This window comes from Pseudomonas sp. HP_12, assembly GCF_055283955.1.
This window is the reverse complement of the sequence record NZ_JBTOQG010000020.1, coordinates 1-57,671: the sequence shown is the minus strand read 5'-3', so window position 1 is coordinate 57,671 and position 57,671 is coordinate 1. Positions and strand designations below refer to the sequence as shown.

The 57,671-nt window shown below is 60.8% G+C and carries 44 protein-coding genes and 4 pseudogenes (1 of these 48 running past the window's edge); 9 read left to right on the top strand and 39 right to left on the bottom strand.

The features are described from left to right. The 13 genes from ACYASU_RS14680 to ACYASU_RS14620 all read right to left on the bottom strand — a co-directional run. A protein-coding gene (locus ACYASU_RS14680; RefSeq protein WP_463583212.1) for a T6SS phospholipase effector Tle1-like catalytic domain-containing protein crosses the window boundary here: on the bottom strand, positions 1-905 show its 5' portion. The gene continues 559 nt to the left of window position 1, outside the view; only the first 905 of its 1,464 coding nucleotides appear in the window; its start codon is at positions 903-905; its stop codon lies off the left edge, out of view. 280 nt (positions 906-1,185) lie between these two features. Beyond that, entirely contained in the window at positions 1,186-2,289 is a 1,104-nt protein-coding gene (locus tag ACYASU_RS14675) for a methyl-accepting chemotaxis protein (protein WP_463583216.1), read from the bottom strand. A 717-nt stretch (positions 2,290-3,006) separates the two neighbouring features. Continuing rightward, positions 3,007-3,411, bottom strand: a complete 405-nt coding sequence (locus ACYASU_RS14670) for a TraR/DksA family transcriptional regulator (protein WP_122537744.1) — start codon at positions 3,409-3,411, stop codon at positions 3,007-3,009. Positions 3,412-3,759: 348 nt separating this feature from the next. Then, positions 3,760-4,782: an ABC transporter permease gene (locus ACYASU_RS14665; RefSeq protein ID WP_192174120.1), complete on the bottom strand. Its 1,023-nt coding sequence runs from the start codon at positions 4,780-4,782 to the stop codon at positions 3,760-3,762. Positions 4,783-4,891: 109 nt separating this feature from the next. Beyond that, complete coding sequence (locus ACYASU_RS14660; RefSeq protein WP_463583211.1) at positions 4,892-6,454, bottom strand: sugar ABC transporter ATP-binding protein; 1,563 nt, start codon at positions 6,452-6,454, stop codon at positions 4,892-4,894. Positions 6,455-6,533: 79 nt separating this feature from the next. Next, positions 6,534-7,460, bottom strand: a complete 927-nt coding sequence (locus ACYASU_RS14655) for a sugar ABC transporter substrate-binding protein (RefSeq protein WP_463583210.1) — start codon at positions 7,458-7,460, stop codon at positions 6,534-6,536. 66 nt (positions 7,461-7,526) lie between these two features. Further along, positions 7,527-7,757, bottom strand: a complete 231-nt coding sequence (locus tag ACYASU_RS14650; RefSeq protein ID WP_463583209.1) for a hypothetical protein — start codon at positions 7,755-7,757, stop codon at positions 7,527-7,529. A gap of 238 nt (positions 7,758-7,995) precedes the next feature. Further along, positions 7,996-9,015, bottom strand: coding sequence for a Gfo/Idh/MocA family protein (locus tag ACYASU_RS14645; RefSeq protein ID WP_463583208.1), 1,020 nt, complete (start codon positions 9,013-9,015; stop codon positions 7,996-7,998). Positions 9,016-9,046: 31 nt separating this feature from the next. Next, complete coding sequence (gene iolD / locus ACYASU_RS14640) at positions 9,047-10,978, bottom strand: 3D-(3,5/4)-trihydroxycyclohexane-1,2-dione acylhydrolase (decyclizing) (protein ID WP_463583207.1); 1,932 nt, start codon at positions 10,976-10,978, stop codon at positions 9,047-9,049. Positions 10,979-11,201: 223 nt separating this feature from the next. After that, positions 11,202-12,701, bottom strand: coding sequence for a CoA-acylating methylmalonate-semialdehyde dehydrogenase (locus ACYASU_RS14635; protein WP_463583206.1), 1,500 nt, complete (start codon positions 12,699-12,701; stop codon positions 11,202-11,204). Between the two features lie 22 nt (positions 12,702-12,723). After that, positions 12,724-13,533 (bottom strand): 5-deoxy-glucuronate isomerase, encoded by an 810-nt coding sequence (iolB, locus tag ACYASU_RS14630; RefSeq protein WP_463583205.1) that lies wholly within the window; start codon positions 13,531-13,533, stop codon positions 12,724-12,726. Positions 13,534-13,535: 2 nt separating this feature from the next. After that, positions 13,536-14,489, bottom strand: a complete 954-nt coding sequence (gene iolE, locus ACYASU_RS14625) for a myo-inosose-2 dehydratase (RefSeq protein ID WP_463583204.1) — start codon at positions 14,487-14,489, stop codon at positions 13,536-13,538. 60 nt (positions 14,490-14,549) lie between these two features. Beyond that, positions 14,550-16,487: a bifunctional 5-dehydro-2-deoxygluconokinase/5-dehydro-2-deoxyphosphogluconate aldolase gene (locus ACYASU_RS14620; RefSeq protein WP_463583203.1), complete on the bottom strand. Its 1,938-nt coding sequence runs from the start codon at positions 16,485-16,487 to the stop codon at positions 14,550-14,552. 246 nt (positions 16,488-16,733) lie between these two features. Here ACYASU_RS14620 and ACYASU_RS14615 point away from each other — a divergent pair, with 246 nt between their 5' ends. The 3 genes and pseudogenes from ACYASU_RS14615 (at position 16,734) to ACYASU_RS14605 (ending at position 19,145) form a co-directional block, all read left to right on the top strand. Beyond that, complete coding sequence (locus ACYASU_RS14615) at positions 16,734-17,660, top strand: MurR/RpiR family transcriptional regulator (protein WP_463583202.1); 927 nt, start codon at positions 16,734-16,736, stop codon at positions 17,658-17,660. Between the two features lie 171 nt (positions 17,661-17,831). Then, positions 17,832-18,608 (top strand): annotated as a pseudogene (locus ACYASU_RS14610) (PAS domain-containing protein); the annotation flags it as partial. Continuing rightward, positions 18,594-19,145, top strand: a complete 552-nt coding sequence (locus ACYASU_RS14605; RefSeq protein WP_463583215.1) for a methyl-accepting chemotaxis protein — start codon at positions 18,594-18,596, stop codon at positions 19,143-19,145. The pseudogene ACYASU_RS14610 and the gene ACYASU_RS14605, both read left to right, overlap by 15 nt. 492 nt (positions 19,146-19,637) lie before the next feature. Here the strand turns inward: ACYASU_RS14605 and ACYASU_RS14600 are convergent, their stop codons facing one another. The 11 genes from ACYASU_RS14600 to ACYASU_RS14550 form a co-directional block, all read right to left on the bottom strand. Then, positions 19,638-20,639, bottom strand: coding sequence for a lysylphosphatidylglycerol synthase domain-containing protein (locus ACYASU_RS14600; protein WP_463583201.1), 1,002 nt, complete (start codon positions 20,637-20,639; stop codon positions 19,638-19,640). After that, positions 20,636-21,886 (bottom strand): cardiolipin synthase ClsB, encoded by a 1,251-nt coding sequence (gene clsB / locus ACYASU_RS14595; protein WP_407073252.1) that lies wholly within the window; start codon positions 21,884-21,886, stop codon positions 20,636-20,638. The genes ACYASU_RS14600 and clsB overlap by 4 nt, the downstream gene beginning before the upstream one ends. Positions 21,887-21,891: 5 nt before the next feature. Next, on the bottom strand, positions 21,892-22,686 hold the full coding sequence (locus ACYASU_RS14590; protein ID WP_463583200.1) for an endonuclease/exonuclease/phosphatase family protein: 795 nt from the start codon (positions 22,684-22,686) through the stop codon (positions 21,892-21,894). Then, entirely contained in the window at positions 22,683-23,600 is a 918-nt protein-coding gene (locus ACYASU_RS14585) for a DUF72 domain-containing protein (protein WP_423572574.1), read from the bottom strand. The genes ACYASU_RS14590 and ACYASU_RS14585 overlap by 4 nt, the downstream gene beginning before the upstream one ends. A 142-nt stretch (positions 23,601-23,742) precedes the next feature. Beyond that, entirely contained in the window at positions 23,743-24,378 is a 636-nt protein-coding gene (locus ACYASU_RS14580; RefSeq protein WP_463583199.1) for a CGNR zinc finger domain-containing protein, read from the bottom strand. A 101-nt stretch (positions 24,379-24,479) separates the two neighbouring features. Beyond that, entirely contained in the window at positions 24,480-24,911 is a 432-nt protein-coding gene (locus tag ACYASU_RS14575) for a type II toxin-antitoxin system YafO family toxin (RefSeq protein ID WP_463583198.1), read from the bottom strand. A 6-nt stretch (positions 24,912-24,917) separates the two neighbouring features. Then, positions 24,918-25,085, bottom strand: coding sequence for a hypothetical protein (locus tag ACYASU_RS14570; RefSeq protein ID WP_463583197.1), 168 nt, complete (start codon positions 25,083-25,085; stop codon positions 24,918-24,920). A gap of 192 nt (positions 25,086-25,277) precedes the next feature. Next, positions 25,278-28,697, bottom strand: a complete 3,420-nt coding sequence (locus ACYASU_RS14565) for a PAS domain S-box protein (protein WP_463583214.1) — start codon at positions 28,695-28,697, stop codon at positions 25,278-25,280. Positions 28,698-28,959: 262 nt separating this feature from the next. Then, positions 28,960-29,868, bottom strand: coding sequence for a glutaminase B (glsB, locus tag ACYASU_RS14560; RefSeq protein WP_192174060.1), 909 nt, complete (start codon positions 29,866-29,868; stop codon positions 28,960-28,962). A gap of 190 nt (positions 29,869-30,058) precedes the next feature. Further along, entirely contained in the window at positions 30,059-30,556 is a 498-nt protein-coding gene (locus tag ACYASU_RS14555; protein ID WP_463583196.1) for an HIT family protein, read from the bottom strand. A 143-nt stretch (positions 30,557-30,699) separates the two neighbouring features. Then, entirely contained in the window at positions 30,700-31,053 is a 354-nt protein-coding gene (locus ACYASU_RS14550) for a hypothetical protein (RefSeq protein ID WP_463583195.1), read from the bottom strand. A gap of 278 nt (positions 31,054-31,331) precedes the next feature. On the opposite strand from ACYASU_RS14550, the pseudogene ACYASU_RS14545 reads away from it, so the two are divergent. Continuing rightward, positions 31,332-32,219: pseudogene (locus tag ACYASU_RS14545) on the top strand (serine hydrolase domain-containing protein). A 180-nt stretch (positions 32,220-32,399) separates the two neighbouring features. Next, a complete protein-coding gene (locus ACYASU_RS14540; protein ID WP_463583194.1) occupies positions 32,400-33,140 on the top strand; it encodes a carbon-nitrogen hydrolase family protein in 741 nt (246 codons plus the stop codon). 147 nt (positions 33,141-33,287) lie between these two features. Here ACYASU_RS14540 and ACYASU_RS14535 read toward each other — a convergent pair whose 3' ends face one another. From ACYASU_RS14535 to ACYASU_RS14525, 3 genes are all read right to left on the bottom strand, one after another. Then, a complete protein-coding gene (locus tag ACYASU_RS14535; protein ID WP_463583193.1) occupies positions 33,288-36,374 on the bottom strand; it encodes an efflux RND transporter permease subunit in 3,087 nt (1,028 codons plus the stop codon). Next, complete coding sequence (locus ACYASU_RS14530; RefSeq protein ID WP_463583192.1) at positions 36,371-37,471, bottom strand: efflux RND transporter periplasmic adaptor subunit; 1,101 nt, start codon at positions 37,469-37,471, stop codon at positions 36,371-36,373. Before ACYASU_RS14530 ends, ACYASU_RS14535 begins: the two co-directional genes overlap by 4 nt. Positions 37,472-37,547: 76 nt before the next feature. Continuing rightward, on the bottom strand, positions 37,548-38,162 hold the full coding sequence (locus ACYASU_RS14525; protein WP_282371734.1) for a TetR/AcrR family transcriptional regulator: 615 nt from the start codon (positions 38,160-38,162) through the stop codon (positions 37,548-37,550). 89 nt (positions 38,163-38,251) lie between these two features. Between ACYASU_RS14525 and ACYASU_RS14520 the strand changes: the two genes are divergently transcribed. Both ACYASU_RS14520 and ACYASU_RS14515 read left to right on the top strand, forming a co-directional pair. Further along, positions 38,252-39,709 (top strand): efflux transporter outer membrane subunit, encoded by a 1,458-nt coding sequence (locus ACYASU_RS14520; protein ID WP_463583191.1) that lies wholly within the window; start codon positions 38,252-38,254, stop codon positions 39,707-39,709. A 123-nt stretch (positions 39,710-39,832) separates the two neighbouring features. Continuing rightward, entirely contained in the window at positions 39,833-40,603 is a 771-nt protein-coding gene (locus tag ACYASU_RS14515) for an SDR family NAD(P)-dependent oxidoreductase (RefSeq protein WP_463583190.1), read from the top strand. A gap of 33 nt (positions 40,604-40,636) precedes the next feature. Here ACYASU_RS14515 and ACYASU_RS14510 read toward each other — a convergent pair whose 3' ends face one another. From ACYASU_RS14510 to ACYASU_RS14460, 11 genes and pseudogenes are all read right to left on the bottom strand, one after another. Continuing rightward, complete coding sequence (locus ACYASU_RS14510) at positions 40,637-41,419, bottom strand: alpha-amylase family protein (protein ID WP_244656015.1); 783 nt, start codon at positions 41,417-41,419, stop codon at positions 40,637-40,639. 77 nt (positions 41,420-41,496) lie between these two features. After that, positions 41,497-42,486 carry an alginate O-acetyltransferase AlgX-related protein gene (locus tag ACYASU_RS14505; protein ID WP_463583189.1) on the bottom strand — a complete coding sequence of 330 codons (990 nt, stop codon included), beginning with the start codon at positions 42,484-42,486 and terminating at the stop codon, positions 41,497-41,499. Next, positions 42,483-43,148 carry an alginate O-acetyltransferase AlgF gene (locus ACYASU_RS14500; protein WP_463583188.1) on the bottom strand — a complete coding sequence of 222 codons (666 nt, stop codon included), beginning with the start codon at positions 43,146-43,148 and terminating at the stop codon, positions 42,483-42,485. Before ACYASU_RS14500 ends, ACYASU_RS14505 begins: the two co-directional genes overlap by 4 nt. Positions 43,149-43,156: 8 nt before the next feature. Beyond that, on the bottom strand, positions 43,157-45,745 hold the full coding sequence (locus ACYASU_RS14495; protein ID WP_463583187.1) for an NfrA family protein: 2,589 nt from the start codon (positions 45,743-45,745) through the stop codon (positions 43,157-43,159). Continuing rightward, positions 45,742-47,850: a glycosyl transferase family protein gene (locus tag ACYASU_RS14490; RefSeq protein ID WP_463583186.1), complete on the bottom strand. Its 2,109-nt coding sequence runs from the start codon at positions 47,848-47,850 to the stop codon at positions 45,742-45,744. Before ACYASU_RS14490 ends, ACYASU_RS14495 begins: the two co-directional genes overlap by 4 nt. A gap of 12 nt (positions 47,851-47,862) precedes the next feature. Continuing rightward, entirely contained in the window at positions 47,863-50,076 is a 2,214-nt protein-coding gene (locus tag ACYASU_RS14485; protein ID WP_463583185.1) for a hypothetical protein, read from the bottom strand. A 46-nt stretch (positions 50,077-50,122) separates the two neighbouring features. Beyond that, positions 50,123-51,340 carry a non-hydrolyzing UDP-N-acetylglucosamine 2-epimerase gene (wecB, locus tag ACYASU_RS14480; RefSeq protein ID WP_463583213.1) on the bottom strand — a complete coding sequence of 406 codons (1,218 nt, stop codon included), beginning with the start codon at positions 51,338-51,340 and terminating at the stop codon, positions 50,123-50,125. An 875-nt stretch (positions 51,341-52,215) separates the two neighbouring features. Then, complete coding sequence (locus ACYASU_RS14475; protein ID WP_463583184.1) at positions 52,216-53,013, bottom strand: hypothetical protein; 798 nt, start codon at positions 53,011-53,013, stop codon at positions 52,216-52,218. Positions 53,014-53,383: 370 nt separating this feature from the next. Next, positions 53,384-54,562, bottom strand: coding sequence for an MFS transporter (locus tag ACYASU_RS14470; protein WP_463583183.1), 1,179 nt, complete (start codon positions 54,560-54,562; stop codon positions 53,384-53,386). 46 nt (positions 54,563-54,608) lie between these two features. Further along, a complete protein-coding gene (locus ACYASU_RS14465) occupies positions 54,609-55,307 on the bottom strand; it encodes a haloacid dehalogenase type II (RefSeq protein ID WP_463583182.1) in 699 nt (232 codons plus the stop codon). Between the two features lie 179 nt (positions 55,308-55,486). Beyond that, positions 55,487-56,507 (bottom strand): annotated as a pseudogene (locus ACYASU_RS14460) (serine hydrolase domain-containing protein). Between the two features lie 240 nt (positions 56,508-56,747). Here ACYASU_RS14460 and ACYASU_RS14455 point away from each other — a divergent pair. Continuing rightward, positions 56,748-57,011, top strand: coding sequence for a hypothetical protein (locus ACYASU_RS14455; RefSeq protein ID WP_346631071.1), 264 nt, complete (start codon positions 56,748-56,750; stop codon positions 57,009-57,011). Between the two features lie 49 nt (positions 57,012-57,060). Further along, complete coding sequence (locus ACYASU_RS14450) at positions 57,061-57,300, top strand: hypothetical protein (RefSeq protein ID WP_463583181.1); 240 nt, start codon at positions 57,061-57,063, stop codon at positions 57,298-57,300. Between the two features lie 224 nt (positions 57,301-57,524). Here the strand turns inward: ACYASU_RS14450 and ACYASU_RS14445 are convergent. Beyond that, positions 57,525-57,671: pseudogene (locus tag ACYASU_RS14445) on the bottom strand (IS256 family transposase); the annotation flags it as partial.

Sequence of the window (57,671 nt, the reverse complement as noted above, 5' to 3'; positions counted from 1 at the left end):
ACTTTCTCCATTTCCTGGGGCTGATAGCCGCCACCGATGTCCGAATGGCTGCCGGGCAGTACGATTTCCTGGGGCCAGTCGGGCTTGACGCTGTTGAGCACGAAGTTGCGCCGATGCTCATCGCCGGCCACAAGGTGCAGCACCTGCTGCGCGCACCCGGGGGGCAAAAACAGATTGACCCGTTTGTTGACCGCATCCCGAACGCTGCCCAGATCGGAAATCCCGCCCACGGCGGCGACCGTGTCGAACAGGCCGATGACCTTCAACCGCACGCTGCCACTGGCCCATGAAAAGCTGTCCGAAAGCGGCAATTTGCGGGGGTCGAGCACGGGGTCCAGCGCGCCACGGGATTTTTTCAGCACTTCGTTGGCCAGATGCCGGGCCGACGCCGCTCCCCGACTGAAGCCAAACACGTCCAGCTCCAGCGCCCCGATGACACAACCCGGGTTGTCGCTTTCAAACGTGTGAAGTTCATCGGCGAGCTTTTTGATGCCACGCAACACTTTCGCCACCACGCCAGTGGTGCCGCGACCGAAGCCTTGGCCCGACAAGCGAGAATCGCGCCCGCCAGATGTTGTGCCAACGCCACTGACATACACCGCGCCATACACAAACAGGCCGTCTGCATTAACGATTGCCTTGCGCTGTTGTTTATATAACCCGGCCAGTCGCGCGATATTGGTCGGGCTGTTGCTGTAACTGCTGCCGGCGTCAGTGTGCCGACCGCCACATTCTTTTATATGCACGCCGCCGTAGACTTCCGCCATGGCCTGGCAGTCGGCGCCGATCTGGCTGTTCACCCGGTTATTGCCGGTCCCGTCGAAAAACACACCGAGGCGAACGGTGACCTGCTGCGCGCCGGCGCGGGAATCGGCCGACGCGTGACTGATAGTTGTTTTTGTCATTTGATTCATCCGTGAGTACTGACATGAGTCCCGAACAGGCGATTACATATTCGGACATATACTCACAGGATGATCGCAGTTAACGTTCCGTCAACCGATGGAACTGCACTTCAGACGCGTCCTACTTCAATATCGGACGGTTAAATAATTAAAGGGCCTAAGTCGTACAACTAACGCTCCCCGAAGAGCTGCAAGCTTCAAGCGGCAAGCCACAAGACGCCCGATCACTGATAACTGCTCTTCACTTGAAGCTTGCAGCTTGCAGCTTGGAGCTTGATCCTCAGCTTTTCTCCGGCCTATAACCCAGCCGCAGCCCGCCCCAATGTCGGCCCTTCACGACGATGGGCACGGAAAGATCGTGCATCAGTTCGCCGGTGTCGCGGGTGTAGGTCTGCAACAGCACCGGCTGCTGGTGACTGCCACAGCGAATGCCGGTGCGGTCGTCGAACTTGCGCTTGGTGCGGTTGTTCACCGCGTCGACCGCCGTATCACCCGTCAGCGGCCGGCTGAACACCTGATTGTGGGTCGGCACGTAACCCTGCTGCGTGCAGGCGATGGCGAAAACCAGACCCTCATGACGCGTCAGCAGCGGTTCCTGGATGGCCGGCAGCGTTTGATCGGTGTAGCGGTCGAAGCGCGTCTGGTACTTGGCCGGCGAGGTGTTGGGGATGGGCTGGTAAGTGCGGTCGAACAGATCGGTCAGGCTGACCCGGTCCTGATCGATGTCCTGCTCGAACGTCGCGGCGATCTGGCTGGCGCCTTCCCGGGCAAGATCATAAATGCGCTGGTGGTAATCATCCAGGCCGACCTGGGCCAGGCGCTCGCTGATGGTTTCCGCCTGCTCTTCCATCTGCAACGCCGACTGCGCCAGGCGCCGGGTCTGGTCATCGCTGATCGCAAGGTCGCTGCGCATTTGCTCGACAGCAACGAACAGTCTGCTCAATTGCTCCTGATTGGTCTGGGCGCCCCGCGCGATTTCACCCACCTGTTGCTCTACCCCAACCGCCAGCTGAGCGATGTTCGCCAGTTGCTGTCCGGTGGATTCGACCTGGGCGACGCCGCCACTCAGGTCGCCCGATAACTGCCGAATCTGCTCGACCACCTGACGGGTGCGCTGCTGAATATCGACGACCATCTCCCCCACTTCACTGGTCGCCGTCGCCGTGCGCCCGGCCAGCCCGCGCACTTCGTCGGCCACAACGGCAAAGCCACGGCCGTGTTCGCCGGCGCGCGCGGCTTCGATGGCGGCGTTCAGGGCGAGCAGGTTGGTCTGGCTGGCGATGGACTGAATCACTGCCGTGACACGCTGGATGTCTTCGCTGCGCTGGCTGAGGGCTTCGATGAGTTCACGGCTGCTGTCGGCCCGTTCGCTGAGTTGGTGCATCAGGCCGATGGATTCATTGAGGACGCTGAGCCCCGCGCCGCTGCTCTCCCGCGCCTGGCTGGCGGCGGTCAGCGCTTGCTGGCTAAGCGTGGAAGTGGCGCGCTCGGTGGCGATCATCACGTCGGCGCTGCTGACGATCTGCTCGGCCGCGTTGACCTGGGACTGCAGCTTGCCCGCCAGTTGCCTGACGGAAAACGCCACGGCCGCCGCAGACAGCGCATTGTGACTGGTGCTCCGGGACAGATCGCGGGTCAGACGGGTCATGCCGTCTTCGCCCGCTTCTTCCGCTGCCACCGGCGTTCGGCCGGCGAACAGCGACGGTAACAAAATTGGCAACCATAGGATCAACAGCCCAATGAGCAGGCACACGTAAACCGACACACCACCCCAGACCATCGCCGCGAACAGCAGACACAGCCCAAGGCTTTGCAGGCCGGGCGTCAGCCAGCGCGAACCGGCGGCGGTCCGCTTGTCGGGAGCCCCGTGAGCGGGTTGAGAGGGTGTTGCGGCGTGACGACCTTTCGCATCCATGTCCGGGACCTGCCCTGCTTTCATTATTGTGAAAGCATTAAACGCCCAAATAGCGGCCATGCGCCATGAGTCATTGGTGGTAGTCGGTCGGAATGTGCGGCGAAGGAAGGGGTTACGCAGTCAGCGCGTAAAGGGTACGCAATGGAACGGCTCGACCACCCGTTGCGGGCGGTCGAACCCGAGGGATCACGCCTGACGCTGGTGGCGGTCGATCTGCTCGTGACGTTCCTGAGCTTCGATGCAGTACTTGGTGGTCGGGCTGATCAGCAGGCGCTTGAGGCCAATGGGCTCGCCGCTGTCTTCGCACCAGCCAAAACTGTCGTCAGCGATACGGCTCAAAGCCATTTCCAGCTGTGGCAGCATGCGCTGATCGCGGTCAATCACGTTCACCAGCCAGTGGCGCTCTTCTTCCACGGAAGCGGCGTCGGCCGGGTCAGCCGGGGTGTCCAGGCTTTCGATCGCGATACGGCTCTGCTCGATGCGCTCGTGGATTTCGACTTTCATGGCTTGCAACAGGTCGACGAAGAACGCGTGCTGCTCGGCGTTCATGTAGTCATCGGCCGGCATCGCCAGCAACTTTTCCTTGGTCATTGATTTCTCTATAAAAAAACGTGCATTAAGGCGATCTCAAAGGTGCGCCTCAACCTGGCATTAAACGCGCCGTAGTCTCGAAGCGCCGCTTGGCACTCAATTTACGAGGGGCGGCAGTCTAAGGCCGGGTTCGGTACTCGGCAACATAATTGATCAGGATTCGTCCAACAAGGGTTTGAATACCCGGTGGCATTGGGTCGCGCCGGGGTTTGATCGCACCCTTCACCCGGCCCGGGCGTCCTCGAAACGAGGCAGATGGTGTCTGACCGACCGTGGCCTGATCGGTTCAAACCGATGAAAAACGAAAAGGGCCTGACAACAGGCCCTCTTTGATAACAGCTGAACGACTCAGCGCTTGAGCTTGCGCTTGTTGCGGTACTGATCGATGACCACGGCGATGACGATGATCAGGCCCTTGATGATGTCCTGCACGTAGGCATCGACGCCGACGAAGGTAAAGCCGCTGGCCATGACTCCGAGAATCAGCGCGCCGATGACCGTGCCGGTGATCCGCCCCACGCCACCGGCGAGGCTGGTGCCGCCGATCACCGCCGCCGCGATGGCGTCCAGCTCGTAGGAAACGCCCATCCCGGCCTGCCCCGTGGCCGCCCGCGCCGAGGCGACGACGCCCGCCAGCCCGGCCAGCAGACCGGCGATGCTGTAGACGATCACCAGATGACGCTTGACGTTGATCCCCGAGGTGCGCGCCGCTTGCATGTTGCCGCCGATGGCGTAGGTGTATTTGCCGTATTTGGTGTAACGCAGGGCGATGTGAAAGATCACCGCGACCACCAGAAAGATGATCACCGGCATGGCGCCCTGGCCGATCGCGGTGTAGGAATCATTGAGCATGCTCACTGGCTGACCGCCGGTGTAATAGCGCGCCAGGCCCCGCGCCGACACCATCATGCCCAGCGTGGCGATGAACGGCGGGATGCCGGTGATGGCGATAATGCTGCCGTTGATCGCCCCGGCGAGCAGACCCACCCCAAGCCCGGCGATGACCGGCGCCCACACCGGCAGGTCGGTCAGCGACGGAAACACCGCCCGGGTGTAGTCCGACGATTGCGCCAGGCTGGCGGCAATCATCGCCGACAGCGCCAGCACCGAGCCTGACGACAAGTCGATGCCGGTGGTGATGATGACCTGAGTCACGCCGATGGCCAGCAGGCCAATGATCGACACCTGCAGAATCATCAGCACCAGCCGCTGGGAATTCATCAGAAAGCTCTGATCGCGGACGATCCAGCCAAACAGCTCGAATATCAGGCCGATGCCGATCAGCACCAGAAAAATGCTCAGTTCAGTGGGCAGCCGGCGTTTGTGCTTGCGAGGCGCCAGCGCGGGTTTGTTTTCCAGCATCGCGTTCATCTTCATGTGTGCCTCTTGTTCTTGTTCGACCCAACCGGGGCATTGCCACTGGGGCGTGGCGCAGTGCTTGAATCGGCGCTTCTGTCGCCAGCGATCGTGTGAATGGGGATCAGTGAACAGGGTTCCCGGACGCCAGGTGCATGACCCGTTCCTGGGTGGCCTCGGCGCGGTCGAGGGTGCCCATCATTTCGCCTTCGTGCATGACCATGACCCGGTCGCTCATGCCCAGCACTTCCGGCAGTTCGGAAGAAATCATGATCACCGCCATGCCTTCGCTGGCGAGCAGGGAAATCAGCCGGTAAATCTCGGCCTTGGCGCCGACGTCGATGCCACGGGTCGGCTCATCGAGAATCAGCACCCGCGGGTTGGTCATCAGCCAGCGCGCCAGCAGGGCTTTCTGCTGATTGCCGCCGGACAGCGTGTCGATGCACTGCTCAAGGGACGGCGTCTTCACCCGCAGCTTTTTGCACATGTCTTCGCACAGCACGCGCAGGGCTTTCTGATGGACGAAACCGTTGCCGACGTAATGGGGCAGCACGGCCATTTCCATGTTTTCCAGCACCGACAGGCACGGAAACAGGCCGCTGAGCTTGCGGTCTTCGGTGAGCAGCGCAAAGCCTTTCTCGATGGCGAAGTGCGGGTCGCTGACACGGATCGGCGTGCCGTCGAGGAAAATGTCCCCGCGCGTGCTCGGGGTGATGCCGAAGATCGTTTCAGCGACGTTGGTGCGCCCCGATCCCATCAGCCCGGCGATGCCGAGTACTTCGCCCGCGTGCAGGTCGAACGACACACCCTCGAACACGCCGTCCAGCGCCAAGTCGCGGACGGACAACAGAAGCTTGCCGACGGGCTGGTCGCGTTCGGGAAACAGTTGGGTCAGTTCACGGCCGACCATCATGGAAATCAGGCTGTCGCCGTTCATGCTGTCGGCCCGCTGCAGGCCGATATAGGCGCCGTCGCGGAACACCGCCACTTCATCGGCGATGGCGAACACTTCATTCATCTTGTGGGTGATGTAGATGATGCCCTTACCCTGGGCGCGCAGGTCGGCAATGATCGAAAACAGGTGGGCCACTTCCGTCTCGGTGATGGCGGAGGTCGGCTCGTCCATGATCAAGACGTCGGAGTCGTAGGAAACGGCCTTGGCGATCTCGACCATCTGCCGTTCGGCGATGCTCAGGTTGCCGACCATTTCTTCCGGATCGAGGTTGATGCGCAGGCGTTCGAGCAATTCCGCCGTGCAGCGGTGCATCGCGCGGTGGTCGACCATGTGCAGGCCGTTGAGCTGCTCGCGGCCGATCCAGATGTTCTCGGCGATGCTCATGTGCGGCATCAGGTTGAGTTCCTGATGGATCATGGCGATGCCCGATTGCAGCGCCGCCAGCGGCGACTGGAACACCACCGGTTTGCCGCGCAGACGGATTTCACCGGTGTCGGGCTGGTAGATGCCGGCGATGATTTTCATCAGCGTGGACTTACCCGCGCCGTTCTCGCCCATCAGCGCCAGCACGCTGCCGGGCCGCACGCGCAGTTGCACGTTGTCCAGCGCCACCACCCCGGGAAAGCCCTTGCTGATGTTGGTGATTTCCAGCAGATACGGGTGCTCGGCGTCGCTCGCCATCCCGGAAGCGGAAGGACTGTTTGAAGCCGAAGCGGTTGCGGAAGCGAACATGGTCACAGGCTCCTCGAGTGACAGGGCGGCAGAGGCACGGCGGCGCTCTGCCGGGTGTCAGTCGGTGTGAGGTGAGCGGTTATTTGAAGGTGCTGACGTTGTCCGGGGTGATCAGCTTGAAGGGAATCACGATGGCCTGTTCGGGCAGCGTTTCCTTCTTCGCCAGCTTCACGGCCGCATCGATGGCGCCCTCGCCCTGCCCTTTGGCGTCCTGAAACACCGAGACCGAGAGGTCACCTTTCTTGACCGCGCTCAGGCCGTCCGGCGTGCCGTCGACACCGGCCACAAACACCTCACCTTTTTTGCCGGCCTGCTTCAGGGCCATGGCCGCACCGATGGCCATTTCGTCATTGTTGGAGATGACCGCCTTGAAGTCGCGGCCCTGGGTCAGCCAGTCATTGGTGACGTCCATGCCTTTCTGCCGCTGCCAGGCGCCGGTCTGCTCCTGGGTGACCTTGATGTTAGGGTAGTTTTTCAGCACTTCCTTGACCCCCGCCGTGCGATCGCGCGTCGAGTTGTTGGCCAGTTCACCGAGCAAGATGACGACGTTGCCCTTGCCGTTCATTTTCTTGGCCAGGTATTCCATCTGCATGCGCCCGGCTTCCTTGTCGTCGGAGGTCACGGAGGCAACGCCTGCTGGCAACTTCGGATCGTCCGGACGGCGGTTGACGTAGACCAGCGGAATGCCGGCATCCGTGGCAGCCTTGGTGATCTTCACGGTGGCTTCGGTGTCGACGGGGTTGACGATCAGTGCGTCGACCTTCTTGCCAATCAGCTCCTGCACCTGATCGAGCTGTTTGTTCACGTCATTGCGACCATCCACGAACTGCAGATCGACGCCGCCCATGGCTTTGACTTTCTTGTCCATGTCCTCGCGCATGTAGGTCAGGTACGTATCGTCGAACTGAGACATGGACACGCCGATCTTCAGGTCGGCCGCCAGGGTGGCGCCGCTGCTCAGCATCAGGGCCAGGGCGAGTGAGGTGAAACGGAGTGGGGTATTCATGAACGGTCTTTCTCCAGATTCTTGTTGTTGTAATAGCGGGATAACGACTGCTGGAGGTGCTGGCGTTTAGCGCGGAGCAGAAGACGCCGCGTCTGAAAGGTGCGCGACCGAACCGCCCGATGCCCCGCACACCACAACGCCGCGACGTTCGACGCAGAGCACGTGGGCGATGGTTTCGAGGGCGGATTCGAACGCAAGGGCAGCGTTGATGAATGTGCGGGAAACAGCTCGGGGAATGGCGGGAAGCGCGAGTAAGAAGGGGCGGCAAGCCTTGGCGGCTGATCTGAAAATGTTCATCGGCGGTACCTGTCTGCGATTGGCTTTCTTGTTTTTTGTGTCGCTCGTTCGGCCTGCTGTCGGGAGACCCGACACCAGGCGCTGACGGCGATCGTCGGCAACCTGGAAATGACTCTATTGGAAAATAATTTCTACTTCAACAGCTTTTAGAATTAATTTCTATTTTCGTTTTGGTGCGCCCCGTCTGGGCTGTTGGTGGGTGTAGCGCAGTGCCTCACAGGGCATCTGCGTGTGCTTTTCACAGCACCACCACCCTGCCCTCCATCGCGCTGATTCTTGCGGCATCCAGCACCCTGGCCGAGGCCACCGCATCGTTTGCATCCACAGGATTACGCCCCTGATTCATCACCGCCTCCTGCCATTGCCGGTAAAACTCGGTCCAGCAGCCACGCTCCGACGGGACCCGCTCGCGGTGCTCGCCCTGCTCAAACCAGCCCCAGCGTCGGTGTTCTTCCACGCCCCAGCGTTCGCCTTCGGACTTGGGTGACAACCCGGCCAGTGCAGCAGCCTCCTGACCGTCGAGGCCCTCGACGGTATAGCAGCCCTGTGAACCGTTGACCCGAAATCGCGGGCCCTGGGCGTTTTGCAGGCAGTTGCCCCAGAGGTGCGAAACCACGCCGCTGTTATGGGTCAGTGAAATAAAGAAGCCGTGATCCACTTTCTGTTCAGGGGTCGCGAACTCAAGCTCGGCGTACACCCGCTTCACCGGCCCGAACAGCAGCAGCGCCTGATCCACCAGATGGCTGCCGAGATCCCGCAGAATGCCGCCGCCGCTTTCCTTGCCAACCGACGTGGGCGAATAGCGCTCGACACGGGACTCGAAGCGGCTGATGTCGCCGAGAACGCCCTGATCAATCAGTTTGCGCACGGTGAGAAAATCCGAGTCCCAGCGACGGTTCTGGTAAACGCCCAACAGCACGCCTCGGCGTTCGGCGGCGTCCACCAGTTCCTGCGCCGCCCGGGCATCCGGTGCAAATGGCTTGTCGCTGACGACCGGTACGCCGAGTTCGATGGCTTCAAGGATCAATGCCCGCCGGGAGGCCAGCGGCGTCGAAATCACCACCGCATCGACCCCGGCCGCAACCAGATCGGCCAGGCTGTCAAAGGCCGGGACTTTGGGGTAGTCGTTCCGCAGGTCCTGCCGGCGTTCCGGCGAACGGGTGACCACGCCGGCAAAGGTCACGCCGGGCTGGCTGGCGATCAGCGGTGCGTGAAAATAGCGCCCGCCCTTTCCGTAGCCGATGAGTCCGATTTTCATGGGTGAATGTCCTGTCCCTGCAGAAGCGTGTTCAATACTGACGGGCCTTGGCCAACGCCGCTTTTTGCCGCTCGTACGCCTCGGCGGTGGTACCGGTGGTCGACACCTGCGCCACGCCCACGCGCCACCACGACAGGTAGCCGTGGATCATGGTTTTCGGCAGTACCTTGATGTCGATCAGCGTCGAAACGGTCTGCCTGCGCGCATCAGCCAGTGCCGCTTCCAGCTCTTGGGCGTTGCTGACTTTGTAGGTCTTGCAGCCATAGGCCGCGGCACTCATCGCAAAATCCACCGGCACGAAGTCGCCATCCAGCTGACCGGTCTCGGGATTGCGGTAGCGGAACTCGGTGCCGAAACTGCCCATGCCGTTGCCCATCTGCAAATTGTTGATGCAACCGAAGGCCATGTTGTCGAGCAGTATCACGTTGATCTTGCGCCGCTCCTGAATCGAGGTGGCCAGTTCCGAGTGCAGCATCATGTAGGAACCGTCGCCCACCAGGGCGTACACCTCACGCTGGGGCGCTGCCATTTTCACGCCCAACGCGGCGTTGACCTCATAGCCCATGCACGAATAGCCATACTCGACGTGATAACTGTCGACACTGGTGCTGCGCCATGCCCGCTGCAGATCCCCAGGCAGACTGCCGGCCGCCGCGACGATCACCGCGTCCGCGGGCAATTGCTGGTTGAGCACGCCCAGCACTCGGCTCTGGGTCAGGCACGAACCGGTCATCTCGATGAAGTCGCGCAGCACCTGCGGATCAAGATGGCCGCTGACTTCCGGCTCGAAGTCTTCGGTCTGGTATTCCACGGCGTACAGCCGATCCACTTCCGCCTCCAGAGCAGCCCTTGCCTCGCGCGGCTGATCGCCCCACTGCGCGCGGTAGTCGCCCAGCTGATCCGCCAGGGAACGAAGCGCCAGCCGCGCATCGGCCAGCACCTGCACGCCATCGAGCTTCTGCACATCGAAGGCGCCGACGTTGAGGTTGAGGAACTGCACCTCAGGGTTCTGAAACAGGGATTTCGAGCCGGTGGTGAAGTCGCTGTAACGGGTCCCGACGCCGATGATCAGGTCCGCTTCCCGCGCCAGGGTATTGGCCGCCAGCGTGCCGGTCTCGCCGATGCCGCCCATGTTCAACGGATGGGCGGAAACGATGGCGCTCTTGCCGGCCTGGGTTTCGCTGAACGGAATGCCGAAGCGCTCGGCGAACGCCTGCAGCTCGGCGGCCGCGCCGGAATAACGCACGCCGCCGCCACAGATCAGCAGCGGTTTGCGTTTGCCTTTGAGCAGCGTCACCGCGTCGTTGAGCATTGCTTCGGTAGGCGGACGACGGTCGATGCGGTGCACGCGTTTTTGCAGGAAGGAATCGGGGTAGTCGTAGGCCTCGGCTTGTACGTCCTGGGGCAGCGCCAGGGTGACCGCGCCGGTCTCGGCAGGATCGGTGAGCACGCGCATGGCGTTGAGGGCCGCGCTCATCAGTTGTTCGGGGCGGTTGATGCGGTCCCAGTATTTGCTTACGGCCTTGAAGGCGTCGTTGGTGCTGATGCTGAGGTCGTGGAACTGTTCGATCTGTTGCAGCACCGGATCAGGCTGGCGACTGGCGTAGACATCGCCGGGCAGCAACAGCAGCGGTATGCGGTTGGCCGATGCGGTGGCTGCGGCGGTGATCATGTTGGCGGCGCCGGGGCCGACCGATGAGGTACAGGCGTAGATCTTGCGGCGCAGGCGTTGCTTGGCAAACCCCATGGCAGCGTGGCACATGCCCTGTTCGTTGCGGCCTTGATGAACGATGAGGTCGCCGCGGTCCTGCTCCAGGGCCTGGCCCAGACCGAGCACGTTGCCGTGACCAAAAATGGTGAACACCCCGGCGACGAACTTGCTCTGCACGCCGTCGACTTCGACGTACTGGTTATCGAGAAACTTCACCAGGGCCTGGGCCATGGTCAATCGAGTCGTGGTCATGCTTGCACCTTGTTGTTATTGGCGGTGATGAAAGCCCTGGGAATGGTTAGCGGACTTGGCTGACTGGGCTGAATATTCAGACTCAGCGATGATCCCTGTGGGAGTGAGGTTGCTCACGAAGGGGCCGGTCCGTCTGGCACATCCCCAGTGGCCATACCGCCGCCTTCGCGAGCAAGCTCGCTCCCACATTGACCGCGTTCAGCAAACGATTAACGTTGTTCCCCTACTTGGCCGTCGGCATGCTGAATTCCGCGCCCTTGGCGATGCTGTCCGGCCAGCGCTGCATGACGCTTTTGTAGCGGCTGTAAAAGCGCAGGCCTTCTTCGCCGTAGGCATGGTGATCGCCGAACAGCGAGCGTTTCCAGCCGCCGAATGAATGCCAGGCCATCGGCACAGGGATCGGTACGTTGATGCCCACCATGCCGACCTTGATGTTGCGCGCAAACGCCCTGGCAATACCGCCGTCGCTGGTGAAGCACGACACGCCGTTGCCGAATTCGTGGGCGTTGATCAGCTCCACCGCCGAGGCAAAATCAGGCACGTGGACGATCCCCAGCACCGGCCCGAAGATTTCTTCTTTATAGATAGTCATTTCCGGCGTCACGTCATCGAACAGCGTGGCGCCGACGAAGAAGCCCTGTTCCGCGCCCGGCACGCTGAAGTTGCGCCCGTCGACGATCAGCTTCGCGCCTTCCTGCACGCCATGGGCGATGTAGCCCTCGACCTTGGCCTTGTGCACCGCCGTGACCAGCGGGCCCATGTCCGAATCGGCGTTCATGCCGTTGCCGACCTTGAGCGCATCGATGCGCGGCAGCAGTTTGTCGATGAGTTTCTGCCCCACGTCTCCTACCACCACAGCAATGGAGATCGCCATGCAGCGCTCGCCCGCCGAACCGTAGGCCGCGCCGATCAACGCGTCGGCGGCCTGATCCAGATCGGCATCGGGCATGACGATCATGTGGTTTTTGGCACCGCCGAGGGCCTGCACCCGCTTGCCGTGGGCCGTGCCCTGCTGATGAATGTATTCGGCGATGGGCGTAGAGCCGACAAACGAAATCGCCTCGATACCCTTGTGCTGCAACAGCGCGTCCACGGCCACCTTGTCGCCCTGCACCACGTTGAACACGCCATCCGGCAGACCCGCCTGCTTCAACAGCTGCGCCATCAGCAGGCTCGCCGACGGGTCGCGCTCGGACGGTTTGAGGATGAAGCAGTTGCCGGTGACCAGCGCCATGGGGATCATCCACAGCGGCACCATCACCGGGAAGTTGAACGGCGTGACGCCGGCGCAAACGCCCAGTGGCTGACGCAGGTTCCAGTTGTCGATGCCGCCACCGATGTTGTCGCTGTAGTCGCTTTTCAGCAGGCTCGGCGCGCCACAGGCGAACTCGACGATCTCGATGCCACGCACCACTTCGCCCTTGGCATCGGAAAACACCTTGCCGTGCTCGCGGCAGATAATGGCCGCCAGCTCGTCGTGGTGCTGGTCGAGCAGTTCCTTGAACTTGAACATCACCCGCGCACGCCGCAGGGACGACTGATCCGCCCAGGCGGGAAACGCCGCCTGGGCAGCAGCGACGGCTTCATCGACGGTCTTCAGTTCCGCCAGCGCCACCCGGCCCTGCACGGCGCCGGTAGCCGGATTGAACACATCGCCGAAACGCTCGGCGCTGTCGTGAATCTGGCCGTTGATGTAGTGGCCGATGATCGGGGCGTTGCTCATTGCGGGCTCCTTCAAAATTGGATTAAAGATCCAGCAGCCAACTGTGCTGCGGATCGTTGTGGAATTGCCAGGCGCGCTTTGGCCCGGCCATCACATTCAAATAATAGGATTCATAGCCGTACGGCACGCTGACCGGGTGGTAACCCTTGGGCACCGTGACCAGATCGTTGTTCTCCACGGCCATGGCCTGATCGATGCTGCGATCATCGGTGTACACGCGCTGGAACACATAGCCCTGGGGCGGGTTGACCTGATGGTAATAGGTTTCTTCCAGGAAGCTCTGGTGCGGCAAATCATCCGTGTCGTGCTTGTGCGGCGGGTAGCTCGACGAGTGGCCCGAGGGCGTGCGCACCTCTACCACCAGCAGCGAATGCGCCGGTTCGGAATCGGGAAGGATGTCGCAGACGTATCGGGTGTTGGCCGCCCGGCCGCGCACGCTGCGTTTCATCGTGTCGGGGGTGATCACGCGCGCCGGCAGGTCTTTGGACGCATCGCCCGGCGCAGCGCACACGGCAATCTGCACCGCGCTCAACGCCGTGACTTCGGCCTGACTGCCCGGCGGCAGGTACACGGCGAAGGGCGATTTGTCCTCGAACACGGACTGCCGATCACCGAGGTTTTCCCAGCTGAAACCGCCCTGCCCCGGCGCCTCGCCGCTGACGCTGATGCGGCCGCTGAGCAGCACCAGGCAGATTTCCTTGTCGCCCGTATTCACCGGCAGACGTTCGCCGACGCTCAATCGGTGGGCGGAGAAGCCGACGTACGTCAGCGCGCCGTCGGCCAGCGCGACGACATCGCGCCCTTCGGCCTTGCTCTTGACCAAGAGATTCATGTTCACAGGCTCCTCTGTTCAGGCGGTTGTTGAGGTGCGTTCTGTTGTTGGGCCGCGCTGTTCAACTGCGCGGCGGCCAGCAAATGGCGCAGGGTCTCGTAGCCCTTCTTCGCGTAGGCATAGCTTGGCGCAACGGCCGGGTCCTGTTCCGCCTCGACCACCAGCCAGCCTTGATAATCCGCTTGCATCAGCACGTCCAGGAGCGCGGCGAAATCGATGTCGCCATCGCCGGGCACGGTGAAGGTGCCGTTGACGATGCAGTCCGGAAAGCTCCACAAATTGTTGCGCGCCAGCTGCACCACCGGCTTGCGCACGTCCTTGAAATGCACATGGCAGACGCGATCGATGTGTGTGCTCAGCACTTGAAGCGGTTCACCGCCCCCCATGTAGCAGTGACCGGAATCGAACAGCAAGCCGACCTCGTCGCCAGTCAGGGCCATCAGCGTGTCGATGTCCTCCGGCGATTCCACGTACGCGCCCATGTGGTGGTGATAGGCCAGACGCACGCCTTGGGACAAGGTGAACCGGGCCAGCTCGGTGAGCTTGTCGGCGTAGGCCTGCCAGGCACTGGCGCTGTGGAAGCGCGGTCGTTCGACCAGTCGGATGCGCTGGCCCTGAATCGAATCGGCCACTTCGCCGTAGACCAGCACCGTGGCGCCGTTGTGCTTGAGCAGTTCGACATGGCTGGCGATGGCGTCGATTTCCTCGGCCGCCGAACGGCTGGCGAGCCGACCGGAATACCAGCCCGACACCAGCGCCAGGTCATAGGGGCGCAACACATCGGCCACGCCTTGGGCGTCCTTGGGGAATTTGCCGTTGAGCTCGAAGCCTTCGTAGCCGATTTCCTTGCCCTCGCTGAGCGCGGTTCTCAGGGGCGTTTCGCCACCGAGGGCCGGGAGGTCGTCGTTGCTCCAGGAAATCGGGTTGATGCCAATTCGGATTGCAGAAGCGGGCATGGCTGCACCTTTATTGTTGTTATCACGTTCAACTGAACACACAGTCCGCGGGTTCGGACTTCAAGCCCGGGCGTCGCGCCAGGACTCGATCAGGAAACCGAAGTTGCTCTGCACCCGAGTGATCAGGTCCGCGTCATCGATTTCGCCTTCCAGCCAGGCTCGGCTGGGCTCATGAAAGATCGTGCGGCCCACGGCAAACCCCCGGCAGGTGGTGCTTTTCGCCGCCTGACGAAAGCCGGCCGCCAGGGTTTCGGCGGGCGCGTTCAGCCCCAGCAACACCACACCCCGGCAGTACGGATCACGCTCGTGAATCAGCGCGTCGAGCTGTTCCCAGACCTCGGCGGACTGCGATTCGATTTTCCACCAGGCCGGGTAAATGCCGAGGTTGTAGAGGCGCTTGAGGGAACGGTAGATGACATCCGGATGGGTCGAAGGATGATCCTTCGGCGGAATCACTTCCAGCAGCAGTTCATGACCGCTGGCCAGCGCTGCCTGATACAGCCCCAACAACTGCGCTTCCTGTTCCAGGCGCAGCATCGGTTCGTCGTCCGGGTGGTATTGCACCAGGCACTTGATGATCTGTTCCTGAGGCCAGCTTTGCAGGGTGCTGCCCACCGAGCGCCCGTGCTCGAACGCCAGTGGGCGCGAGCCTTGCACTTCCACCGGACGTGCCACCCACCAGCCGCGCCCGCTGGCCGCATTCAGTGAATCCTGACCAAAGCGCTGGTCCGCCAGCACGCCGACATCGGCGGCGATCCCGCGCTTCTCCAAATCGGCCTCAACCCGCGCCACCGCTTGCACGAAAAGCTGCTTGAGCTGGCCGATACACGCCGGATCGCGCCCGGCCTTTTGCGCCAGTTCGACCAACTGCCCGCGATGATCGAAGGCGAAGATGAACAGCGGCTGCCATTCGCGACGTGGCACGCTGACCCGGTGCAGACGTTGCAACACCGCGTCCTGATCGGGTCGGGTGATCGGAACCGGGCTGTTGAACAGGTATTCCAGCTCGACCAGCGTCGGCATGGCTGGCGCGCAGGCGTGCCGCGACACCACCAGACCGCCGCAGGCATTGGCCAACTGGCAGCAGCGCTCGTCGCTCTCGTCGCTGAGCCAACCCTTCAGGAAACCGGACATGAACGCATCGCCTGCGCCGAGGACATTCAGCACTTCCACCCGTACGCCGGGGTAAATCGCGCCGTCTTCCAGCTTCGCCGGAATCGCCCCGTGAATCACCGTGCAGCCCTGGGGCCCGAGCTTCACCACCAGCGTCGCGGCACTGAGCTCGCGAACCCGGCGCAGGGCGCTGAGCAAATCGGTCGAGCCGCCAGCGATGAGGAATTCTTCTTCGGTGCCAACGATCAGATCGAAGCGCGGCAGGATGCGTTGCACGTGCTGGCTGACAGTGTCGTTGGCGACGAAGCGGGTTTCGCCGTCAGCCTTGCCGGCCAGGCCCCACAGCACCGGGCGGTAATCGATGTCGAGGACGCGTTTGACGTTGTGTTTTTCGGCGTAGTCCAGCGCCTGACTGCTGGCGCGGAACACCTGATCGGTGGAGAAGTGCGTGCCGGTGATCAACAGCGCCTTACTGGAGGCGATCTGAGCCTCATAGATGTCTTCAGGCTGCAGCGCCATGTCGGCGCAGTTCTCGCGGTAGAACACCAATGGGAAGGTTTCGCGGTCCTTGATGCCGAGCAGGACCATGGCGGTCAGGCGTTCGGCGTCGACATTGATGCCGCTGACGTCGCAGCCCTCCCGCGCCAGAGATTCCACCAGGAACCGGCCCATATGGTCGTCGCCAACGCGGGTCAGCATGGCTGATTTCACGCCCAGCCGTGCGGTGCCAAAAGCGATGTTGGCGGAGGAGCCGCCGAGGTATTTGGCGAAACTGCTGACGTCCTCCAGGCGCGCGCCGATCTGCCGCGCATAGAGATCGACGCCCAGGCGCCCGAGACAAATCACGTCCAGCTGACGCCCGGTGGCAAAACGAGTCTGGCCCATGCCGGCCCCTCTTCTTTTATTGTTATGGGTTTGATTGCTGATGCCCTTGCCCACAAGCGAGGTGCTTGCAAGCGAGTTCGTGGATGCAGACTAGAACGGCGCCCGGGCTTGATCAATGAATTTTTCTAAATTATTTTCATGTGGAATATTTATTCCACTTTGCATTGCAGGTCGCAGCCTGCAAAACTGGCCGCCTGTCCTACCGGACACTCCGCCACGCCACCACCTGCCAAAGGATTCGCACGTATGTCCAGCCTCGATCAGCCAGGCTCGCCCGAAACCGGAGCCGACGGCGCAACGCCCGTCACCGCTGCGCCGGAGACCGCCGATGCCCTGCTCAAGCTGATCACGGCCGAATACGAGAGCCTGCCGCGCCAGCTCAAGCGCATTGCCAGTTACACGAGCCAGCAGAGCGACCGGATCATGGTCGACCGCATCAGCGACATCGCCCGGGAATGCGAGGTGCATCCGTCGGCCATCGTGCGGTTTTCCCAGCGCTTCGGCTTCAGCGGGTTCAGCGAAATGCAGGCGCTGTTCCGCGAGGCCTACACCCACAAAGCCACGCCGGTGCAGAACTACCAGCAACGCATTCGCAGCATGATCGCCAACAAATCCCAGAAGGCCAGCGCGGGCGACCTGGCCCGGGAATGCGTCAACGCTACGCTGTCGGGACTGGAGCGGCTGGCGCTGGAACTGGACGACGAGGCCTTCGAGAAAGCCGTGGACCTGGTGGTCAACGCCGACAACATCTACGTGGTCGGGGTGCGACGCTCCTTCGCCGTCGCCGACTATCTGGTCTACAACCTGCAGCACACCAACAAGCGCATCCACCTTATTTCCGGCCTCGGCGGCAGTTACCGCGAGCAGATGCGCAGCGTGCGCGCCAACGATCTGGTGATCGCCATCAGCTTCACGCCCTACGGCAAGGAAACCCAGCACTGCCTGCGCATCGCCCAGCATCATCAGGCCAAGACGTTGATCATCACTGACAGCAACCTTTCTCCCCTGGCCAAGCGCGCCAATGCCGTGTTGCTGGTCAACGAAGGCAGCTCGTTCGCCTTTCGCTCGCTCAGTGCCACGCTGTGTTTATGCCAGGCGCTGTTCATTGCCGTGGCCTATCGCCTGGAGCTGAAGGTGGACGAAATCGCCGAACAGGCCGGTTTCGACGACTGACAACTGAAGACCTTGTACAAACCCGACGAGCTGTACAAGTTCGGCATAGCTTTTTAACATCACCTGCGTAATGATCGGCTGCACTGCAAATGGAACACGCATCTGAGCTGCATCTCGCTCGCAAGGTCATGGATCAGGACCACACCTCAATCACTTGCCTGAGCCGCCATCATGTTTTTTGACTCGTCCAAGAATAAAATCATCCAGGACCTGCAACTGACCGTCGCCCATCAGGACAGTCTGTTGGAGGCGATCAATCGCTCGATGGCCAGCATCGAATTCGATCTGAACGGTGTGGTGCTCAAGGCAAACGACAACTTCTTCAAGACCATGCGCTACCGGCCCGAGCAGGTCATCGGTAAAGAGCACCGCATGTTCTGCACCCCCGAACACGCGCGCAGCCCCGAGTACGCCCAGTTATGGTCGCGCTTGCGTAATGGAGAGTTCGTGTCGTCGACGTTCCAGCGCGTGGCGGGCGATGGCAGCACCGTATGGCTGGAGGCCAATTACAACCCGGTCAGGGACTCGGACGGCAAGGTCACCCGGGTGGTCAAATACGCGATGGACGTCACCGCCAAACTTCAAGCCGAGAGCGAAGCCCACAATAAGCTGCAGGCCATCGACCGCGCCATGGCAGTCATCGAGTTCGATCTGGACGGCACGATCATCGCTGCCAACGACAACCTGTTGCGCTTGCTGGGCTACAGCCGGCAAGAGCTGCTGGGTAAAAGCCACAAGTTGCTCTGCCCCCCTGAGTTCACTAAAAGCACCGAGTATCAGGACTTTTGGCGTCGGTTGAACAAGGGCGAGTTTTTCAGCGATCAGTTCAAGCGCGTCGGCAAGCACGGTCAGACGCTCTGGCTGGAAGCGTCCTATAACCCGGTGTACGACGCCGCTGGCAAGCTGTGGAAGGTGGTGAAGTTTGCGTCGGACGTGACCGCGCGCATCGAAAAGCACGAGCAGGATTCCCAAAGCGCTGCCCAGGCGTATCACATTTCGGTGCAGACGCAGAAGTACGCCGAGCAGGGCACCCTGGTGATTCAGCAGGCGGCTAGTGAGATGCGTCAGATTTCGCAGAACATTGATGATTCGTCGCGGATCATTGGTCAGTTGGGTGAGCGCTCGGAGCAGATTACGGCGATCGTGAATACGATTCGCAGTATTGCGGATCAGACGAATTTGCTGGCGTTGAATGCGGCGATCGAGGCGGCCCGGGCCGGTGATCAGGGCCGTGGCTTTGCGGTGGTGGCCGATGAGGTTCGGCAGTTGGCGGGGCGCACGAGCCGGTCGACGCAGGAGATTTCGGAGATGATTCAGGTGATTCAGGCCGAGACGCGTCAGGCGATTGTGAGTATGGACAATACGCGGAGTACGGCGGTGAAGGGTGTGGATCTGGCGGATCAGGCGGGGGATGCGATTGTGCAGATCAGTTCGGGGACGAATGATGCGGTGGATGCCGTGAGGATGTTCGCTGGGCGGGATTGACCCTTAAGGTCAAGAGCGTCTGTCTGGGGACAGACTGTTTCGCCTTCGGCGAGTTACTTGATAAAGCCCCAAGTAACCAAGGGCTTGTGCTCCTGGTTGGGTTCCTCCTTCGTCGGAATACCCTCACTCCGACGACGCTCCGTGGGCCCGCGCCGAACGGACATCCATGTCCTGGCGGCGCTCTCGCCGCATCCATGCGGCTCGGCCCACTCCGCGTCGTCTGCGTTCGGCCTGCACCCAAGTCGCGATTGGCGGTGTTTGAACCTTCTCTGTATGAGATCAAAAGCAAAAGCTTCCCGGCTAAAGCCGGTCCTACAGTCAGAGCCGATGCCACTGACTGCACGCGCTGCTTTTTGTGGGACTGGCTTTAGCCGGGAAGAGGCCAGTTCAGGCGCTGGCGATTTCAGGATCTTTGAAGGGGACTGATTTATTTACAACGCTTCACCGTAAATTAATCTGTCCCCGGCCTGCCCAACTGGCCCATCTCCCCACTCACAACTGCCCTTCATTCCTGAGCCGCATGGCTTTCGCCCGTTTTTCCAAAACAACGTAAACCACCAGCGCAATCATCAGCGGGATGAGGAAGTAGATCACCCGATAGCCAATCAGCGCAGCCAGCAGTTGGCCTTTGCTGAATTGGTGTTGCATGAGGGTGATGAAGACGGTTTCGAGCACGCCGAGGCCGGCGGGGATGTGGGCGATGACGCCGGCGATGCTGCTGATGAGCAGGATCCCGAGCACGGCCGGGTAGAAGGCTTTTTCCGGCAGCAGCACGTAGATCAGCAGCGCCATCAATCCCCAGTTCAATGCGCCCAGCAAGGCCTGGCGCATGGCCTGATTCAGCGATGGCAGCACAAACTGTTGCTTGCGAACGGTCCAGGTGCGTTTCTTGGAGAAGCGGCAGGCCAGGAAGTACGCCAGGCAGACGGCCAGCAGGACGAAGCCGATCAGTTGCAGCGTGGTGTCGCCGATCTTCCAGCCTTCGGGCAGGTCAACGAAATCACCCGCGAACACAAACCCGGCCAGCAGCATGTAGCCCAGCCAGTTGGTGATCAGGCTCAGGCTTAGGATGCGGGTGATGGTCGGCACGTCAAGGCCCAGCCGTGAATAAAGGCGATAGCGAAGCGCGATGCCACCGACCCATGAGCTCAGGTTGAGGTTGAAGGCGTAGCACACGAAGGTCACCGGGATGATCTGTTTCACCGCCAATTTGTGTTCGGTGTAGCGCCGGGCCAGGACGTCGAAGCAGCAATACGTCAGATAACTGCCCGCAGCGATGACGAACCCCAGCGCCAGGGTGCTGAGCTTGTAGGACTCCAGCGCGTGCATCACCTCGTTCCAGTCGAGGTTTTTCATCAGTGTGAACAACAACACAGGCACGGCGATGAAGAAGAACAGCGTGAAGGCGCGCTTGGCCCACGTCAGCCACGGACGACTCTTGCCCGTGTCGGCCGGTTTCTGCTCGTGTGTGGAAGCTTGGGAGACGCCGGTCATAGAGATTTCTCCTGATCGGCCGGTACTTCATTTTTAAGCGCAGCGGCTTCCGGCAGGGTTTCCGGCGCGCGCAGGGGTTTCAGGCGTGGGCCGTGCACCGGAAACAGGCCGGCAATCGCCGGGAAGTGCCGCAGAAAGTGGAAGCTCAGGAAAATCATCGGCGCGCGCCACCACTGCCCTTTCGCCAGGCCCTTGAGGTTGACTTGTTTGCTGTGGGCCACGGCCAGGTCGCGCAGGTGTTCGTGTAAGCGCTGGTTCAAGGCGTGATCGCGGATGAACAGATTGGCTTCCAGATTTAGCGCCAGGCTCAGCGGGTCGAGGTTGCTGGAACCGACGGTTGACCACTCGTGGTCGATCAAGGCGACCTTGCCGTGCAACGCCCGTTGTTTGTATTCGTGGATGACCACGCCTTCGCGCAGCAGCCAGGTGTACGTCAGGCGCGAGCACACGCGCACGAAAGGCATGTCCGGTTGGCCCTGAAGAATCAGCGTGACTTTTACCCCGCGTCGGGCGGCGTTGCGCAGTTCACGCAAGAACCGGTAGCTGGGGAAGAAGTAGGCGTTGGCGATGGTGATGCGCTGAGTCGCGTTGCGCATCGCCAGCAGGTATTGCTCTTCGATGTCGGTGGTGTGGTTTCGGTTGTCGCGTTCGGCGAGAAGCATCCGCGCGCTGCCGGCCTGACGCGTCACCGGCTTGAGCGGCGTAAAGGTTTTGCGCACGGCCGGGCCGAGCATGCTCAGCGTCGAGCGATAGATGTCGGCAACAATCGGCCCGCGCACCAGTACGGCGTAGTCCTGCTTGGCGGTGATGCCGGTGTCGGCCATGTGGTCGACGCTGTAGTTGATCCCGCCCATGAACGACGTCTCGCCGTCGATCACCACCACTTTGCGGTGCAGGCGCCGAAACAGGTTGGTACGCATGCCCATCAGTTTCGGGCGCGGGTCGAACAGCTGAATCTGCACGCCGGCTTCGATCATCTTGCTGACGAAGGCCGTGCTCAGGTCGCTGGTGCCGTAGTCGTCCACCGTGATGACCACGCGCACGCCACGGCTGGCGGCAGCAATCACCGCCTGCTGCAAGCCCTCGCCCACCCGGTCTTCGAAAATGATGAACGTCTCGATCAGCACCTCTTCGCGCGCCGCACGAATGGCGTCGAACACCCGGGCGAAAAAGTCTTCGCCATTGATCAACAACTCTACCGAGTTGCCGTCGCGCCAAAGGCCGCACATGGCGCCCATCGCTCTCATACCCCTCATAGCGTTACCTCCACCGCCAAAGGCGCATGATCGGAAAGGTGCGACCAGGGGCGATTGGACATCACCCTGGGCGACCGGATGTGCGCGTTGCGCACGTAAATGCGGTCCAGCCGCAGCAACGGAAAGCGTGCCGGAAAGCTTTTCGCCGGCGCACCAAAGGATTCAACAAAGACCTCGCGCAGCCCGGCAGGATTCAACACGTCATCGGCCTTCTGCCGCCAATCATTAAAATCCCCGGCGACGATCACCGGCGCATCGGCTGGCAGACGCCCCACCAGATCGGCGATCAACTTCAGCTGCTGCTGGCGATGGACCTCTTTCAGGCCCAGGTGCACGCACACCGCGTGCAGCTCGCCAAAATGCGGCACGTCCAGCACACAATGCAGGAGGCCGCGCTCTTCGGTGCCGTGGATCGAGATATCGAGGTTTTCGTGACGGAGGATCGGGTACTTGGACAGCAACGCATTACCGTGATGGCCGTGGGGATACACGGCATTGCGGCCGTAGGCGAAATCCTTCCACATGCTGTCGGCGAGGAATTCGTACTGCGAGGTGGTCGGCCAGTTCTTCACGTTCTGCGCATGGTCCTGATGCTCGCCGTGGACTTCCTGCAGGAAGACGATATCGGCGGACACCGAGCGCACTGCGTCGCGCAGCTCCGGGAGGATGAAGCGTTTGTTGAGGAAACCGAAGCCCATGTGCATGTTCATCGTCAGCACGTTAAGGGTGACCGAGGCCGACGCGCTTTGTCGTCGGCCGTTGAGGTCTTCGGGGATCAGGGCACTGGTCACAACGTGGCTCCATGCAAATCGCCTGGCGCAACTTCCAGGTTTTCAGTGAGATTGAAACGTTCAAGTAACCGGCGCGCGTCGTAGGGGGCGCGGACCTTGATGTCATTGTCGAAATAGCAAAAAACGTCGCGGGACTTCCGCGCGCGCGGGGCTTTGTCCACGATCAGTTGAGCATCCTTGGGCTGCGCGCCCCGTTGCCAGGCATCGATGCGGTCGCCCCAGTGCCTGATCGCCTCGTCGGAATAGCCGCTGGCGTACAGTTCCTTATCGCCATGCAGGCGCACGTAGACAAAATCGGTGGCAAGGTCTTCCACATGGGGCCACTTGCCGGCGGTGTCCGCCACCACCAGCGCCACCTTGTATTTGCGCAGCAGCGCGACGAACTCAGGCACCAGAAAGCTTTCATGGCGGATTTCAACGGCGTGACGCAGCTTCAGGCGCGCCGGAATGTCCAGATAACCCGGCTGCTGCAAGCGCTCTGCGCATTTGCTGGCGCAGGCCTTGGCGGCTTTACCGTCGTGGGGCAGCAGCTTCAGAAAATGCTCGAAGCGATCGGCGTCGAATTTGAAGTTGGGCGCGAACTGCCAGAGGATCGGCCCCAGTTTTTCCTTGAGCTGAAAAACACCGGAGGCGAAAAAATTGGCGACGGGTTCGTCGATCTCTTTAAGGCGGCGGACATGGGTGATGTAGCGCGGGCCCTTGACGCTAAAAACAAATCCCTTTGGCGTGTCGTCGTACCAGCGCGCGTACAGCTCAGGCGATTGCAGCGAATAGAACGAGCCATTGATTTCGATGCTGTTCACGGCTCTGGAGGCGAATTTCAACTCGTTTTTCTGCGTCAGGCCGTCGGGATAGAAATCCCCGCGCCATGGCGTGTAACGCCAGCCTGAAATGCCGATACGAATGTCGCCCATGCCTGTGCTCTCTGATGTCCTGCCGCGGCACCTGCCCCGACACTGGTGAACTAGAGATAAGAAGCTTGAGACCGTGGCAGGTTCCCTGGCTTTTTGCCGGCGTTGCGGCGCAATTTGCCGCAGGCTGCGCCACCGCCCGCCCTCAGGACTCGGCCGAGGCCCTTTTGATCTTTTCTCGCGCGCCGCAGATATTCATCTGGCACCAGCGGCGGCGACCATTTTTTGAGGTATCGAGAAACAGCCAGTCGCAGTCCGGCGTGGCGCAGGCCTTGAGCCGGGCCAAATCGCTGGAGGTGAGCAACGTCGCCGCCTGAACCGCGAGACGACCGATAAACCCGGCCGTCATCGAGCTCAGGTCTTCACCGACACGCCAGCGCCAGATCACACCCGCCGGGGTCAACACCAGCAGGCGCTGGTCGGCAGTGTCGGCCAGCGCCTGATTCAACCCATGAAGGCTGGCAGGGTCGGTGTCATGGTCCAGCGCCATGGGCAGCAACAGCCGATACAGCGCTTCGCGAAAATCGATCAACTGTTGAAACGCCGTGAGCGTGTGCCAAGAAGAACGCCCCACCACGGCCATACAGTGCTGATGCTCTTCAGCATCGATAATCCCGGCATGGAAGAACCAGTGGACGATGTCCTCCAGGTTGCTCAGTTTGTCGACAACCTCCCGCAACCCCGTGCCCGGGCGGCGGCCGTCACAGGTGTTGAGGTAATCCAGCACTGCGGCCCCGCCAACGAGGCGGATGGCATTGATCTTCAGTTGTCCGATAGACATGGCATGCCCTCAGTGTGCAGCGACGAGGGAATGATGACAGAGAAGTGAGGGATTGCTGGTGTTTCGGACGGTTGTGGGGGAGGAGGAATGAGCAAACCGGGTCAGTCATCTTCCGGAGGCTCATAACACCTAAGGACGCCTTTGAGCCAAGGGTCGACAATTTCGACTTTCAAATCTCGCAAGTAGGGGTCACGCTCAGGACACTGGTGAGCATCCGGGCCGTAAATATCAACCAAGAGGTATCTGCCGCCAGGCTCGTCAAACGCATAAACGAGCCAGTGGTCCCGATCTGCCTCTACGCCCCGGCGAACAGTGCGATAAAAAGGGTCGCTAATCTTCGCCCATCGAGCGGTGATGGCAGGGTCAACGGTGAACTGGACGTGGTGCAGCGGGAGGGGATGGATGTAGCCGTCGCGGCCGAATTCATTGGGTAAAATGCCGCAAAGCTTATAGTTGTAGAAAGCAGTGTAGATGACACCCCAATCGGAGACACCCTCTCTGAAGAGCTCTGTTACTTCAACGCGTGGATACAAAACTCCTCACTTAGTCAGCGGCAGTTTGCCATGCTGAACAAAGTATTCGTTTTTTTCATCACTGGCTTTGATCGCCTGTTTCAGTGCTTCGGTCAGGCTCACGCCGCTCGTGCTAACGCGGGGTTTTGGTCGATCGGCGACCGGTTCAGATCGCTTCTGCTGGATCGTAGCCATTGCGGCTCTCCCTCGTGAGTAATTGCATCGCCGATGCTACGCCCTACCTTAAATTTGATCAATGAAGCAGCGAATATCATCATGTTTCAGCGGCCATGCCCCATCTGCGAAAGGATACCTCCAGACATCGGGAACCGTTCGGTCAACTTTGCAACCTCTTGAAATCCCGCCAACCTCAATCTCACAACCGCCTCAGCACGCCCCTCCAAGCTGCGCCAGACTCGCCGCCAGCTCGCTCTTGCGGAACGGTTTGGTCAGGCGCGGCAGGTCCGGATCAAGCCCTTCATGTTCGGCATACCCTGAGACCAGCAAGATTGCAGTCCCGGGCCGGGCGTTTCGGACCCGTCTGGCCAGGTCGGTACCACTGATGCCCGGCATGAGGTGGTCCGTGACGATCAGGTCGACAGGCTGCCCGGTGCTCAGCAGTTGCAAGGCTTCCTCGCCGGAGGAGGCTTCGATCACGCGGTAGCCCAGGTCGGCCAGCATGTATGACGTGCTGGCGCGCACCAGCTCTTCATCGTCGACCAGCAGTGCGATCCCGCGCAGGGAGCGTCGGTCCGGCGCCTCGTCGATGCGCAAAGCGGCTGCCGGCAGGGTCATGGCGCGTGGCAGCCACAGCTCTACGTTTGTCCCCAGACCCGGCGAGCTCTGAATCGTCAGTGCACCGTTCAGCTGGGACGCCAGGCCATGCACCATCGACAGACCCAGCCCCGTGCCTTTGCCGACGCCCTTGGTGGAAAAGAACGGTTCCACCGCCCGGGCGAGCGTGGAGGCATCCATGCCAATGCCGGTGTCCGCGACGGACAGGCAGAGGTAGTCACCGGTCGGCAGCCTGGAGCGGTGACCCGTGCACACCCACTCGGTGCTCGCCGAGATCCGCATCGTCCCGCCTTCAGGCATGGCGTCGCGCGCGTTCACGGAGAGATTAAGCAGCGCCATCTCAAGCTGGTTCGGGTCCGCGATCGCGGCTGGCAGATCAGGTGGCGCATCGACGACGACCCGGATTTGCGGCCCGGTGGTGCTGGCGACGAGATCGCCCATGCCATTCACCAGCTTCGCCACGTCGACCGATACCGGCTGCAGCGGCTGACGGCGCGCGAAGGCCAGCAACCGCTGCACAAGTGTCCTGGCGCGATCGGCCGATTGCACGGCGCCGGAGATCAACCGCTGCTCACGTTCACCGCCCACGCCTCGGCGCTGGAGCATATCGAGGGTGCCGACGATGGGGGTGAGCAGGTTATTGAAGTCATGGGCCACGCCGCCGGTCAGCTGCCCCATGGCTTCCATCTTCTGACTCTGGCGCAGCGCCTCCTGGACTTCTTCCCGCTCGGCGATGGCCTTGGCAATCCGCCCTTCGAGCGTGGCATTGAGTTCGCGCAGCTCTTCCTCGACGTCCTTGCGGGCGGTGATCTCAACCACCGTGCCGGTGACACGCAGGCAGCGGCCGGCGGCGTCGAACACGCCACGCCCCTTGGCGGCCACCCAGCGAATCACGCCATCGTCCCTGCCGACGGTGCGGTAGTCGACGTCATAAAGCGCGCGGCGTTCAGGGTCGCTGGCCGCCTTGAACGCCGCGATCGTGGCGTCCCGGTCCTCGGGGTGCAAGCCGTCGTAAAAGTCTTGAATCGTAACTGGCACGTCAGCCTGAATGCCGAACATCGCCTTGGTTCTGGGCGGCCAGATCAGCGTGTCGTGAACGATGTCCACGTCCCAAAAACCGAAGTCGGCGTGTTCGACGGCAAGGCGCAGGCGCTCTTCGCTTTCGCGCATTCGCATCTCGGCGCCCACCCGCTCCACATGCGCCCAGCAGCGCTCGACGACTTCCCTGACCAGCAGGACTTCCGAGGGCAACCAGTCGCGAGGCTGATCCTGATGAACCGCCATCATGGCCGTCAGCCGGCCATTCTTGACCAGCGGGCAGCAGATGATCGCGTCGATGCCAATGCCCCGAAACATCTCCAGGCCCTCGCTGGCGCCGAGCTCTGCGCCCACGTCGCGCACGATCAGCGTGCGGCCTTCGCGCATGTCAGCCGCCGCCCGTGGGCCGAAAAGGTCGAGGCTGTAGGTTCCGGCCGAGCTCTGAATGCCAGCCGCGTTGTAGTCGCTGCGAATCCAGAAGCGGTCATTGTCGACGTCGACATCCGCGTAAGCGCAGCGCGACACATTGAGCCTGCGCCCGAGCATCTCGGTGGCGACAAGCATCGCGTCTTCGGCCCGGCGAATATTGAAAAGGCGGCTGTCGAGCTCATCAAAAAAGCTCAGTCGCGCCGCGCTCTCTTGCAGCGCCGCTTCGGCCTGGTGCTCGGCCGTGCGGTCGCGGAAGATTTTCACGAAGCCGCCCTGATCCGTGGCCAGCGGCATCATCAATCCGGAGCCCCAGAAGCGCGCACCATTCTTATCAACGTGCCAGCGTTCGTTGATGGCCCGCCCCCGCGCCATGGCGAGTTCGAGTTCGCCCTGGAACACTCGCTCGGCCTGGTCCGACTCGGTGTAGAACAGATCGCCCCCACGCCCCATGACTTCGTCGGCACGGTAGCCGATCACGCGCTGGGCGCCGATGTTCCAACCGGTGACCGCACCTTTCGTGTCGAAGGTGATGATCGCGAAGTCCTCGGCGCCTTCGACGATCTGGCGGTAGCGCGCCTCGCTGCTGCGGATTGCGTCCTCGGCTCGCGCACGGTGCACGACGAGGCCCACCGTTTTGACCACGAAATCGCAGATCTCAAGATCCGCCGATAACGGCTCGCGCAGATCGGCGTGATACATGACAAAAGTACCGAGCATGGCGCCCTGCGCCGACCGGATGGGGATTGACGCGCAGACGTGCAAACCGTGGCCGATGGCCTGCGCCCGGAACTCGGCCCACTGCGGGTCGTGGGCAATGTCGGACACGGTCGCCAGTGGGTTCGGGGTCGTCGCGCGACTGCCTGAAACAGCGCCTGGGCTGACGGTGATGTTTTCCACAGCGTTGATAAACGGAGGGGGCAGGCTCGGTCCGGCGCAATGCTGCAGCTGACCGCCCTCCTCGCTCAGAAGCAGGATGCTGCCCAGGAAGCGGGACGGCGACAGCGCCTCCACCTCGCGGACGATCGCGTCCAGGGCAACATTCAGCGGCGTTTCTTCAACAGCCAGTTCAAGGATACGGTTCTGCGCGGCCCCGAGCGCAGCCGCGCGATTGCGTGCCTGGGTCAGCCGTGCGTTCTCGATCGCGATGGTTGCCAGCCGCGCCAGGCTTTCCAGGCGCTTGACCGTGTCGTCGTCGTGACTGCGGACCTGCGACCAATAAGCGCCGAGCGCCGCGACCGGAACGGGTCGACCGATGGGTGCCATGACCAGGCTACGGACGAAGGTTGGCGCGTAGGCGTCCTGCGGGATGCGTGGATCGAGCCGGACATCACGGATCGCAATCGTCTCGCCGCGACGTATGACCCATCCCGAAACGCAGTGGTCGGCCGGATAGGTCTGACCTTGCCAGAGCGGTGAGACTGCATCCTCCGCAATATAAGAACAGCGTCCCTCATCCTGAATGATGACCGCAACGCCATCCGCGCCGACCGTGGCACGGGCCACATCGCGGAGCACGGCGACGACCTCGTCCACTGATTCCGCCATCACCAGCCGCTCACTGGCGTTCAGCACATGAGACAGGCGCTCATCGCCGCTAGGATCGACTGGAACAGTAGTCAAACGGATCTCCCGACATCGCCACGGCATCCCGCAGACTGGTTCGAACTGGACAGGGTAAAGCGGCATTGTATCGGGTAACTCTTCGCCCTCGACACGGCTTGAATCAGCTTTTTCGGAAAAGCGACCAACGCGCGCGCAGGTCATTCTTTTGAATGATTCCGCAAATGTGAAACGACGACGCCGGCTGTCAGAAAACAGACCAACCTATTCGCGAACTCAGCAACTCCAGCGCCGCCATTCCGGCGAGGGAATTTCCGGCGGCATTCAGCTCAGGCGACCACACGCACACGGTGAACTGCCCTGGCACGATCGCTACAATTCCGCCCCCTACCCCGCTCTTGCCGGGCAATCCCACGCGATAGGCGAAATTGCCGGCTTCGTCATACAGCCCGCTGGTGGCCATGATCGAGTTCACTTGCTGAGTCTGGCGCGGCGTCAGGATCTGCTCACCGCTGTGCTTGCAGAACCCGTTGTTCGCCAGAAAGCAGAACGCCCGGGCCAGATCGAGGCAACTCATCTTCAGCGCGCAGCAACTGAAATAACTGCGCAGCACGGTTTCGACCTCGTTATGGAAGTTGCCGAAGGACTGCATCAGGTAGGCCATCGCCGCGTTGCGTGCGCGAAATTGATACTCGGAATCCGCCACCCGGGCATCGATCAAAACGTGAGGATTGCCCGACAGCCGCCGCACGAAATCGCGCATCGATAATGTCGGAGCGGCGAAACGGGATTGGTTGATGTCGCAAATCACCAGGGCGCCGGCGTTGATAAAGGGATTACGCGGCCGTCCGCGCTCGAACTCCAGCTGCACCAGCGAGTTGAACGGCTGACCCGACGGCTCATGACCCAGACGCTCCCAGATGGCCTCACCGGAATGGCCGATCGCCTGAACCAGGCTGAACACCTTGGAAATGCTCTGCACCGAAAACGGCTCCAGCGCGTCGCCGGCGCAGTAATAGGTGCCATCGTTGCCATACACGGCAATGCCCAACTGCTGCGCCGGCACATCGGCCAGCGCGGGAATGTAATCAGCCACCTTGCCCTGGCCGATCAAGGGACGCACTTCGTCGAGAATCTCGTTCAACAGCGTTTGCATGGAAGGTCCTGGCGTTGATCCCCTGACGGCAGCAGGGGTTAGGGTTCATGACGAATGCCAGAGGGGCGGGATCACACAATTGGGCAGGATTTTGGTTTTTGTTGCGGGTGGATGTGCACGTTGGGGTTGGCAAGCGTTGGTTGGCCGACAGCGCTTATGGGGCGGATTTTTTGGGAAATTTGCCCTGCCATCAGATCGAGGTGTCGTGACTGAATGCTTGCCGCAGCGCCGCGATGGCTTGATCGATGGATGGGCCTTCTATGGATGGCGGATCGGGACGCTCACAGAACTCTCGCCACACGAAAAGGGTTAGTTCTGCGCCGTCGGTTTGGTTGGAACCGTCAGGAGGCGAGCCGAAAGTTTGCAGCGATCTGTAGCGCTCGTCCTGCCAGAACAGCGCCTCGACCCACGGGTAGATCGGGATGAAATGGAAGTGAATGGAGTGACCCGCGTCATGGCCGAAACGGCCGATGTAGAGGCGGTTGGGGTGCAGGTGGGTTTCGATGGCTTGCTGGATTTTCGCCTGTAATGGACCTAGCTCGGTCAGCGCTTCGTTTGGCAGGGTTGCCAGCGAGTGGGCCATCTGCTTTGCGCTGAGCATCAGGTAGCCCGGGAGGTGGCTGTCCAGGCGGTGGTTGATGAGCCAGTGGGTGGTTTCGTGGATGACGAGATGAGGGGGTATATGCATAAGGTGGCCCTATGTGAACGCTGCAGCCTGTTCTGCCGAATGGCAAAAAGAGCAGGCATCTTATGGAACAGCTCACAGACCAAGCCAAGGGATCCATGAGGATAGCTTCGCGTGTCCACAGCGAAAGCAGGTGACTTCAAATGCTAACCTCTCCCAGCAAGCCTGCTGAATATATTACGTCTTCTGGCTTTAAGTTCGACATCAAGCAAAGTTAATACTTGAGTTAGAAAGGTGTACAGATCACCTTCGAAATAATCTTCAACGAAAGATGTGTCCTGCCCAAACGGAGGATGTACATACTCCAAGCCTTCGGGCCCCATATGACTTTTAATGTAATTTCTGATCTTTTTTTTGAGAAAAACGACATTCAATATATTGCGCTCATCAACGTATTTTTCAACTATCTCCTCCAAATTCAGAGGCGTAAATTGCGCTTTGTCGTCGTCAGATAAAAATTCACCCACACCGTCACCGACATCGAAAATGAAGTCAGTCATTAATCCGTACGCCATAACGCTAGTCTCTTAATGATGGAACGGATGCCGGCGAGGCAGTTCAATCTATGGCGCCCGTCGCTGATGAACAAGCTCGTATGAATACTCGCGCTTGGCACTCTTCGCATCAAGCAATCCAGAACAGCGATTTTTCCCTGCATGAAACAGCGTCCTCCAAAGGATGGATGAGTCCATCAGATGTGCATCAGAATGCTCCGGCGAAAAAGACTGAATGAGATATCTTGTCGAGCCCTGGATCTGCAGATAACCCAAGGACGCCAATGCTCAGTTCGCTCATATCAAATGGTCAGCCACAACCCCCCGCCCCATCAGAACTGATGGTGCCTTGGTGAAGCTTTACGAAAACAGTCCTGGCGGCAACGGCCCTCTCCTCAGTGCGTGATGGGCTGATCGGACTGGACGACGCTATCCCCGATCAGCCTTTCACGTTACGCCAGCTACTGCGGCATGAGGCTGGGCTCGCTGATTATGGCGAACTGGCGGAGTATCACGCCGCCGTTGCTCAAGGCGAGTCAGCGTGGTCAGCAGACGAAATGATGCGACGTCTTGACGGCACTCGACTTCGATACAACCCCGGAACCAGTTGGCGCTACTCGAATGTCGGGTACATGCTGATCGGCAAGCTTATAGAGCGACTAACGGACCTGGCGCTTGATGATGCGGTGAGTCAACGAGCACTTAATCCGCTGGGGCTGTCGAACGTCCGCTTCGCCAAAACGCGAGCTGATTTACAAACCACCCATCTCGGAAGCACCTCTGACTACGACCCCGCCTGGGTCTACCATGGCTTGCTGATCGGTCCGATTTCGCAAGCAGCAATAGGCCTGGATCGACTCATGTCCGGTGACCTGCTCCCGACAAACCTGCTTCAGGAAATGCAGGCAGCACGAGCATTGGGCGGCGCGATTCCCGGGCGTCCGTGGGTCACTGCCGGCTATGGCCTTGGTGTCATGCAGGGTTCGATTGACGGCGGCTTTACCCTGTGCGGACATACCGGCGGCGGACCTGGCAGCGTCATTGCCGTTTACCGTATCTGCGACGGTGACACATCGGCGTGTTGCGCAGCGTTTGAAGTGAACGCCAGTGAAGGAGCGGTCGAAGCCTTTGTTGCTGAACAGCTGATCCAAGTCCTGCGTCAGGGGACGTGATTGCCGAGAGGTACCCCAGCGCTCAGGCCAGAAGCGGGGATTGGTGTGGGTACACACTCACGACCACACACTTTTAAAAATGCCGACGCTCATGCAGCATGCGTTGACGTTAACAGCAGCGGCGGAACAACCGTTCAGTCGCTCTTCAAGCAAACCCTAAACAAGGACGCGAGACGGGAAATGAAGCTAATCGCTGCGCAGATTCTCCCTGTGCCGGGGGAGTACGAAAAAAACATCGCCAGACATATTGAGGTCATCCACTTGGCGGCAAGCCAGGGTGCCAATCTCGTGCTGTTTCCCGAGCTTTCCCTCACGGGTTACGAGCCGAGGCTGGCTGAGGTCCTGGCGGTGCATCCGAGTGATAGCCGTTTTGATGAGTTCCAGAGATTGAGCGACCGGTACGGGATGCTCATCGCTGTGGGTGCGCCAACCAGAGGAGCTAAAGGCACCGAGATCAGCATGATCAGTTTCCAGCCCGGGCTGGAGCGCACCTGCTATTCGAAACAGCATCTGCACCCTGACGAATTACCTTTTTTCACACCGGGCACTCGGAAGCGTGTGCTGAGTCAGGCAGATTTAGTCCTGGCCCCCGCCATCTGCTACGAATCACTGCAACCCAGCCATGCAGAAGAAGCCGCAGCGTCTGGCGCTCAGGTGTATTTAGCGAGCGTGGCGAAGTCTGCGAGAGGGACTGCACTGGCAAACAGTCATTATCCGATGATTGCCAAAAAGCATTCCATGACGGTGGTGATGGCGAACTGCGTAGGTCCCGCCGACGATTATGTCGCCGCGGGTGGCTCTTCAATCTGGAACAGTCACGGTGAACTTGTGTGCAGCGCCGATGCCGTTAGCGAGGCATTGGTGGCGTATGACATTCTGACCGGAGAAGCGAGTGTTTTCAGTATCCGCTATCGGGCCTGATCAGGTAGCGCGTAAGCCACGATGTAATCGCCTTGCTGCGTGGCGGTGGAGTTGCCACCGGCGCTGATGATTTCCCGGGTAACCGGGCCGTTCAGAAGCTGCTGACATTGGGCGCTGGAACAACGCTTTACTGCCAGCAGCATCCTGCTAAGAGGCGTGTGTTTCGGGGAGGGGCTCTTCCACCGGGCGGATCCTGAACCAGATAGAGTACATGGCCGGCAGGAAGACCAGGGTTATGACGGTTCCTCCCAGAGTACCGCCTATCAAGGTGTAGGCCAGGGTGCCCCAGAACACTGAATGGGTCAGCGGGATGAATGCCAGGATCGCCGCCATTGCCGTAAGCAATACCGGCCGTGCTCGCTGCACCGTGGCCTCGACCACGGCGTGAAACGGGTCAAGACCTTGCTTTTCGTTGTGGTCGATCTGTCCGATCAGGATCAGAGTGTTGCGCATCAGAATGCCGGACAAAGCGATCAGCCCTACCAGGGCATTAATGCCGAAAGGCTGGTTGAACAAGAGCAAGGCGGGCACTACCCCGACCAGTCCAAGCGGTGCGGTCAGGAAAACCATCACCATCGCGGACATGGACCGTACCTGGATGATGATGATCAGCAGCGTGACGGCAATCATGATCGGAAACAGCGGCAGCAACGCTACGGTGGCCTTCGCCGACTCCTCGATGGCACCGGCCTGCTCGATCCGATATCTGTCTGGAAGGCTGGCGATGATGGGCTGCAATTCCCTTGCGATCTCGGAAGAAACGTCCGGCGGCTGCAGGTCTTCTGCAATATCGCCGCGCACGGTGATGGTCGGCATGCGATCACGGCGCCGCAGGATGGGATCTTCCATGCGCACACTGACGTCACCTATCTGAGAAAGCGGGATCCGCTGACCTGCCGAACCTGTCAGAGTGAAGCCCTCAATCTTTGCAGGATCGAGCCGGATACCGCCTGCTGCCCGCCCGATCACCTCCACCGAACGGATATCTTCACGAACAGCCGTTATCGGTACACCCGAGAGTAAAAACTGCAGCTGCTGGGCAACTGCGCTGGACGTAAGCCCCACTGCCTGCAACCGGTCCTGGTCCAGAGAAAAATGCAGCGACGGCACCCTTGGGCCCCAATCGCTATTGACCGTGCGCATCATAGGGTTTGCCTGCATGACGCTTTGCACTCGCCCCGCAATCTCACGCAATTTATCGGGATCTGGTCCCATCACCCGGTATGCGACAGGAAAGGGTGAATAAGGGCCGAAGACAAGCTGAGTGGCTCGAACGCGCGCTTCGGACGCGAGCCCTTCAGCGACCGCTTGCCGAATATGCAATTTGAGCGCTTCGCGCGCCTCTTGGCTGTCCGTGAGCACGACGATTTTTGCAAACGATGGATCCGGTAACTCAGGCGCCATTGCCAGGTAAAACCGCGGGGAACCCTGCCCGATATAGGAGGTTACGATTTTCGCGGCATTCTGCTGTCGGAGCCATGCCTCGATCTTCGCCGTCGTCGCACTGGTCTGTTCAATCGAGGTGCCATAGGGCATTTGCACCTCGATCAATACTTCAGGACGATCAGAGGTCGGGAAAAACTGCTTTTTGACCAGTCCCATTCCCACAATGGCCACGGCAAATATCAGAACGACCCCACCCGCCACCCACCATTTATGCCCGATCACGCGGGTCAACACCCGACGGAAACGGTCGTAATGCCGCGTGTCATAGATCGCGGCATGCCCACCTTCCACCGGTTTGATCTCGGGCAGCATCTTCACACCCAGATAAGGCGTGAAGACCACAGCGACTACCCAGGAGGCAATCAGAGCAATGCCTACGATCCAGAACATGTTGCTGGTGTATTCGCCGGCCGTTGACTGTGCAAAACCGTTGGGCATAAAGCCAACCGCCGTGACTAAAGTGCCGGCCAGCATGGGCGCTGCAGTGTGGCTCCAGGCGTAGGCCGATGCCTTGATGCGGTCATAGCCCTCTTCCATTTTCACCACCATCATTTCGATAGCGATAATGGCGTCATCCACCAACAGGCCAAGCGCCAGGATCAGAGAGCCCAGGGTAATCCGGTCAAAATTCTTGCCCGAGGCTTCCATGACCACAAACACGATCGCCAGTGTGAGCGGCACTGCCGCCGTTACGACGACACCCACGCGCCAACCCATGCTGAGGAAGCAGACCAGCATCACCACGAGCAGCGCGACGAAGAATTTGATCATGAACTCGTCAACGGCCGAGCTGATGTTCACTGATTGGTCGGTGACCTTCGAAAGCCCCATTCCCAGAGGCATGCCCTGGTTGATTTTGACAGTTTCGGCATCCAGCGCCTTGCCAAGGTCCAGCCCGTTCCAGCCATCACGCATGACGATGCCTAACAACAAGGCAGGCTCACCCTGGTTGCGGACCATAAAGGTCGCGGGGTCCTCATACCCACGCTCAACAGTCGCCACGTCTGACAGCTTCAACGTTCTAGCCTGCACGACGATCGGGGTATTGCGGATACTGTCGAGCTTGTCGAAAGCGCCATCCAGGCGCAAGAGCACTTGGGGCCCGCTGGTTTCAATCGAACCGGCCGGGGTCAAGGCATTCTGGCTGTTCAGTGCAGCGAAAATATCCTGAGGAGCAATACCCAGCGTCGCCAGCCGCTCATGGGAGAACGACACGAAGATGCGCTCGGTCTGCTCGCCGATAATGTTTATCTTTTTGACGCCCGGTACATGCAGCAGACGCTGGCGCAGCGATTCGGCATCGCGCACCAATAAACGTTGGGGCTCGCCTTTGGCTTTGAGCGCAAATAGCGCGAAGGTCACGTCCGAGAACTCATCATTGACCATCGGGCCAATAACGCCCGCAGGCAACGTTTTGGCCGCATCGCTCAGCTTTTTACGCGCTTGATAGAACTCTTCCTGCACCTCGGAGGGCGGGGTTTTATCCAACAGCGACACCATGGTGAAAGCAAGGCCAGGGCGGGTGTAAGTCTCGCTGCGGTCATACCATTTCAATTCCTGCATGCGTTTTTCAAGGGGCTCGGCCACTTGGTCCTGCATCTCTTGCGCGGTCGCACCCGGCCACACAGAGATGACGGTCATCTGTTTGACGGTGAACGGCGGGTCTTCTGCACGGCCCAGTTTGAAAAAAGAAAGCGTCCCCGCGACGCCGATCAACAAAATGAGAAACAGTGTGATGGACCGTTCGCGAACGGCCACTGCAGAAAGATTGAAACGGGACGCGCTCATGGTCGCTCCCCGTTGATACCGTCACCCGGCTGCTGGACCAGCACTTGCTCACCTTCGTGAAGTAAATGCGCTCCCAAGGCAACGATCTGTTCACCAGGCTTGACGCCGCCACTCACCGTCGCCGAGTCATCGCTCAAACCCAGCAGTTGAACCGCACGCCAGGAGACGGTCGCCGGCGTTCCCCCTACCACCCAAACGCCAGGGCCCCTGCCCGAGTCGTAGATGGCTGCCATTGGAACCGCGAGCGCAGGCTGGGCAGCCTTGCCGTCCGAGAGACGCAGCGTAACGGTAGACCCCAGCGGCGCGTTGGCGTCATCAAGCACATACCGTGCTTCGAATGTACGCGTGAGCGGATCGGCTGCGTCAGACAGCAGCCTGAGCCTGGCAAGGATGACCTTCGTATCGCTGCCGTAGAATTTAGCCTGAGCCAGGTCGCCGATGGCGGGCCGCACGGTTTCGGGCAAGTGAATAATGGCCTCGCGAGGCCCCGCCTTTGCCAGCCTTGCGACGGGTTGACCTGCGCTGACAACTTGCCCGGGCTCTGCCAGCGTTTCAACCACCACACCGTCGGCGTCGGCCAGCAAAGTGGCGTAGCCCGTGGCATTGCGCGCGACATTGGCCTGGGCTTGGGCGGCATTCAGTTCCGCCTTGGCCGTGTCGGCCATGGACTTGATCCGGTCGTATGCCGAGGCGGAAATCGCGCCTGCGGCAACCAGATCGCGATTCCGTGCTTCCTCATCGGCCGTTTGTTTGGCGCGCGCACCGGCGGCCGCAACGGCCTGCGTTTGGGCTTGCGCCTGAAGGCCCAGGTCGATGGGATCGAGGCGCATCAGGGGCTGTCCCCGTTTGACTGCCTGCCCCGTGTCAACCAGGCGCTCCAAGACCTTCCCCGACACACGAAAGCCCAAATCGCTTTGGACGCGAGCGACCACAACACCGCTAAACGATCGCGATGCCCCATCGGCGCTTGCAACAATGGCGGTTCTTACCAAAGGTGGCTGGGTTCGCGGATCGCGTTCGCTCGACGACTCACCACACGCAGTCAATACGAACGGAATTAAGCAAACGGCAATGGTTGCAGATTTGGACCGACGCATGGGATCCCTGGCTCATATCAAGTGGACAGGGAAGTGATTCTCTATAAAGTGACCAATTTAGTCAATGGTCACAGAGTTATGGAGCCAAGCTTCTTAGTATCAGCGCGGACAGATGCACCGGGGCGGTGGCCACAATGTCCAGGTTGTATTGCAACTGGACCGGGCTGATGTAGGGACGCATGACCAGATGGATCGCCTGAACGGCATCATCCAACGGGGTCTTTCGCTCGAACTCCCCAGACTGTCGCCCTTCGAGAACAATCTCCCGAACCAGCATTCCCAGGCGCTCGTCGTGTGCCACAGCAGAGGGCCATTGGTCTCGCCCCGCCACAGCGGCGATGTCATAGAGCTTGCGGTCGTGGAAAAACAGATCACTCCCAGCCTCTACAAGCGCGCGGAACATGCGCCGCAGCTTTTCGGAGGCTGTTGGCGCATCGGAGATCGCCGACTCTACGATGGCCATGATCATCGCCAGTCGGTTGGCGCAAATCACCTCACCGATAGCCTGCTTGGAGTCAAAGAATTTGTAGATGTAGGCTTTGGAGAATCCAATGGCCTTGGCCAGATCGGAGACCGTGGTCTTCTCATATCCGTAGTGACCGAAGTGCTGGGTGGCCGCTTCCACAACCTGGTCACGAACGCTATGGTCCGATGGCCCGCGAGGGGGCGTTGTTTTCATTTGATTAGTCATGTTTCCAGCTTAGCTCCACGAGCCCTGATTGACAACGAGTGACCATATCGTGATATCGTCACAGCCTAACTCAGATCAGGGAAAATTCAATGCGCTCGCTCTCTATGTACGCACTGGTCATCAGTACCAGCCTACTGGCGAGCTGCGCAGTGGGCCCGGATTATCTACGTCCACAAGCACCGATCAAAGACCGTTATCTGACGCAACCTGGTCTCGAAACCAATACTACCGTGGGTTCTGCAAGCAATGTCGTTTGGTGGCAGGGTTTCGATGACCCCTTGCTCAGTGATTTGGTCTCGCGGGCCCTTTCTAAAAATCTCAACCTGGCTCAATCCGACGCTCAACTCACCCAAGCGCGGGCACAACTCGGTTTTGCGACATCGGCGCTTCTGCCCTCCGGGAACATTAGCGCCCAGGCGGCACGCTCATATCAGTCGGTAGAGACACCGCTAGGCCAGGTCCTGGACTCCACGCCAGGCTATGATCGCTATGGCAATTCCTACGAAGCTGACCTCGGTGCCAGCTGGGAACTGGATGTGTTCGGCGGGCTGCGCCGCAGCAGGGAGGCAGCATTGGCCGAGTATGAGGCGTCTGAGGCAGGCGTCAGTGCAGCGAAGCTTGCAGTCGCGGCCCAAACGGCTGATACCTACATTACCGTCCGAGGCCTGCAGGCCCGCCTGGCTATAGCCTCCGAGCAGGTCAAAACGCAGGAAGACCTGTTAGAGAAGGTTCATCTTCTATACAGCAAGGGGCTGGCTCCAGAGTACCAAGTGCGTCAGACCCAAGGCGAGCTTGCACAGGCGCAGGCGAGCGTGCCAGTTCTGCGCGCGGCGCTTGATGCGGCTATGAATGGGCTGGACATCATGCTTGGCGTGCCCCCTGGTACCAATCGTCAAAATTTGGCGACAGCCCAAGGCATCCCGCGCCCTCCGCATCTCACGTCGACCGGCACACCCGCCGACCTTCTGCGCCGCAGGCCCGACCTCATCGTGGCAGAGCGTCGGCTCGCCGCTTCGAGCGCCCGGATTGGAGCGGCCGTGAGCGAGTACTACCCAAAGTTTTCCCTTAGTGCGTTGGTCGGGAGTGCGACAGCGGTATCCAGCGGCAATCTGTTCAGCAGCGGAGCGAACCAATCGGCAGGCATTCTAGGGCTGCGCTGGAGACTGTTCGATTTTGGCCGGGTAGACGCTCAAATCGAGCAAGCCAGGGGCGGAGAAGCTGAAGCGTTGGCTGCTTATCGGCAATCGGTCTTGCAGGCCACTGCCGATGTTGAAAACGCTCTCTCCGCCCTGACCAATCGAGAAGATCAGGCTGCAACGCTGACCAGAGGTGAAATCGCACTCACCGCCGCCAGACAATCTTCATTAACGGGATATCAAAAAGGCGCGGTCAGCTTGATTGAAGTGCTGCGCGCCGATGAAAAGCTGCTGCTGACATCCGATGCTCGCGCCCAGGCGCAGACAGAGTCGGCGCGCTCGGCCGTCGCCGTATTCAAAGCACTTGGTGGCGGATGGCAACCGACGCAGCCCGTCGTTGGCGCTCGATAGTCTTTGGAGAGCACGCCTATGCCGCTTCGCTGAGATACCTATAGGTCAGCAGGCACCTACCTGAACGTCATACCCTGCCCCGAAGTCATAAAAACACTTCAGCCACGCCCATCAAGGTGCCTTATGCGTTTGATACCCGAACTGAACAGCGAAGCTCACGTGCTGATTTGCGGCGCCAGTCGAGGTATCGGCCTGGCACTCTGCGCGGCATTGCTGGCTCGCGATGAGGTGGCTCAGGTGTGGGCAGTATCGCGAAGCGCCACCACCTCCACAGAGCTGGCAACCCTTGCAGCGCAATATGGCGACCGTCTGAAACCTGTCGACTGCGACGCGCGGGATGAGCAATCCCTCGAAGCGCTGGTGAGCGAGACGCTTGCAGGCTGCGAGCAACTGCACCTGGTTATCAGTGCGCTGGGCATTCTTCATCAGGACGGCGCCCGAGCAGAAAAGGGGCTGGCACAACTGACCCTTGCGGGCCTGCAATCGAGCTTCGCGACCAACACCTTTGCGCCGATCCTGCTGCTTAAACACCTGCTTCCGCTACTGCGCAGACAGCCTGCTACGTTCGCGGCGCTCTCCGCGAGGGTTGGCTCAATCGGCGATAACCGACTGGGTGGCTGGTACAGCTACAGAGCCAGCAAATCGGCGCTCAACCAGTTGCTGCACACCGCCAGTATCGAATTGAAACGCCTGAACCCTGCCTCGACCGTCCTGGCCATACACCCGGGCACGACCGACACGGAGCTGTCTCGGCCCTTCCAGGCGAACGTGCCTGAGGGCCAACTGTTCGAACCGGCGTACTCGGCGGACCGCATTCTTGAGGTGGTCGGCGCACACGGGCCGGCCGACAGCGGGACCTTTTGGGACTGGAACGACAAACCTATTGTCTGGTGACGTGTTCCACTGGCGAAGACATGACTTCGATCATTACTTCGCCAACGCTTTCACCAAGGCTGGCGTCACGTAATGCGGGCCGTCGAACAGGTAGAGTGGGTAGCCGTCATAGGCGGCCAGCTGCGGTTTGAGCTCGGCGGCCGTTGCGGAGCGGAAGCCGCCGCCGTAGTTGGGGCGGAAGGCTTCGACGATGATGCGCACGCGGTCCTTGCCCAAGCGTTCGCGCAGGGTGTCGGCGTAGGTGCGGGCTACCGGTGCGGTGCGGGCGTAAACGCCAACCCCGTCCTGAAAGAACACACCGATGTCGTCTGGCAGCCATTGCTTGAGCCAGTCGGCTGTGGCCGCCGGGCCGATGTTGGCGCCGTCATAGACGCTGATCCACAACGGACGCGGAAGCTTGGCCAGCAGCGCAGGCAGCTCCTTGGCACGGGTCCAGCTGGGGTCGACTTCCGCCGGGAAGTAATAACCGGTGACGTGCAACGGCGTCGGTAGTCTGGCGATGCGCTCCGAGACGGCAGCCAGTTGCTCGATGTTGTCCCGGGAGCGGTTCTCGCTGAAATATCCGGCCAGGCCGATGATTACATCCTGGGCCCAAGGCTCTTTAGCAATACGTGCCCAATCAGGCAGCACCGGTACGCTCGGCAGACCGGTGCCTGGCACGAATGCCTGATCGTCGACCACGGTCCATTGCACCAGCAATTCCCTGGCACCCAGCTGATCCCATTGCCCCTTGATGCCGACTGTTTTGTTATCGGGCTGCCAGACAATTCCAACGATGCCGGGGTCCAGCCGTTTTTGCGTGGTGGCGTAAAACATGGCGGTGCCTGTCACAAGTGTCGCTGCAAGCAGCAGAACACCTAGAGTGGCACGCCGGGGGGTCCTGCCGAGAACTTTCAAGGAAGCGCCTTTTTGATGCGCTGGTGCCACTGATTCAGCGACGTCACGCCCTTGGCGTTCCATTGGGTTGCTGCATCGGGGCCAAGGTGGAACTGACCCTCGTTGAATTGCCAGACGATCACCTGCGGCTTGTGCTGAGCAAAGTCCGGTGATTCCAGGTATTGCAGCAGTGTCGCCCAAGGTCCGACGTCGCCGGGGTTCCAGGTCAGTGTGACCGGGCGGTCCAAGGCGTTGGACAGTTTCTGCGTATAGCCAAGGTAAGGCTGCACGAAGCTGTTGCCGATGACCTGAACAGGGGCCGGGGCGTCGTCGATCAGCAGGTCTTTCTCGACCTGATGGCGCACGGTGTAAATGTCTCGGCCGATGGCCTTGCGCTTGATGGACGGCAGAAAGTTGCTGGCCAGATCGCCGAAGGCGCGCTTGTCGAACCATTCCCCCAGCACTGCACCGCCGCCGGGCTCACCCTGCAGGCGATAGCGTGCGGTGATCAGTTTCGCAGTGGCATCGGCTGTGTTTTCAGCGCTCCAGGCGGTCCAGTGGTAGTCGGCCCGGTAAAACGCCGTCTGCTTGCCTTGCTCGGTGGCTTGCAGTATCGGCTTGATGTTCAGGGTCGTCAGGCCAGCCTTGGCCAGTTCGCCTTGCAAACGGTCATAGCGCTGCACCACGGCCGGGCTCAACGGATGGTCGGCAGGCAGCCGTTGGGCGTAGAACGGCGCTTTCATCGGCACCACCAGCACCACGAGGGCGATTTTCTCCCGTTCAAGTTGCTGCTGGACGTCCTTGATCAGGGCGATGTCGCGCGCAATGCCGGGGTTGTCGACGGTGTTCAGGCTTTCCCACGCAGGAAATAACCAGCCGCCCTGCCCGGTGATCACTGCCGAGTCGGCCTGGGCAGCGGCGCCGGACAGGCTCAGCAGCGCGCCGGCAATCAGGCCGGATACCGAAGGGCGGCGCAGGATGTGGCGAGGCTTTACTAGAAAGGTCATGGGGCAGTCTGGTCAACGAGGCCGATCAGGCGGGGGGTCTGGCGTGAGCCGACCAGGAACAGGCTGTAACGGTCACCGGCCTTGAAGGGCTCAAGCTTGAGCGGCAGGCTGGCGCTTTGATCGCAGCTGGCAATCAGCGTCGCCTGCACCGGATTGATGGTGCGCTGCGCCTGGCCATTGAGCGGCAGCTGGCTGAACACGCTGGAACCGTTTGCCAGCTTGATCTCGGCTTTTTCACAGCCGGCGCTGAGGTTGTAGACGTTGAGTTCGGCGCGCAAGTCTTTGCCCCGCGGCTGCGGGTCGATCACCACCCGGGGGGCGGCCACCGGATCGCTGTTCAGAATCACCGTGACAAAGGCGTTTTTCGGCACGTTCAGGCCCTTGAGCTCACGCTGGTTGACCGTAATGCGCAGCGGTTGCCGCGAATCCACCACCTGGAAAGGACCGGCCACCACCGACTGCGCAGACAGGGCAACGCCGGGCTTGTTGTCCACGCTCACTTGCACGGCGCCGTCGGCGGGATTGACCACCCGCACCCAGGCCGAGCCTTCCGGCAGTTTCGGCGCATAGAGTTGAGCGATTTCCGACGCAGCCTGAGCCACTGTCGACGCCATGCCCAGGCTCAGTCCGAGCCCCATCAGCCAATACATACGAGGGTGCATATCCGTCCTCAATAGGAGTAAGTCAGGCGAGCGAAAACACCTTTGGCGCGGTCATCGCCAGACACTTTCACTCGGTATTGCAACGAAAAATCCACATAGGAGCGCGGCGCGTTGTACGCGTCTTCGCGGAACCAGTAGCGCACGTTGTTGCCCACGCCGACGCCAGCGGCATGGCCGGAAGAATATTCGGTGCTGCCGTCGAAGCGGGTGTCGCTGTCCATCTTCGAGTCGTAGTCGTACGCGGCCACCACGTGGGGGAATGTCACCCAGCGCGAGCCGACACCGCCAATGGCGTAGCTGCGACCGCCTTGCCATTCGCTGTTGATGTAGTTGCGCGAGTCGTTGACGTAATGACCGGTCTCGGCGAACAACTGCGACGTCCACCAGCTGGGGACATCAACCCGCAAATCGGTGCCGATGCTGGAGCCATAACCCAAGCGCAACAGCCAGTCGCCGTCGATGTCGGAGGACCCTAGGGGAAAGGTCCGTTCCACGGCCGCCATGACGTTCAGTGTGGTGAATGGCTTGACCCGCACGCCCAAGGCGCCTTGCAGCGCATCCAGGCCGGTGTCCGAGTCGCTGTTCTTGCTCCACAGCGTGTCGGTGACCCGGCCATAGAGTTCGACGAAACGGGCGTTGCGGTAACCCAGCGGACGCCACGACAGTTCGGTGCTGTTTTGCAGGCTGTCGTTGCTGCTACTGCCGCTCCCGCTGTTGCCATTACTGGTGCCGGTGCTGGGCGCAGAGCTCAGGCCACTGCTGGAACTGTTGCCGCGATAACTGGTGGTGCTGGTCAAGCCCCAGGTGCGCGACACATCGGCCACGGCGCGGCGGGTGTCGAACAGCTGCTGGTCGGTCATGTCCAGTTCGCCGGCATTTTTGGCGTCGATAACCCGCTTGAAATAGCCCACAGCCTGTTCGTCGTCATTCACCCTCATCGCGTTGTAGGCCGCGTCCTGAGTCGCCGTCGGCGCTAGAGGCGTGGCGGCGTCCGCTTTGCGGAATGACTCATGGGCGCTGTCATCGTCGCCGGCCTGCACCGACAGGTAAGCCACTTGCAGGTCGCTCATGCCGTCCAGCTCGCCAGCGTCGCGGGCTACCTGCAAACGTTCCCGCGCCGTGCGACGTTGGCCCAGCTCGGCATAAAGGCTGGCTTCTTCATACGTGGGCAGGCTGCCCAGGGCCAGGGCCTGGGTGAAATCCTTGCGGGCACCGGCATCGTCACCGGTCTGCTGGCGCAACCGACCGCGCTGGGCCAGCAGGCGGGCGTCGTCGCCATTGGCTTGCAGGCCATCGCTGGCCGCCGCTATCGCTTCGGGCAGGCGCTTCTGCTCGGTCAGGGCGCTGACCAGGAGGCTGCGATACGCCGGATTCTCGGGCGCCCGGCGAATGGCTTCGCTGGCCAGGGCCGCAGCCGAAGCGGCGTCCTTGCGGGCCAGCGCAGCGTAAGCCTGCACCGCCGTGTCCGTGCCGCCATCGCGCTGGTTGCCCGGCCAGATATCGCAGATCAAACCGAATGCGCTTTCCTGGCAGTTAAGGGCCGGCGCCGGAAAACGCGTCGCGGTTTTCAGGCCATTGTTCTTCTGGCGCAACGCGACCTGGGCGGCGGCGCGACGGCGGGCAACTTCACCGCTCGTGTCGGCGGGCAGTTTCTGCAACTGGTCCAGAGCCTGCTGCGGCTCGTTGTTGGCCAGCGCCAGGTCGGCGGCGAAAAAGCGAATCTCGCGCACTTCAGAATCCAGCAAGCCTTCGATGGACAAGGCCCGGTTCAAGTCGGCCTGTGCCGCCTGAGTCTTGCCCTGACGATCCAGGGCGTAGCTGCGCAGAATCCATGGCGCGGTTTCGCCATCGTCCTGGGCCAGCGCGCCGGTGGCGGCCAGCTCAGCAGCGCGGTAATCCTGGGTCGCGATCAGCGCGCTGATCAGCAACTGCTGGTGAGCGCCGATTTCCGGTGCCCAGGCCACGGCCTTGCGGGCCTGATCCACGGCCAGCGGCAGGTTGCCTTGTTCCAGCGCGCGATAACCGGCGATGGCCAGTGGCGCGGCCAGTTGGCGGCGAATGGCTTCGCGGCGCATCAGCAGGGTGTCGTCATCCGGGAAAACCCGCAGGGCTTCGGTGGTGGCCTGATCGGCTTCTTCCAGATGCTGTTGGCGTTGCAGGGATTCGATCAGCAGCAGGCGGTAATCCATGCGCTTGGGTGCCTGGGCGATCGCTTTGCGAGCGGACTGCGCGGCGACGCCGAAGTTATCGCGATCATAAGCCTTGAACGCTTGGGCCGCCGCGCTGAAACCGGGGGCCGGGCGCGACGGCGACTGCGACTGCGACTGCGGATAGCGCTTGGGGTTGTCGCGCTGTTCCTTGTCACGTTGTGCCTGCACGATCAGCCGGTTCAGACGGGTGACATCGGCCCGCTGACGCAAGGCTTCGCGGGCCTTGGCGATGGCAAGGTCGTAGTCCTTGCGGTCGTAGGCGCTGTAGGCCTCACTGGCAGCCTGGTAAGCGGGACCGGTCAACGGCAGGGGCAGAACTTCGCCATGGACCAGCGCAGGCAAAAGGGTCAGCCCCGTGGCCATGAGCGTCAGGAAGGGGCGGTTCATGCCGGGAGCTCCGTTGGGTAATGACTGTGCTGACGGGCCACGGCCTGTTCGATGGTGGTCCGAGGCAGCACGCCGCTGTCGACGAGATAGTCGCCAATGCGGCCATGGTGCTGCGGGCGGTAATTGAGCATGGTGCGGTTGAACACGTCGCGGTCCAGCAGCCCCATTTCGATCAACAGGTCACCCAGCATCGGGGCGCGGGCATTCGGCACCGGCTGGCCATCGAGCGCGTAGACGTTGCGCAATTGCGCGATGATCTCGCTTTCTCGGGCGATCAGTTGTACCGGCTCGCTGCCCAGCTCATCGCTGATCTGTTGCAGGCCTTCGGCGGACAGCGGGCTGGCGACGGCGATCTGCGCACGGCCTGCCTCGTTGGTCCCCAGCGGCACAACACGCCAGCGCAGCGCAAACTCGTCGGCCAGCAGCGAGGCGTCGGCTTTGTGGGCGACATCGAACACCCGCGGCAGATCGTTCTGGAAGGCGATGGCTTCAGCCAGGGTTTCGTCATCCAGCCAGCCGTGGCTGAGCAAAATGCGGCCCAGTGGCATGTGGCGGGTTTGTTGTTCGTCGAGTGCCGTCTGCAGGTTGGTGTCGTTGATCGCCTGCCAGGACAGCAACACGCTGCCCAGCTTGCGCGGTGCGGCGGCCACCAAATCGGTGGACGGGAAGTCGTGCATGGTCTTGTCCCAGACCAGCTTGCGGTTGAGCGCCTTGCCCACCAGAAACATACGCCACGCCCGAGAGGCGGCCATGAAGTTGACGAAGTTGCCCACCACCATGCGCGGGATCGACAGCAAACCGTGCTGCCAGCCATACAGCACCGTCGTGAAGTAGCAGCGGTGCAGAATGCGCCAGCCCAAGGCCAGACCGTTGGCAATCAACAGGTACTTGATCCAGCCGTTGGATTCGAACGGCGTCGGGAAACTCACGTTCCACAACCCGCTCTGGCGCAGGATGATCAGCGCCACCAGTTGCACCAGGATCACGTAGGCCAGGATGCTGACAAACGCTGTCACCACGCCTTTGCGGTCGCGAAACAGCAGGTATCGGTTGGCCAGCGATCCGTTCCAGCCCATCTGTTCCCAGCCTTGCAGGCCGATCCCGAGGGTCCAGCGCGCTTTCTGGCGAAACGCCGTGCGGAAGGTGTCCGGGAAGAATTCACGTACACACAGTGGCATCTTCAGGGTGGATTCGTAGGGTTTGCGGAACCACGACTTGCGCAGCACCCGGAACTCCACCGGGAAGCGTACGAAAATGGCGTTCATGCCGACCTTGGCCAGGCGCGCCCCAACGTCGTAGTCCTCGGTGAGGCTGTCGGTGTTGAACGGCTGGTTCTGGGTTTCCCCGGCCAGCACTTTCAGGGCCCGGTGCGAGAAGCAGGTACCGACGCCGGCCGAGGGCACGGTATCGGTCATGCTTTCGCGGACCACCAAGTCCTTGCCATGCCATTCGGCAAACTCGTCCATGTAGGTGCCAGCTACCCATTCATACCAGTTGCGTTCCAGGGAAACGACCGGCAGCTGGATCATGTCCTTGCGCGGCAACAGGTAGTTGAACAGGCGCAATTCCAGCGGGTGCAGCACGTCTTCGCTGTCGTGCAGCACGACGCCGGCGAAGATCATGCCGTGGGTCTGTTCATGCAGGAAAATCGCCTGAATCACCCAGTTCAGGCAGTCAGCCTTGCAGGTCGGCCCGGCATGGGGGACTTCCACGCGATGCAATTGCTTGTAACGCCGACGCATGCGCTCCACCTCATCGATGGTGCGCTGGTCGTTGATGTAGGTGCCGACGAAGACCACGTAGTTCTGGTAGTCGAGGGTCGACACCATGTTCTCGATCATCGGCGCGATGACGTCGTATTCCAGCCAGGCCGGAACCATGATCGCCAGTGGCTGTTCGTCCCGGTCCAGCAATTGCCGGGCGGTCAGTGGCCGGTATTTGCGGTCCGCAGTGAACTTGCGAAACAGGCGGCGAGACCAGTACCACAGGTCAATGAACAGATCGTCCAGGCTGGAGATCAGGATCAGCACCGCGACCACAATGGTCGCGACCTCCAGGAAGCTGTAGTAATGGGCCAGCCAGTACGGCCAATAAAGCGACGTCATCGAAGGGTTCCGTTACTGGCGATTGCGACGGGCGCTACGGCCAGCCAACATCAGGATGAGCACCAACAGGATGCCGCCGGGGATCAGCCACAACAGCGAAGGCGTGCGCCAGGCGTCCAGGCCCTTGGGCTCTTCTCTGTCGATGAACTGGCTGCCGTTTGGATCCTGGGTATCGAAGGTGTTCACGACACCGTTGTCGCCCAGGATTGACACGTCGCCGCGGGTCAACAGCACCGGCTTGGCGAACACAGGGGCTTCGCTGCCAAGAACGCGATAGACCAGACCGTGCTGACCACCGGCATCCACCGCCTGCAGTGACGCCAGGTGGTTGAGCGGCGACAGGTCCAGCAGCGGCTGGTCCTTGTGGTTGATACGCAGGCGACCCTGGTCATCGACCTGAACCGATTCCTTGCTGTCCTTGAGCGGCAGCTCGAAGGCCAGGAAGTCTTTGTCCGGCGTGACCGTGGCTTTAGGATCGCTGCTGACTTTCAGTTCAGCGCGCAGCGGCGAAACGCCCGCCCCGTCAGCCACCGAGATCACCTGCGGCAAGCTGCTGGCCGGGTGATCCAGGTAAGTCTGAGGCACGAGGATTTGCGTGTTCGTTGCGTAACGGGCGGCCATGCCGGAGAAACCGTCATCCAGAGAAATCTTGTCCAGCACGATGTGGCTGGTCGGCAATACGGAAACCGGGAACGCTTGCGGCGTTTCCAGGCAGCGATCACTGACGGGCTGACGCTGGAACGAGACCCGCAGGACGTTCCTGGAACCCAGGGCGTAGCTCGGGATGCGGGCTTCGATGCGTTGCTTCTCGCCGTTGGCAAGCAACTGTTGCGCGCCGATCAGGTAGTCGTTGAGGAACAGTGACGCCACCGGAGCGGTGTCCGAAGCGCCAGGGGCGGCGGACACATCGATCACGGCCTTGACGGGCAGACGACCGTCGTAGGCCACGCTGCCCAGCGGGAACGAAGCGCTCCAGTCGGACTTGGCGAGCACGTCGATGGTGCCGGGGTTGCCGCCCAGATTGCTCAGGGCCACACGGCCGTCGGCACTCAGCGGCATCTGCGCTTCGCTGACGGTCAGCGTGCGACTGCGGGCCAGTTTGTTCCAGGCGCTGCTGAACAGGGCCATGGCCTTGCCGGCCGCGTCAGGGGCGATCATCAGTACCGGACGGGTGCCGAGCAACGCCAGACGCACATTGTCCGTACCCTTGGCGGCCATACCGGCGTTCACGTGCCGTTCGCGCCATTGAGTAAACGCACCGCCCGCTGAGGCATCCAGACCTTGAATCTGACTTTGCAGGGCGTCCAGGGATTCGTTGATTGCCTTGAGCAATTGCGGGTCGTTGATGGCCAGGTCGGCCTGCACATCAGGGGTCTGGCCGAGCATCAGCAATGCGCCGATTTCCGCCGAGTTGGCCAAGGTATGCGAGCCCTTGCCGTTGAGGGCGGCGAAGGCCGGAATGCTCTGCAGTTCGGCCGGAATGCGCAGGGCGCTCAGGTCAACGCTGTCCTGTACGGCAGGGAACGACAGGATGCGCGCATGTTTGCCGATCCGTTCAAGGGCCACGCCCAGGCGCCAGGCGGCGTCGTAAGAGCCGGCTGCCAGGCTGCCCGGAGCGACCATGATGCCCGGCTTGCCCGGCAAGGCGGCCCAGGCAGCGCCGACGTCCTGCAACAGGTTGGCGTCGTAGCTGTAATTGAGGCGGGTGTCGGGTTCGATGCGCAACACGTTGCCAATCGCGCGTTCGTCTTCACACAACACGCGAGACACGATCGACGACCAGGCCACGCCCAGGCGCACCGAACCGCTGTTGCGAGCGGCTTTGTCGACGCCCAGCGTGGAGCTGGCGTTGCCTTGCGCTTCGCTGAGCCCTTCGGCCCGTACCGGATAACCGTCCAGGGACAACAGCAAGGTGTTGCGACCGCCCTCCCCGTTGAGGTAACTGGCGTCGAAGGTCAGCGACGCGTCGGTCAATGGCACACCGGCTGGAACCGGCAGGTACAGTTCGCGGCGCGAATCCGTGGAACCGAGCACGATGGGTGCATCGATGCCCAGATCGCTCAGGCGAATCTCCCGGTGTTGCTGGGTATCGGCATTGAGTCGGTTGATCGCCTCGGTGAGCGGGCTGTCCGCCGCCAGGGCAAAGTTGGGCACGAGCGCGAGCAGGCTCACGCCACAGACAAGGGCGCTAAGCGCGCCCGTTTGGGTGGCAACGGAAGACTTCATTAAGGCAGATCTCAAGCTGATAGAGGGGCGGTCGTTCGATCGGTCGTTATTGGTACGTGGAAGCCGGACGGTCGCTGTCCGGTGCCGGGGCGCGTTGCCCATGCTCAAGGTATTTGGGCACGTGCAGCTGGCCGACCACGAAGTCGTTGACCGGGCGGCCCATCAAGGCATCGACGATGCGCGAACTGGCCTTGCCGTCGCCATAGGGGTTGGCCGCCTGGGACGCGCGTCGCCACAGCAGGTCATCGTCAAACAGCGCGTTGACGCCGCTGATGATCGAGTCCGGTGACGTCCCGACCAGCCGCACGGTGCCGGCGGCAACGGCTTCGGGCCGCTCGGTCACCTCGCGCATGACCAGTACCGGTTTGCCCAGGCTCGGCGCTTCTTCCTGCACGCCGCCGGAATCGGTAAGGATCACGTGGGCGCGCTGCATCAGGCGCACGAACGCCAGGTAATCCAGCGGTTCGATCAGGTGCACATTGGCCAGGTCGCCCAGGTGCTCGGTGACCGGGCCCAGGACGTTGGGATTCAAGTGGACCGGGTAAACGATCTGGATATCGCTGCGCTTGGCCAGTTGACGCAAGGCTTTGCAGATGTCCAGGAAGCCGTCACCGAAGTTTTCCCGACGATGGCCGGTCACCAGCAAGACTCTGCGGTCGCCCCGCAGGAACGAGAATTGCTGATCCAGCCGGGTACGCAGTTCAGCGTTTTCCTCAATCCGTCGAGCGGTCAACTGCAGGGCATCGATGACCGTGTTGCCGGTCACGAACGAACGCCCTTGCAAGCGCTCGCCCAGCAGATTGCGGCGCGACTCATCGGTCGGGGCGAACAGCAGGTCGGCACTCAAATCGATGCAGCGGCGGTTCATTTCTTCAGGCCACGGGCTGTAGATGTCACCGGTGCGAAGGCCGGCTTCGACATGACCCACAGGGATGCGGCGATGGAAGGCACACATCGACGCCACCATGGCGGACGTGGTGTCGCCATGCACCAGCACACGGTCGGGCCGCGTGATTTCCAGCACCGGATCAATCGCTCCGTACAGCGCGGCGGTCAGCGAGTTGAGGGTCTGATGCGGCGTCATCACATCCAGCGTGAAATCGGCTTTCAGATCGAACAGCTCCAGCACCTGCTTGAGCATGCTCTGGTGTTGGCCGGTGATGCAGATCTGCGAGTGAATACCCGGCTCTGCAGCCAGCGCTTTCACCAACGGAGCCATCTTGATGGCTTCCGGACGTGTACCGAAAATCGACAGGATTTTAATCCCGGAATGACTACGAGCGATGATGCCCTCCTCACACGGCTTGTCCGCGCCTTCTCGATGCTCCAGGCGTGATCGCCTCTTGAGCAAACAGAGATATTGAGTTTATGGGGCCGGGGACTTAATCAGAATGGAGGCTTGATATTTCACTTCGTGTGAGATGGCGCACTGCCTTGCTTCCCGGAGCAGGCCGGATTATTAACATTAATATCGATGACTGCAAAGGCAGATATGCAAAATGAATGTTTAATTCGCCAGTGTGAAACTTTCGAAGTAATGGACAGTCACTTAGGGGTTTTGTTTTAGTTGAGAAGGGTAACTTACGAAGCAACTAAACAGGAGTTTGCGCCAGTGTTTCCGGGAAAACGAGCATTAACACGCGCCGCTCGTCTGCAAAATTGGATCTTTTCTTATATACCGTTGTCGCGACGAAAGCTATACCAGGGTTTGCATAGAGACAGTTAATCCAATGCACTTTCAATAGTCACCCTAATGGCGCCTGTATATTGTCGAAACCGATAGCGAGAGTGTCTGACAATACATCTCGAGTTGCAAGCCCGTTATGTATCGGAAAGGAAATATATGAGGTCGCCGCGCGGTGGCTTTCATGCAGCGCAAGGCATCTTCGCTGTACTTACCTGTTCAGCGTGATGCCTTCGGGGGGGAAAAATTCGCTTCGAATGGTCAGGGTCAGGGTCGGTGTGCATTAAACCGTGCCTCGCCTCGATCTCGCACGACCTTGTCGCTCGCCAACAGGCCACCCTGGAAGCCCACGTCGGGCGCAAAGGGGAAGGAAACATCCACAGCCGACGCGCGCCAACCTGACTGCCGCTCCTGCCAGGCATGCCCCCCAGAAAGAAGCATGCGGCAAGAATCGTTTAGAGCGTGCCCGCTACGGTGCGCACCTCTTCTGGTGCAGCTTTGGTTTCTGACAAGGCGCCGGCATAGGCGCCAGCCGCCATGGCTACCGGATTGCCGCCCCCGCCGATCAGGCCTTTGGCCCCACCTTCGGCGATATGCAAACCGCCTTCGACACCGCCTTTGAGTATCCCGCCAACACTGCCATCAGACTCACCGATGCCTGTCGCCACGCCACTCAAACCGGGGACCATCCACATTGCCTTGCCCACTTCGCCAGCGGCGGAAGCCAGGCCGTTCTTGTCAGCACCTTTCTCGTCCACATGGGCATCCCTGGTCTGACTCCGGGCAGAATCGCCGGCGGAATGCGCATTCGCCCCGCCGCCGAACGGCTGCAGCAGCGCCCCGATTAACTTATCAAGCAGCTCCATCAAGGGAGAAGACGGCTTCGACGCCTCACCGCTGTCGCTCAGCCCCTGACTTTGCTTAGCCAGCGACTTGTTTTGCATAACGGCCGGCCCGCCATTCCCGGCAGGGCTGCCATAGTTGACCGCGCCCGTGGTGGACTGAGTGCCGTACTGCGAATTCTGTGTGCTCTGATCAGCCCGATAAATCGCCGAGCCGCCGCTGGCCAGAGCCCCGGTGCCTTGAGCCACGTTGCTGAAGTTGCCGGTGGCTCGGCTGCCGCCATTGCCGGAATCAGTGGGGGTGTTCGACGGCTTTGCAGCGTCAGGGGTTGGTTTGCCGTCGGGCCTGGAGGCATGGGGGGTGATATCAGGTGTCTTGGGCGGCGAGGCGCCGAGTCCGGGTAATTTCACGTTTTTTCTCCAAACTGAAAGGTCGGTTGGCAGTGCCCCAAGCCCACTCATGACCGCTTGCACAGGTGCAGGCGTGCTGGATGTTGTAACGGGGCGATCGCTGTGAGGTTCGCGTGGTGAGTGGGTAGCCCTTGTGTGGCGCTGGAGGGCAGATCGGTTCCGGGGAAATAAATGGCGGAGAAGGATGTTCACCATTGCGGTGCATCCAGCAACTTCCACAAACGTGTGATCGTGCCGTTACCAACATCAGCCACTTAGACGCCGCCGACGATGACCGACTGAGTGACCGGGCACACGTGCTGCCTCGGCCAGCCGATTCCTGACGCACCGCCGTTGATGCTTCCGCCACTAAAAGGAGAAAACGACAACCTCAAGAACGAAACCTCGCCCCAGAGATTCCACGCAACAAAACCCCAGAAGCCACAAACGCCAATGAAGCGAACATCACATTCGCAAAATACCCGGCGCTCAAGCCATACAGCCAGGCGCTCAACAAACCACCCAGCGTGCCCCCCGTTTGATACACCGCATTGAGCGATGAATTAAGACTTCCTCTCCGAGACGCTTCAACCAGCCGCATGGCATCGCCCAGTATCAGCGCCAGCATCAGGTCTCGTCCGAACGCGAAGGCCATGTAGGCCGCGCCCTGTGCAAACGGCGAGCCTTCGCTCCATGGGATCACCTGAATCACCGCCGCGATCGCCATCGAGGCAACGGCGCACAAACGCAACGGATTGTTGAATCGGCTGGCAAGCCTGGCGGAAAGCATCGCGCCGAAGAGTCCGCCGACCTCGCCAATGAAGATGACCGAGCCGACGGTATCGACGCTGAATGATGAAAGTCCGTGTTGCACGAGCCAGCTCGGGTAAAGCCCCAGAAAGACGTAAACGCCAATCGACCAGCAAAAGTACGCCGCCATCAACGGGCGGGTGCCGGGGCTTGCCGACAGCGACGTCAACCGCTCCTTGTACATGGCCCGGCTAATTGTGGAGGAGGACAACGAGGCTGAAGGCGGTGCCGGGAAGATGAGCGCCAGACCGGCAAGGGCGGCGCAGACAACCGCCAGGCCAATGACCGTGACTTGCCACGACAGCAGCCCCCCAACCACGACGCCCATGGAGAGTGAGCACAGAAAGGCAATCGGCGCTGCGGTGGTGACATACCCGGCCGCCCTGGCGCGTTTAGGCTCGGGGACATAGTCCGCTAGCGCGGCGAAAATGGATGCGCCGATCATCGGCATGAACATCCCCGTCGCCGCACGGCTGAGCACGATCATCGAGGCGCTGTGGGATGCGGCGGTGAGGAGGAGCGTTAGGCAGCAAGCCGCGCCGCCCACGATGATGAACAGCTTCCTGCCGAGGCGATCAATCAGCGGGCCAAGCGCCAGGTTACTGATCAGCGCCACCACTGGAAAAGCAGCCAAAATCCACCCGGACTCGCTGGGAGAAAGGTGCAGATCACGCTGAATGAAAGGCAGCAGCGGAATCATCATCACTACGTTGAAGTTGATGATGAAAAACGCTATCCAGAGGATTCCGGTAACCAGCACGTGAGCCCCCCTTATAAGCGTGGTGTCCGACAGTCGAGCCGGCGTGTCAGGACGGCATCAGCAACTGCGGCAGTCCGGAAAGGTCCTTCAATACGGCGTCAGGTTTCCAGGCGGGATTGAGGGGTTCGCCCTCTCGATCAATCCAGACGCACCGGATCCCCAATTCCCGGCAGACCTTCAAGTCACTGAACTGACCCATGGCGACATGGATCGTCTCCTCTTTTGTAACACCCATCGTGACGTAAGCGTGGCGGAAAAGCGCGTGATCAGGCTTGTACGCCCTCGCCTGCCGGGCCGTGATAACGAAATCAATTGGCGTACCGATTGCCATGATGGTGTCGGCGATAAGCTCATCCGAGGTGTTGCTGATGACGGCGATCCGGTAATGCTGGCGCAGCCGGGCAAGGGCTTCGGGTACGTCAGGGTGGGGCTCGATCCTCCTTAGCGTCGCGAGCAATGTTTCCAGATCTGCCGCCGTGGCGTCATGACCGGTTTCACGCAACGCCTGGTTCAGGCTCGCACCGAGTACCGTTTCGTACTCAAGGAAAGGCGATTGTTGCTGATGCTCCATCGCTACCTCACGCAGGCGAGCCGCGAAACTTGCGATGCGTTCCTTCGAGGCCGTAACCGTCAGATGCCGCTCAAGGATGGAGGCAGCCGCGCGCCGTACGGCGTCATGCCATTGAACAAGGGTGCCATAGCAGTCAAAAGTGATGACTTTGATGCGGGAATCAAGCTCAAGCATGGACGTGTTCTCCGAGGCTGCGCAGTGAGGTCGCGTGCTGATCAGGAATGTACGGGTACGCGCTTAAACTCAGTAGCCAGCATGCTTGAAGAGTTCCGCGGGAATGCGCGTCTGCTCCGTCGAGCGATGATGTCCCTGCTCATGACCTGACCCAAATTGTTGCAACGACATTAACCGGATCACGCCCGCCCGACCCTGCAGACTTCCTGCGCTTGCATTCCCAGCGTTGTCGATTCAAATATTCTGGAAGCGGACCAGGCATCGGGGCCTGAGTGCATCGAACCCACGTTTGTGAGGAGGGCCAGCACGCAGTCGGTTTCTTCGAACCACCACGTGGTTGCGCTAAACCCAAGCACATTCCCGCCATGACCGATCACAGGCCCGTATGGCGTAGAAGCACGGAAAATACCCAGCCCCATCTGCCTGCCGGGCTGAGCGGGGAGCCAGGCAAAAAACTGCCGTTGCATCATCGGGCCCAGCAACCGCCCGGACTTCAAGGCCGCCATGAACGTCGCGATGTCCGATGCCGAAGACACGATGCCGCCTGCAGCCCACTCGACCGACAACTGACTGGATGAAACGTCCAGCAAGCCTGGGCCGACGTAACGGCAGGAAGGCGCGACGCCGGCCGCTTTAAGAAAACATTCGCTCGCCCAATGGTAGCGTCTGGAAATGCCCGAGGCTGTGAGTCCTTCAGCGTCTTCAAGACCGGTCGAGGTCATCTTGAGCGGGCTGATAATGCGCTGTTTCAGCACATGTTCAAGGGGCTGAGAAGTCACTGCTTCAATGAGCAAGCCCAGTAATGTGTTTGGTGTTGGAGTAATGGAAACCTTCACCCGCTTCGAATACGGCGCCCACGCCACGGATGTAATCCAGTGGCTCAGAATGGGCCCAACGTTTGCCGGGCGTCATGTGCTCGCCTCTCCCGTCACGAATCCATCGGGCGTCATCTTCCCAACTCGCGATGCCGCTGTAGTGGGACAGCAACTGGCGAAGGGTTACGGTTGCGGCATTCGCAATGCCTTTCAGCATCGGCACTGGGAGGTACTGAGCCAAGGTGTGATCGAGACCGATACGCCCCTCCTCCACCAGTTGCAACGTGACAAACACCTTGGTTATGCTGCCCACGCCAAAGGTGCAGTCGGGATCTACCGGCATGTTCTGCTCAAGATCGACATACCCGGCAGCCCCTTCCCACATCACACCCCGACTGTCCCCGACGGCTAACGCAAGGCCAGGGACCCTGGCAGGCGCGAGGCGATCGATGAATGCTTGAAGATGCGAATGTGAAGTCATTGCCTGGGTCTTCTTGAGTCAGTTCCATCCGCAGCACCCGCGCCGTCGGTGGCATAGCCAAACTTTTTGTATCTTGCTGAACGTTGTCTACGCTGAAAAGCGATGGGGTCATGAGGACCTCGACGTTCGCTCAGGAGTATTACCATGCACAAGCTCGTTTCGTCTGCGCTCATCACTGCGCTGATGACTGCGTCCGTTGTTCCTTTGGCCCTCGCCGAAGACGACGTGGCAAAAGGCATTCGTCATGACAACCGTGAGCTGGATAACGGCATCGATCATGATGCCAAAGAAGCCGACAAAGGCGTCAAGCGTGACGCCAGCGAGGTGGATAAAGGCGTTAAACATGACGACGAGGAGCGTCATAAAGCGGATAAGCATCTGGATAAAGAAGCCAAGAAGCATCTTTGATTACGCCAATTTCCGCTTATTAAAGGCTGTTATTTGAAAGGAGTGGTCAATGCGTTTTCTTTCTTTATCTCTGCTTGCAGCACTTATCGTCGCAGGACCTGCGTTTGCCAAGGATGATCACCACGAGTGCGAAGCGGCACTCGAAAGGCTGAAGGCAGCGACGGAGGCTGACTTCACCTCGTCAGGTCACCATGAGCATCAACAGGCCAAAGCAGCCCATGAATCGGGCGACTTCAAGAAATGCGCCGACCAGGCGAACAAGGCGTTGTCCCACATCAAGGAGAAGTAACTGCGCGCTCAGCGGCTATGGGAGCGGCTCGTCTCAAGAAGGCCCCACCGGATGAATACGTTGATTTAGTGGGGCCGCCTTCAGCCGGGGGAGATCGATCTGGGCGAGGGGAATCACGGACTCGCACGGCGGGGGTGTTGGATCGCAACCCATGCGGCCATGGGACTGTCAGATTTTTTGTGTGCGGGCTGGTAGCGGCCTGCCGTTAGGCAGGCCGTTGTTTTTTACCAGGTCGGCCTGATAAATCGATCTCCGTACAAAATCGCAAATTGATTCATCGCACTCTTCCAGTCATGAGCTGCAGAGCCCCAGTTGGCAGTGATATTGCGCAGCCCGAGCCAGATCAGTTTGGTTGCCGCATCGTCGGTCGG

Coding starts and splice junctions, on each gene's coding strand:
- ACYASU_RS14485 (WP_463583185.1), bottom strand. CDS start 50,076: ATGAAGTCTTCCGTTGCCACCCAAACGGGCGCGCTTAGCGCCCTTGTC.
- ACYASU_RS14600 (WP_463583201.1), bottom strand. CDS start 20,639: ATGACCGGCGTCTCCCAAGCTTCCACACACGAGCAGAAACCGGCCGAC.
- ACYASU_RS14540 (WP_463583194.1), top strand. CDS start 32,400: ATGAAGCTAATCGCTGCGCAGATTCTCCCTGTGCCGGGGGAGTACGAA.
- iolD (WP_463583207.1), bottom strand. CDS start 10,978: ATGACCACGACTCGATTGACCATGGCCCAGGCCCTGGTGAAGTTTCTC.
- ACYASU_RS14615 (WP_463583202.1), top strand. CDS start 16,734: ATGTCCAGCCTCGATCAGCCAGGCTCGCCCGAAACCGGAGCCGACGGC.
- ACYASU_RS14450 (WP_463583181.1), top strand. CDS start 57,061: ATGCGTTTTCTTTCTTTATCTCTGCTTGCAGCACTTATCGTCGCAGGA.
- ACYASU_RS14635 (WP_463583206.1), bottom strand. CDS start 12,701: ATGAGCAACGCCCCGATCATCGGCCACTACATCAACGGCCAGATTCAC.
- ACYASU_RS14455 (WP_346631071.1), top strand. CDS start 56,748: ATGCACAAGCTCGTTTCGTCTGCGCTCATCACTGCGCTGATGACTGCG.
- ACYASU_RS14645 (WP_463583208.1), bottom strand. CDS start 9,015: ATGAAAATCGGACTCATCGGCTACGGAAAGGGCGGGCGCTATTTTCAC.
- ACYASU_RS14550 (WP_463583195.1), bottom strand. CDS start 31,053: ATGACTGACTTCATTTTCGATGTCGGTGACGGTGTGGGTGAATTTTTA.
- ACYASU_RS14530 (WP_463583192.1), bottom strand. CDS start 37,471: ATGCGTCGGTCCAAATCTGCAACCATTGCCGTTTGCTTAATTCCGTTC.
- ACYASU_RS14465 (WP_463583182.1), bottom strand. CDS start 55,307: ATGCTTGAGCTTGATTCCCGCATCAAAGTCATCACTTTTGACTGCTAT.
- ACYASU_RS14585 (WP_423572574.1), bottom strand. CDS start 23,600: ATGGGCGACATTCGTATCGGCATTTCAGGCTGGCGTTACACGCCATGG.
- ACYASU_RS14660 (WP_463583211.1), bottom strand. CDS start 6,454: ATGTTCGCTTCCGCAACCGCTTCGGCTTCAAACAGTCCTTCCGCTTCC.
- clsB (WP_407073252.1), bottom strand. CDS start 21,886: ATGAGAGCGATGGGCGCCATGTGCGGCCTTTGGCGCGACGGCAACTCG.
- ACYASU_RS14495 (WP_463583187.1), bottom strand. CDS start 45,745: ATGAACCGCCCCTTCCTGACGCTCATGGCCACGGGGCTGACCCTTTTG.
- ACYASU_RS14670 (WP_122537744.1), bottom strand. CDS start 3,411: ATGACCAAGGAAAAGTTGCTGGCGATGCCGGCCGATGACTACATGAAC.
- ACYASU_RS14555 (WP_463583196.1), bottom strand. CDS start 30,556: ATGCATATACCCCCTCATCTCGTCATCCACGAAACCACCCACTGGCTC.
- iolE (WP_463583204.1), bottom strand. CDS start 14,489: ATGCCCGCTTCTGCAATCCGAATTGGCATCAACCCGATTTCCTGGAGC.
- iolB (WP_463583205.1), bottom strand. CDS start 13,533: ATGAATCTCTTGGTCAAGAGCAAGGCCGAAGGGCGCGATGTCGTCGCG.
- ACYASU_RS14490 (WP_463583186.1), bottom strand. CDS start 47,850: ATGACGTCGCTTTATTGGCCGTACTGGCTGGCCCATTACTACAGCTTC.
- ACYASU_RS14580 (WP_463583199.1), bottom strand. CDS start 24,378: ATGTCTATCGGACAACTGAAGATCAATGCCATCCGCCTCGTTGGCGGG.
- glsB (WP_192174060.1), bottom strand. CDS start 29,868: ATGCAAACGCTGTTGAACGAGATTCTCGACGAAGTGCGTCCCTTGATC.
- ACYASU_RS14505 (WP_463583189.1), bottom strand. CDS start 42,486: ATGACCTTTCTAGTAAAGCCTCGCCACATCCTGCGCCGCCCTTCGGTA.
- ACYASU_RS14620 (WP_463583203.1), bottom strand. CDS start 16,487: ATGGGCCAGACTCGTTTTGCCACCGGGCGTCAGCTGGACGTGATTTGT.
- ACYASU_RS14655 (WP_463583210.1), bottom strand. CDS start 7,460: ATGAATACCCCACTCCGTTTCACCTCACTCGCCCTGGCCCTGATGCTG.
- ACYASU_RS14525 (WP_282371734.1), bottom strand. CDS start 38,162: ATGACTAATCAAATGAAAACAACGCCCCCTCGCGGGCCATCGGACCAT.
- ACYASU_RS14650 (WP_463583209.1), bottom strand. CDS start 7,757: ATGAACATTTTCAGATCAGCCGCCAAGGCTTGCCGCCCCTTCTTACTC.
- ACYASU_RS14665 (WP_192174120.1), bottom strand. CDS start 4,782: ATGAACGCGATGCTGGAAAACAAACCCGCGCTGGCGCCTCGCAAGCAC.
- ACYASU_RS14565 (WP_463583214.1), bottom strand. CDS start 28,697: ATGGCGGAATCAGTGGACGAGGTCGTCGCCGTGCTCCGCGATGTGGCC.
- ACYASU_RS14515 (WP_463583190.1), top strand. CDS start 39,833: ATGCGTTTGATACCCGAACTGAACAGCGAAGCTCACGTGCTGATTTGC.
- ACYASU_RS14520 (WP_463583191.1), top strand. CDS start 38,252: ATGCGCTCGCTCTCTATGTACGCACTGGTCATCAGTACCAGCCTACTG.
- ACYASU_RS14535 (WP_463583193.1), bottom strand. CDS start 36,374: ATGAGCGCGTCCCGTTTCAATCTTTCTGCAGTGGCCGTTCGCGAACGG.
- ACYASU_RS14510 (WP_244656015.1), bottom strand. CDS start 41,419: ATGTTTTACGCCACCACGCAAAAACGGCTGGACCCCGGCATCGTTGGA.
- ACYASU_RS14570 (WP_463583197.1), bottom strand. CDS start 25,085: ATGGCTACGATCCAGCAGAAGCGATCTGAACCGGTCGCCGATCGACCA.
- ACYASU_RS14675 (WP_463583216.1), bottom strand. CDS start 2,289: ATGCACCAACTCAGCGAACGGGCCGACAGCAGCCGTGAACTCATCGAA.
- ACYASU_RS14500 (WP_463583188.1), bottom strand. CDS start 43,148: ATGCACCCTCGTATGTATTGGCTGATGGGGCTCGGACTGAGCCTGGGC.